The sequence below is a fragment of the Rhizobiales bacterium NRL2 genome (assembly GCA_001664005.1).
Lineage (GTDB): Bacteria > Pseudomonadota > Alphaproteobacteria > Minwuiales > Minwuiaceae > Minwuia.
In genome coordinates, this window is the sequence record CP016093.1 from 169,590 (window position 1) to 227,260 (window position 57,671).

Genomic DNA, 57,671 nt, shown 5'->3' on the forward strand with positions numbered 1-57,671 from the left:
CTGGGCGTGCTGGCCAGGAACCTGGAGACCGCGCGCGAAGGCGCGGCAGAGGCGGGACGCGAGCTCGGCGACGACTTCCACACCGCCGCGCTCACCTTCGCCTGCGTGCTCAGGCCCGGCGAGACGCTCACCGACGAGCGGGTCATCGACGAGGTGGATTCGGCGGTCGTCTCCACCCTGCACTACTGGTACGAGCTTTATCAGGAACGGGGCCGGGACGATTTCGTCTCCGACCGGGTGCGCGGCACCTGGGAGGACTACAAGGCTCATGTCGAGGCAACGATGCCGGCGGCGCGCCGCCACCAGATGCTGCACCGCGGCCATTGCGCGTTCTGTCCGCCGGAGGAGCGCCGCTTCGTCACGCCCGACATGATCCGCATCGCCGGCGGCCTGGTGGGCGAGCCCGACGAGATCGTCGAGCGGCTGGGTCAGCTCGAACAGGCCGGGCTGAAGGAGGTCACCCTGCTGCCGCCCGCGGCGCACATGCGCGCCAATTTCCGCGACTTCGCCGATCAGGTCATGGCGCGGGTCAGGTAGGGGCCTGGTCCGCCTCCGCCGGGTCGACGCCGATTTCCTCCAGCGCCTGGCGGGCGAGGCGGAAGGCCTCGACCCCGGCGGGCGCGCCGCAATAGACGGTCATGTGCAGCAGCGCGTCCTTCATCTCGGCCAGGGTCACACCGTTGTTGACGGCGCCCTTGACGTGCAGCTTGAACTCCGTGCCCCGGCCGAGCGCGGCCAGCATCACCAGGTTGAGCAGGCTGCGGTCGCGGCGCGAGAGCGTCTCCTGCCCCCAGGCCGCGCCCCAGGCGCTGGCCGTTACCCAGTGCTGGAAGTCGCGGTTGAAGGCGTCGGCTGCGCCCATGGTCTTGTCGACATAGGCCTCGCCCAGCACCTCCTTGCGGATCTTCAGACCCTTCTCGAACAGCTCGTCGCTCATGGTTCTCTCCCCTCGCGCGGTGAATTGCGCCAGACTAGCGGAAAATCGAACGGGAAGCGGGGGAGGCAGCCATGACGACGCCACACGAATTCGAGGTCTACGCCATCAAGTACGCCGAGCGGGAGGCGCGCCGCGGCGATCACTTCATCGGCGGCGACCCGCATGACGCGCCCATGGACATGGACTACTTCGTCTGGGCGCTGAAGCGCGACGGCAAGGTCTGGGTGGTCGACACCGGCTTCGACGCGCTCGACGCCGGGCGCCGCAACCGCCGGCTGGTGCGCACGGTGCGCGAGGGACTGGCGCTGGTCGGCGTCGACAGCCACCAGGTCGAAGACGTCATCGTCACCCACCTGCACTACGACCATATCGGCGGCTACGAGCATTTCCCCGCCGCCCGCTTCCATCTGCAGGACCGGGAGATGGCCTACGCCACGGGCCGGCAGATGACGCGCCCGGCGATCGCCCACGCCTACACCCCCGAGCACATCGCCGACCTTGTCTTCCGCGTCTTCGAGGGGCGGGTGGAGTTTCACGACGGCGAGGCGGAGCTGGAGCCCGGCCTGTCGGTCCACTGGGTCGGCGGGCACACGGCGGGGCTGCAGGTGGTGCGCGTGATGACGCGCATCGGCTGGATCGTGCTCGCCTCCGACGCCAGCCATTATTACGAGAACATGGAGGCCGACCGGCCCTTCGTCATCGTCTGGAACCAGGGCGAGATGCTCGACGCCTTCCGCATCATGCGCCGCCTGGCCGACGACCCGGCCTGGATCGTGCCCGGTCACGACCCGCGCGTATTCGAGCGCTACGCCGCCCCTTCTCCGGAGCTGGAAGGCAAGGTCGTGCGCCTGGACGCGGAACCGACGATGAATTCGAAAAGACCCAGAAAAGCGAAATCACCTGCGACAAACCGCGAATCGAATGCCAAATGGGACAAGGCCCTTCGAAGCATCATCCATAGTCGATGGTCGACAGGCGATATGTTCGAACTTTCCGATGTCTATATCTTCCAAAAATACCTCGAGGACCAATTCCCGAAGAACGAGCACATCAAACAGAAGGTACGGCAACGCCTTCAGTATCTCAGGGATCAGGGCGAGATCGAATTCCTGGGGAAAGGAAAGTATCGCCGAATTCGATAGTAGCCATCTTCATTGGCGGCGGCGGTTCGACGGCGTTGATCCCTCACCGACGTTCGGCGATCAGCCACATGTTGTCGGAGGTGGGCAGGCGGTCGGTCAGGCCGAAGCGGCGCACCTCGAAGCCGGCAGCGCGGACCATGCGCTCCAGGCTGGCGGGCGTGAAATAGTTGACGTGGTCGGGAAAACGGTAACCCGGCCAGTCCAGCCCCAGGACATGCCGCATCAGGCAGGCATGGTTCGGCACCTTGATAATCGCCACGCCGCCCGGCGCCATGACCCGCGCCAGCGCCGCCAGTACCTCGGCTGGTTGCGTCTCGTGTTCCAGATAGGAGCGCAGCACCGCCCCGGTGAAGAAGCCGGCCTCGAAAGCGGCGAGCCCGTGCAGGGAGGCGGCGTTGACCGCCGCGCCGCCGCGCGGGGCGAAGGCGGCCCCGGCCCGGGCCGCCGCGCCGCGGTCGATCTCGACGCCGTAGGGCGTGAAGCGCGGGTCGAGATCGCGGAACTGCTTGCCGTCGCCGCAGCCGATGTCGATCACAGGGCCCGGTGCGGCGTGGCGCAGCAAAAGTTCGCCGACGCGCCTGCGCGGGAACATGTGCAGGCGGAACCGGGTCAGGCGCGACAGGCGGTAGCCCACGGGCCGGGCCGCCGCCCGGCGCTTCGCCTCCGCCCGCCAGGTGGTCTGCCAGGCCATGTTGTCGAACAGCTCGTCATAGACCGGCGCGTTTTCCAGATAGACGAAGCCGCAGGCGGCGCAGGTCTTGATCCGCCAGCCGTCCCGGACATGGCGCGGCGGCCGGGCTGCATTGTCGGCGCCGCACTGGGGACAGTCGCGGCGGCTGGTGCGCACAGCGTCCGCCATCCTCTTCGCCGTCGTGGCGGGCGTCTCCATGGACCTTCCACTCCCTGCCGGCGCGTCAGCGCGCGAACGCTGCGTGGATAGCGCCGCCGCCGCGCGCTGTCGAGGTGGACCTCTACCCGCCGAGGCGCTACATACGCGCGAATTCCACGCGCGCGCGGCCGGGTCCGCCGCGCCCCTCTGCCAGCGGAGCGAGAAAACCATGAGCGGATCGTCAGACTACAAGGTTGCCGACATTTCACTTGCCGACTGGGGGCGCAAGGAAATCGAGATCGCCCAGACCGAGATGCCGGGTCTGATGGCGCTGCGTGAGGAGTACGGCGCGGAGCAGCCGCTGGCTGGGGCGCGGATTGCGGGCTGCCTGCACATGACGATCCAGACGGCGGTGCTGATCGAGACGCTGACGGCGCTGGGCGCCGAGGTGCGCTGGTCGTCGTGCAACATCTTCTCCACCCAGGACCAGGCGGCGGCGGCGATCGCGGCCACCGGCGTGCCGGTGTTCGCCTGGAAGGGCATGGACGACGACGAGTTCTGGTGGGCCATCGACATGACCATCGAGGGCCCTGACGGCTGGCGGCCGAACATGATCCTGGACGACGGCGGCGACCTGACCCAGCGCATGCACGAGAAGTTCCCCGAACTGCTGGACGACGTGCGCGGCCTGTCGGAGGAGACCACGACCGGCGTCATGCGGCTCTACGAGATGGCGCGGGCGGGCACGCTCAAGGTGCCGGCGATCAACGTCAACGATTCGGTGACCAAGTCGAAGTTCGACAATCTCTACGGCTGCCGCGAGAGCCTGGTGGACGGCATCAAGCGGGCCACCGACGTGATGCTGGCGGGCAAGCTGGCGGTGGTCTGCGGCTATGGCGACGTGGGCAAGGGCTCGGCGGAGAGCCTGCGCAGCCAGGGCGCGCGCGTCGTCGTGACCGAGATCGACCCGATCTGCGCCCTGCAGGCGGCGATGGAGGGCTACGAGGTCCGCACCATGGAGGACGTGGCGGCGTCCGGCGACATCTTCGTCACCGCGACGGGCAACAAGGACGTGATCACGGTCGAGCACATGCGCGCCATGAAGGACCGGGCGATCGTGTGCAACATCGGCCATTTCGATTCGGAGATCCAGGTCTCGGGGCTGCGCAACTACACTTGGCACAACGTCAAGCCGCAGGTCGACGAGGTGGAGTTTCCCGACGGCAAGCGGCTGATCCTGCTGGCCGAGGGGCGTCTGGTGAACCTGGGCTGCGCCACGGGTCATCCGAGCTTCGTGATGAGCGCGTCGTTCACCAACCAGGTGCTGGCGCAGATCGAGCTGTGGCGCAACCACGCCAAGTACGGCCTGGAGGTCTACGTGCTGCCCAAGCACCTGGACGAGAAGGTCGCCGCGCTGCATCTGGGCCGTCTCGGCGTCAACCTGACGAAGCTCTCCCCCGACCAGGCCCGCTATCTCGGCATCCCCGAAAGCGGACCCTACAAACCCGAACACTACAGGTACTGATCCGGACAACGGACGGCCGGCCGGGACGGACCGGCCGGACGCGGATATCGAGGAGCCGGTCCCGGCGACGGGGCCGGCTTTTTTCTTGTCCGGAAACGACAGACAGGTGTCGCATGTGCGACAGGCTCGGGCCGAAAACGGCGTCGGATGTCGTATTTGCGACATCCGGTGCGGCGCGTGAAGCCGCGCGGCCGGGCCGCGTCCGCCGGGATTCGACGCAGGTTCGCGCTCCCCGGCGGACCGGGATTGGCCAAGCCATTGCTCTGCAAGGAAATTTCCGAAATCCGTCACCACAAGTAACGGAACCCATGACCTATAACACAAAAAAAATTGATGTCAAAGGTTATAAATTCAAACCGATGGGACTAGTCCATCCGATGACGGTAATCGCCAACTGAACGTCGAAAAACAAATCGGAAGCTGCTGTATGTGTGCATCCGTGGGCCTTCCATGGGTGGCTATTCTGGGCGATTGCACATGACAGAACGCTGTATTGACGGAATTCGTGGCACGCCCGCCACGAGTTCTTGATCTTTTCAGGCCGCGTTTCGCGAGGGGCGGGGCCGGAGGAGGCTTGATCGGTCCGCCGCGGCCGGCCGCCGGAAACGCAAGACGAGGAAAACAGGACATGTCGCGCAATTACATCTTCACCTCCGAATCCGTGGGCGAGGGCCATCCCGACAAGATGGCCGACAACATCTCGGACGCCATTCTCGACGCCCTGCTGGCGGAGGACCCGAAGTCCCGTTCGGCCTGCGAGACCATGCTCAACACCGGCATGGTGGTGGTCTCCGGCGAGATCACCTCGACGGCGAAGGTCGACTACACCGACGTGGTCCGTCAGACGATCCGCGACATCGGCTATGACGATCCGCGCTACGGCTTCGACGCCGATGGCTGCGCGGTGCTCATCGCGCTGGACAAGCAGTCGCCGGACATCGCCCAGGGCGTCGACGAGGGCACGGGCCTCGACCTCGACCAGGGCGCCGGCGACCAGGGGCTGATGTTCGGCTTCGCCTGCCGCGAGACCGAGCACCTGATGCCGCTGCCCATCGATCTGGCCCACAAGCTGACCCGCAAGCAGGCCGAAGTGCGGCGCGCCGGCAAGCTGCCCTGGCTGCGTCCCGACGTGAAGAGCCAGGTTTCCGTGCGCTACGAGAACGACCGGCCGACGGCCGTGGACGCGATCGTGCTCTCGACCCAGCATGACGACGGCGTCGACCACGCGACCATCCGCGAGGCGGTGATCGAGGAGATCGTCAAGCCCGTGCTTCCCGGACGCTACGACGCCGGCGACATCACCTATCACATCAACCCCACCGGCAAGTTCGTGATCGGCGGCCCTGTCGGCGACTGCGGCCTGACGGGGCGCAAGATCATCGTCGACACCTATGGCGGCATGGGCCGTCACGGCGGCGGCGCCTTCTCGGGCAAGGACCCCTCCAAGGTCGACCGTTCCGCCGCCTACGCCGCGCGCTATGTCGCCAAGAACATCGTCGCCGCGGAACTGGCGGAAATGTGCGAGGTCCAGCTTTCCTACGCCATCGGCGTCAGCCAGCCGGTCTCCGTCGCGGTCAACACCTTCGGCACCGGCCGCATCGCCGAGGACACGATCTCGGCGCTGGTGCGCGAGCATTTCGACCTGCGCCCGAAGGGCATCGTGCAGATGCTCGACCTGCTCCGCCCGATCTACCGCAAGACCGCGGCCTATGGGCATTTCGGCCGCGACGACGCCGATTTCACCTGGGAGAAGACCGACCGCGCCGCCGCGCTGCGCCAGGACGCCGGCGTGGCCGCCGCCGAGTAGCCGCCGCGAGAGACCGCCGCGCGCCAGATAAAGCAAGTGATTGGAGTAACCCGCCATGCAGCAGCTACAGGACCTGCAGAACCCTGAGCTCCTCGCCACCGCGCAGGACTACAGCGATGACGAGACCACGGACCGCGATTCCGGCCTCTACAGGGCCGAATACGTCATGTCCTTCGTCGAGAAGTGGGACGAGCTGATCGACTGGGACGCCCGCGCCCGCTCGGAAGGCAAGTTCTTCATCCAGATGCTCCAGGCGCTGGGCGCCAACCGCGTGCTCGACGTCGCCTGCGGCACGGGCTTCCATTCGGTGCAGCTCATGCAGGCCGGCTTCGACGTCACCAGCGCCGACGGCTCGGCGGCGATGGTGGCCAAGGCCTTCGAGAACGGCAAGAAGCACGGCCTGATCCTGAAGACGGTGCAGGCCGACTGGCGCTGGCTGACGCGCGACATCGTCGGCACCTACGACGCCGTGGTCTGCCTGGGCAATTCGTTCACCCACCTGCACGACGAGGCCGACCGCCGCCGCGCCCTGGCCGAGTTCTACTCGGTGCTCGGGCCCGACGGCGTGCTGATCCTGGACCAGCGCAACTACGATTCGATCCTCGACGACGGCTTCAGCACCCAGCACAAGTACTACTATTGCGGCGAGCAGGTGACGGCGGAGCCGGAATATGTCGACGAGGGCCTGACGCGGTTCCGCTACACCTTCCCCGACGAGTCGGTCTACCACCTGAACATGTTCCCGCTGCGCAAGAACTACACCCGGCGGCTGATCGGGGAGGCGGGCTTCCAGGCCATCAAGACCTATGGCGACTTCAAGGAAACCTACCAGGAATCCGACCCGGATTTCTTCATCCATGTCGCCAACAAGGCCCATGCCGGGGTCGAGGAGATCAGCCCGCGCAAGGCCGCCTACGACAAGACCACGGCGGTGGCCGAGGACTACTACGACAGCTCCGACGCCGACGAGTTCTACTTCAACGTCTGGGGCGGCGAGGACATCCATGTCGGCATCTACGACAACTCGCCCGACATCCGCGAGGCCAGCCGCATCACCGTGGAGACCATGGCGGAGACGGTCGGCGAGATCCGGCCGGAGACCCGCATCATCGACCTGGGCGCGGGCTATGGCGGCGCGGCGCGCTATCTGGCGCGGACCTTCGACTGCTCGGTGACCTGCGTGAACATCTCCCGGGTGCAGAACATCCGCAACGAGCGGCTGACCGCGGCGCAGGACCTCGACGACCGCGTCAGCGTCGTCCACGGCGCCTTCGAGAGCGTGCCGGAGCCTGACGCGAGCTTCGACGTCGTCTGGTCGCAGGACGCCTTCCTGCATTCGGGCGAGCGCGAGAAGGTGCTGGCGGAGGCCTTCCGCCTGCTCCGACCCGGCGGCTCCCTGGTCTTCACCGACCCGATGCAGGCCGATGAGGTCGACGACCCGGAAGCGCTGCGCCCGGTCTACGAGCGTATCCACCTGGAGAGCCTCGGCTCCTTCGCCTTCTACCGCGAGGCGGCGAAGAAGGCCGGCTTCGAGGAGGTGCAGATGCGCGACTTCACCCCGCAGATCGCCAATCACTACGGCCGGGTGGCCGAGGTGCTGACCCAGAACTACGACCGCATGCAGAAGAAGTCGTCGAAGGAATATCTCGACCGCATGCTGGTGGGGCTGGACAACTGGGTGAAGGCCGGCGACGCCGGACTGCTCGCCTGGGGCGTGTTGCACTTCCGCAAGCCGCGCTGAGGCGCCTGCGGCGCCGGGCCCCGGCCCGGCTCCCCTCATTCGACGCCGCCGCCCGGGCCGGCCATGACCGGTCCGGGCGGCGGCGCGCTATCTCCGACATCAACAACGACGAAGGAACGAAGCGAAATGGACGTTCATTCACCCACCGACTGCCGCGTGAAGGACATGACCCTGGCGCAATGGGGCCGCAGCGAGATCGCCATTGCGGAAACCGAGATGCCGGGTCTGATGGCGCTGCGTGAGGAGTACGGCGCGGAGCAGCCGCTGGCTGGGGCGCGGATTGCGGGCTGCCTGCACATGACGATCCAGACGGCGGTGCTGATCGAGACGCTGACGGCGCTGGGCGCCGAGGTGCGCTGGTCGTCGTGCAACATCTTCTCCACCCAGGACCAGGCGGCGGCGGCGATCGCGGCCACCGGCGTGCCGGTGTTCGCCTGGAAGGGCATGGACGACGACGAGTTCTGGTGGGCCATCGACATGACCATCGAGGGCCCTGACGGCTGGCGGCCGAACATGATCCTGGACGACGGCGGCGACCTGACCCAGCGCATGCACGAGAAGTTCCCCGAACTGCTGGACGACGTGCGCGGCCTGTCGGAGGAGACCACGACCGGCGTCATGCGGCTCTACGAGATGGCGCGGGCGGGCACGCTCAAGGTGCCGGCGATCAACGTCAACGATTCGGTGACCAAGTCGAAGTTCGACAATCTCTACGGCTGCCGCGAGAGCCTGGTGGACGGCATCAAGCGGGCCACCGACGTGATGCTGGCGGGCAAGCTGGCGGTGGTCTGCGGCTATGGCGACGTGGGCAAGGGCTCGGCGGAGAGCCTGCGCAGCCAGGGCGCGCGCGTCGTCGTGACCGAGATCGACCCGATCTGCGCCCTGCAGGCGGCGATGGAGGGCTACGAGGTCCGCACCATGGAGGACGTGGCGGCGTCCGGCGACATCTTCGTCACCGCGACGGGCAACAAGGACGTGATCACGGTCGAGCACATGCGCGCCATGAAGGACCGGGCGATCGTGTGCAACATCGGCCATTTCGATTCGGAGATCCAGGTCTCGGGGCTGCGCAACTACACTTGGCACAACGTCAAGCCGCAGGTCGACGAGGTGGAGTTTCCCGACGGCAAGCGGCTGATCCTGCTGGCCGAGGGGCGTCTGGTGAACCTGGGCTGCGCCACGGGTCATCCGAGCTTCGTGATGAGCGCGTCGTTCACCAACCAGGTGCTGGCGCAGATCGAGCTGTGGCGCAACCACGCCAAGTACGGCCTGGAGGTCTACGTGCTGCCCAAGCACCTGGACGAGAAGGTCGCCGCGCTGCATCTGGGCCGTCTCGGCGTCAACCTGACGAAGCTCTCCCCCGACCAGGCCCGCTATCTCGGCATCCCCGAAAGCGGACCCTACAAACCCGAACACTACAGGTACTGAGGTCGCACCTCCGGCGCCGGCCCACGGGTCCGGCGCCGGGACATGTTGTGGTCCCCGTGGCCCGGCCATAATCTGGCGGTCCACGAGTGGACGAATCGATGACGCCGACCCCGATCCGCCGCCGCGCCTCATGGCCGGCCGGCGCCCTGACCGTTCCGACGATATCGGCTCTGGCGGCCTGGCCCGCCAGGGCGCAGGACGGTCTTGCGGACGGCGCCACAGCGACGGGCTGGATGATTGCAGCGGCCGTGGCGGCGGCGGCCTTTCTGGTGCTGCTGGCGCTTCATCTCGGCCAGCGCCGCCGCGCCGCGGCCGAACGGGCCGGCTTTGCCGAGCGGCTGGAAATCCTCGAGAGCGAGAGCGGCGAACGGACGGTGCAGACCGGACGCCAGGAAGCCGAGCTGGCGCTGCTGCGCGACAAGATCGCCGCGCTCGGCCGCGAGCGGGACGGCTACCGCGCCCTGCTCAACGCCGCGCCCGTGGCCGCCTGGCGGCGCGATTCCCACGGCGCCATCGTCTGGCGCAACCGCATGCTGGAGGGCATTCTCGGCCCCGACGCAACCGATGACGAGATCGCCTCGGCCAGCGATCTCGACCAGCCCATCCGCCTGGTGCAGGAAGCCCGCGACCGCGGCGAAACCGCCGAGGAGGAACGCCGTTTCGTGGTCGAGGGCCAGCGCCGCATCTTCCGCGTCTTCGAGACGCCGGAACTGCCCGACGGCGGCTCCGCCGGCTATGCCGTCGACATGTCCCTGCTCGACGAGGTGCGGCGCGAGATGCGCCGCCAGATCGAAGCCAATACCGAGATGCTGGAGCACATCACGACCGGTGTGGCGATCTACGATGCGGACAAACGGCTGATACACGCCAACAGCGCCTTCCGCTCGCTCTGGGGGCTGGACGAGTCGTTCCTCGCCTCCGGCCCGTCGATCGGCGAGGTGCTGGACCGGGTGAAGGAGCTGCGCAAGCTGCCCGAGCAGACCGAGTACCGCCAGTTCCGCAAGAGCCGCGAGGCGCTGTTCAACAGCCTGATCAATCCGGTCGAGGAGCTCTACCAGCGCCCCGACGAGCGCATGATGCGGGTGACCATCGTCCGCCACGGCCTGGGCGGGCTGATGTTCCTGTTCGACGACGCCACCGACCGCATCGTCCTGGAGCGGAACCTGAACACCTACATCGCCGTGCAGCGCGCCACGCTGGACAATCTCTACGAGGCGGTGGCGGTGTTCGGCCCGGACGGTCGGCTGAGCCTGTGCAACGCCGGCTACCGCATCATGTGGAACCTGCCCAGGGAGTTCACCGACAGCGAACCCCATGCGCGCGAACTTGTGGATCACATGTTGGAGGGCTTCGGCCATCCGCCGGAGCTTGCCGCCCGGCGCGACGCCTGGATCGCCAGCGCCACCGAGATCCGCTCCGGCGAGCGGCGCATCGAACTCCCGAACGGGCAGATCATCGACGCCGCGTCCACGGCCCTGCCGGACGCGCGCACGCTGTTCACCTATCTGGACGTCACCGACAGCTACCGCATCGAGCGGGCGCTGCGGGAACGCAACGAGGCGCTAGTCGCCGCCGACATGATCAAGTCGGAATTCCTGGAAAACATGTCCTACGAGCTGCGCACGCCGCTCAACACCATCCTCGGCTTCGCCGAGATCCTGCAGAACGACTATTTCGGCACGCTCAACGACCGCCAGCGCGAATACGCCTCCGGCATCCTGGAGGCGTCCGAACAGTTCCTGTCGATGATCAACGACATGCTGGACCTCGCCTCCATCCAGGCCGGGCATCTTCAGGTCGACCGCGACGTGTTCGTGGTCTCCGACATCATCGAGCAGGTGCAGGAGAAGTACGGCGAGCGCGCCGAGCGCCGCCAGCTCGCGCTCTCCAGCGAACTGCCCGACGACCTGCCCCGGCTGGACGGGGATCCGCGCCGCATCCAGCAGATCCTGAACAACCTGATGAGCAACGCCGTCAAGTTCACGCCACCCGGCGGTGCCATCACCATCGGCGCGGCGCGCACCGAGGACGGGGCGGACATCTGGGTCGAGGATACCGGCATCGGCATCCCCGAGGAGGAGCGCGAACGCGTCTTCGAGACCTTCCGCACCAGCGAGCGCCACACGAGGCGGGGCGCGGGGCTGGGCCTCGCCCTGGTGCGCAATCTGATGGAGCTGCACGGCGGCTCGGTCGAGCTGACCTCGGAGGTCGGCGTGGGCACCCGCGTGGTGTGCCACTTCCGCGACCAGATGCCGGAGGACACCGAAACCATCCGCATCTCCGGCGCGCCTGTCGAACCGTTGCGGTCTTGAGCGTCCGGCGCGCCAAGTTCCATCTGCCCGACCCGGCAGCGACCGAAGCCTTCGGCCGCCGGCTGGCGCGGGCGCTGCGTCCGGGCGACGTGGTGCTGCTGAGCGGCGATCTGGGCATGGGCAAGACCGCGCTGGCCCGCGCCGTCATCCAGGCTCTCGCCGGCCGCGCCATTGACGCGCCGAGCCCGACGTTCAATCTGGTCCTGCCCTACGACCTGCCGGATTTCCGGCTCTGGCATTTTGATCTCTACCGCCTGTCGGGTCCCGGCGAGGTCGAGGAACTCGGTTTCGAAGAGGCCGCGGCCGAAGGCGTGGCGCTGGTGGAATGGCCGGACCGGCTGGGAGATCTCGCGCCGCCGGACGCGGTGCGGATCGCGATCGAGACGGCCGGGGACGGACGGCGGCTGACCGTCGAGGCGACATCCGGTTTCATGGAGCGGCTCCATGACGCCTGAACGGTCGCAGGCGCTGAAGAAGCTGCTGACGGAAGCCGGCTTCGCCGGCGCGCGGATCGAGCCGCTGGCGGCCGACGCCTCCTTCCGCAGCTATGACCGCGTCTTCGCGCCGGACGGACGCCGCGCCGTACTGATGAACGCGCCGCCGGACAGGGAGGACGTGCGCCCCTTCCGCCACGTCGCCGAGGTGCTGGCGGAATGGCGGCTGTCGCCGCCGCAGGTTCTGGCCGCCGACGCGGCACAGGGTTTCCTGCTGCTCGAGGATCTGGGCGACGATCTTTTCGGGCGTGTCATCGCCCGCGACCCCGCGATGGAGGAAGCGCTCTATGCGGCGGCGGTCGACGTCCTCGTCAGCCTCGCCGGCCGCGCCGCGCCGCCGGACCTGCCGCGCCACGATCTGACGGCGCTGCTGGACGAGGTGGCGCTGTTCCTCGACTGGCGCCTGCCCGAGGTACGCGGGCGGGCGGCGAGCGAGGCCGAACGCCGCAGCTTCCGCGACGCCTGGGCCGAAGCGCTGATCTGTCCCTCCGACAGCCAGAACACGCTCGTGCTCCGCGACTACCATGTCGACAACCTGATCTGGCTGCCCGACCGCGACGGCCCGCGCCGGGTCGGGCTGCTGGACTTCCAGGACGCGGTGGGCGGCCATCCGGCCTATGACCTGGCCTCCCTGCTCGCCGATGTGCGCCGCGACGTGCCCGCGGTCCTGGAGGACGGGATGATCCGGCGCTATCTGTCCGTCACCGGCGCGGCCGAGGCGCCCTTCCGCGCCGCCTATGCGACATTGGGCGCACAGCGCAACACGCGGATCCTCGGCGTCTTCACACGGCTCTGGCGCCGGGACGGCAAGGCGCGCTATCTGGACTGGCTGCCCCGCGCGTGGCGTCTGCTGCGCCGGGACCTCGGCCACCCCGCCCTGCAGCCGGTCGCGGCGTGGTTCGAGCGCCACATGCCCGACGATCCCGCCGCCCGAGGAGAAACGCCGGAATGAGCAATCAGGTCCACCCCGAACTGCCCGCACAGGCGATGGTGCTGGCGGCCGGCTACGGCAAGCGGCTGGGCGCGGTCACGCGCGCCAGGCCGAAGCCGCTCGTATCGGTCGCGGGCCGGCCGGTGATCGACCGGGTGCTGGACCGCCTGTCCGCCGCGGGGGTGACGCGCTGCGTGGTCAACCTGCATTACAGGGGCGAGATGCTGCGCGAGCACCTGGAACGCCGGGAGACGCCGGAGATCGAATTCTCCCACGAGGAGGAACTGCTCGACACCGGCGGCGGCGTGCTGAACGCGCTGGAGCGCTTCGGCGGCGAGCCGTTCCTGTCGGTCAATTCCGACACCATCTGGCGCGACGCCTTCGGCGATTCGTTCAGGCGGCTGGGACGCGCCTGGGATCCGGAGCGGATGGATGTGCTGCTGCTGATGCAGTCCACGGTCACCGCCATCGGTTATCGCGGCCTGGGCGACTTCACCATGGCGCCGTCCGGCCGCCTCACCCGGCGCCGGCCCGGCCGCCTCGCCCCCTTCCTCTATGCCGGGGTCCAGATCCTGCACCCGCGCATCTTCGAGGGCCTGGAGGTCAGGCCGTTCTCGCTGAACCTGATCTTCGACCGCGCCGCCGAGGCAGGCCGGCTCTATGGCATGCGCCATGAGGGGGACTGGATCGACATCGGCACGCCGGACGGGCTGGAGCGGGCCGAGTCCCTGCTCCGGCGGACGGGCTGAAATCATGACCGGGCTGCTGACCGTACCGGCCGGGCTGCCCTTCGTGGACATCCTCGCCCGCCACATGCTGGCCGCCCATGGCGCCGGCGGCGACGGCCTGCTGGCGGACGCCCAGGTCTTCCTGCCGACCCGCCGCGCGGTGCGCTCGCTCAGGGAGGCCTTCCTGCGCGTGGGCGGCGGCGAGGCGCTGATGCTGCCTCTGATCCGGCCGCTGGGCGACCTGACGGAAGACGAGCCGCCCCTGCTGATCCTCGACCCGCGCGACGAAAGCGAATTGCCGCCGGCCATCGCGCCGACCGCGCGGCGGCTGCTGCTGTCGCGGCTGGTGGCCCGCATGCCCGGCCGCGCCGCCGGGCCGGCCGAGGCGCTGGGGCTGGCCGACGCCCTGGGCCGGCTGATGGACGAGACCCAGACCGAGCGGCTGGACTTCGCCGGCCTCGCCGGCCTGGCGCCCGAGCGCTTCCAGGAGCACTGGCGGCAGACGCTCGATTTCCTGCGCATCGTCACCGAATTCTGGCCGGCGGTGCTGGACGAGCGGGGCGAGATCGACCCCGCCCTGCGCCGCGACCGCCTGATGGCGCTGCTGGCGGCGCGCTGGCGGCGGGAGAAGCCGGCCCATCCGGTCTACATCGCCGGCTCGACCGGCAGCGTGCCGGGCACCGCCGAGTTGATGGCGGCGGCGCTGGCCCTGCCCGCGGGCCATGTCGTCCTGCCGGCGCTGGAGACAACGATGGAGCCGCGCGACCGGGAGGCCGCGCTGGACGAACCGGGCCATCCCCAGCACGGCATGCTGAGCCTGCTTCAGACCCTGCGGGCGAGCCCCGGCGACGTGCAGGTGCTGGGCGGGGACGCGCCTTCGCCGCGTCTGACGCTGCTGCGCGAGGCGCTGCGGCCGGCGGCGACCACGGACCGCTGGCGGGATCTGGACACCCTGCCGGCGGACGCGCTGGACGGCCTGACGCTGGTCGAGGCGCCGGATCCCCGCGCCGAAGCCACGGCCGTCGCCCTGAAACTCCGGGAGGCGCTGGAGACGCCGGGGCGCACGGCGGCGCTGGTCACCCCGGACCGCGTGCTGGGCCGGCGCGTCGCGGCCGAGCTCACCCGTTTCGGCATCCGCGTCGATGATTCCGCCGGCGCGCCGCTGCGCCACACCCGGGCCGGCGGCTTCCTGCAGCTCGCCGCCACGGTGCTGGCCGAGGGCGCGGCCCCGGCGGACCTGCTGGCTCTGCTGAAGCATCCGCTGGCCGCCGGGGGGCGCGAACCGGCGGCCTTCCGCCGGGACGTGCGCGCGTTGGAGCGCGTCATGCTGCGCGGCATCCGCCAGTATGACGACCTGCCCGGCCTCGCCGCCCGGGCGCCGGCGGTGAAGGGGGCGGAGCGCCACGCCACCTGGCTGGAAGAGGCCGCCGAAGCCGCCCGGCCCTTCCTGGAGGCCGGCGACAATTTCCAGCGCCGGCTGGAAGGCCATGTCCGCTTCTGCGAATGGCTGGCCGCGACGGACACCGGGGAAGGAGCTTCCCGGCTCTGGCGCGGCGAGGACGGGGAAGCGGCGGCGCAGGCGATCGCCGATCTGGCCGACAGCGCAGCCGCCGCGCCCCCCGCCGGCCCCGGCGACTGGCCGGAACTGTTCGACCGGCTGATCGGCGGGGTCACCGTCCGGCCCCGCTTCGGCGGCCATCCGCGGGTACAGATCCTGGGCCCCCTGGAGGCGCGGCTGCAGGTCTTCGATCTGGTGGTGCTGGGCGGACTGAACGAGGGCGTCTGGCCGGCCACGGCCGAAGTCGACCCGTGGATGAGCCGGCCCATGCGCGCCGCCTTCGGCCTGCCCGCGCCGGAGCGGCGGACGGGCCTGCAGGCGCACGACTTCCTGCAGCTCGCCGCCGGGCCGGAGGTGGTGCTGACCCGCGCCGCGCGCGCCGGCGGCTCGCCCACCGTACCCTCGCGCTGGCTGCTGCGGCTGAAGAGCGTGGCGGCCGGCGCTTCGCTGGACCTGGAGCCGGAGTCACGGCCGGTGGCCTGGGCGCGCCTGCTGGACCAGGCGGGCGACCCGCAGCCCGTGGCCGCACCCCGGCCCGTACCCCCCGTCGCAGCGCGGCCCCGGGAACTGCCCGTAACGGCGGTGGAAACCCTGATCCGGGACCCCTACGCCATCTTCGCACGCCGCATCCTGGGACTGCGCGCGCTCGACCCGATCGACGAGACGCCGGGCGCGATGCTGAAGGGCAACCTGATCCACGACGCCTTCGAACGCCTGGCGAAGCGTCACGACGGCGACTGGAGTCCCGGTCTCTGGCCGGTGCTGGCGCGCATCGGCGAGCAAGTCTTCGACGAGGCCGGGCTGCCGCCCTCATGGCGGCGGCTGTGGTGGCGGCGCTTCGAAAACGCCGCGACCTGGCTGCTGGCGGAGGAGGGCCGGCGCAGCGAGCGGGTGACGCGGCGCTTCGCCGAGATCCGCGGCGCGGTCGACGGCCTGCCGGGACTCGAGGATTTCCGCCTTACCGCCAAGGCCGACCGACTGGACGTCACCGGCGACGGTGGCGTCGTCATCGTCGACTACAAGACCGGCAACCCGCCGACGAAGAAGCAGATCGAGGCCGGATTCGCCGTCCAGCTGCCGCTGACCGCGGTCATCCTGGCGCGCGGCGGCTTTTCCGCCGAGGTGCCCGCCGCCCCGGCCGAGCTGGTCCACATCCGCGTCCACGGCGCGCAGGAGGGCGGCGCGTGGAAGCGGGTTCCGCTGGACCTGGAGCCGCTGATGGCGGAGACGGCCGAAGGCGTGGCCCGGCTGCTTTCCGCCTATGACGATCCGGCCCGGCCCTATCTCTCGCGGCCCCGGGTTCAGTTCCAGGGGCTGGGCAGCGACTACGACCACCTGGCCCGCGTCGCCGAATGGTCCGTCGCCGGCGGGGAGGAGGAGCCATGACCGCAGCCGCCGACCCCCTCGCCCGCACCATCGCCGCCCAGCGCAAGGCTGCCCGGCCCGACGCCTCGGCCTGGGTCAGCGCCAACGCGGGCTCGGGCAAGACCCGGGTTCTGACCGACCGGGTCATCCGCCTGATGCTGGAACAGGACGCGCCGCCCAACCGCATCCTGTCGATCACCTTCACCAACGCCGCCGCCGCCGAGATGTCGAACCGCCTGTTCCGGCGCCTGGGCGAATGGGCCGCGCTGCCCGACGATGTGCTGACGGCGAAGCTGACCGAATTGCTGGGTGAGGCGGGCGCGGCGCGCCAGCCCCTGGACCTGGCGCGGCGGCTGTTCGCCCGCGCGCTGGAGACCCCGGGCGGCCTGAAGGTGCAGACCATCCACGCCTTCGCCCAGTCGGTGCTCGGCCGCTTTCCGCTGGAGGCGGGCCTGAGCCCGGAGTTCCGCCTGATGGACGAGGCGGAGGCGCATGAACTGCTGGAGCGGCTGAAGCACACGATCCTGGCCGGGCGGTCGACGGACAGGGAGGTGGACGCGGCGCTGGAGCGGCTGATCGACCGCATGGCCGACGGCGCCTTCGACGAACTGCTGCGCGCGGCGCTGAACGCCCGGCGGGCCATCGAGGCGGCGATCGCCCGTCATGGCGGGGTCGACGGCGTCGTCGCCGAGATCCGGTCGCGCTTCGGCCTGCGCCCCGACGAGGATGAGGCGGCGGTGACCGCCGCAGGCTGCGCCTTCGGGGCCTGGGACGAGCTCGGTCTGCGCCGGGTGCTGGCCGGCCTGCGCCGGGACGGGGGCAAGAAGGCGGCGGCGAACGCCGATCTGATCGAGGCCTGGCTCGCCTCCGACGACGACGCGCGGCAGGCCCTGCTGGCGGACTATCGCGGCGTCTTCCTGACCCAGAAGGGGGAGCCGCGGAAGACCCTGATCCCGGCGGCCGTGGCGAAGGCCGATCCCGGCGCGCTGGCGGTGATGGAGGCCGAGCTGGGGCGGATCATGGAGCTCACCGACCGCTGCGCAGCGGCCGCCTGCGCCGACCGCACCGCCGACCTGCTGCGCCTCGCCGGCGCGCTGCTGGCGGACTACGCCGCGGAGAAGCAGCGCCTGGCGCTGGTCGACTATGACGACCTGATCCGCCGCACGCTGGGCCTGCTGCGCTCCCAGGCCGCCTGGGTGCACTTCAAGCTGGACGAGGGGCTGGACCACATCCTGATCGACGAAGCCCAGGACACCAGCCCCGACCAGTGGCGCATCGCCGAGCTGCTGAGCGCGGAATTCTTCGCCGGCGAGGGCGCGCGGGCGGATGTCGTCCGCACGGTCTTCGCGGTGGGCGACGAGAAGCAGTCGATCTACAGCTTCCAGGGCGCCGACCCGGAAGGCTTCGACCGCATGCGCGGCCATTTCCGCGAGCGCGCGCTGGACGCCCGGGAAAGCTTCGAGGATGTGTCCCTCGACGTCTCCTTCCGCTCCGCGCCCGAGATCCTCACGGCCGTCGACCGCACCTTCGCCGGCCCGGCGGGTGCGGGGCTGACCGCAGGCGGCGCGGCAAGCGCCCATATCGCCCGGCGCGCTGGCGCGCAGGGACTGGTGGAGCTCTGGCCGCTGGAGGCGCCCGGCGAGAGCGAGGAACAGAACCGCTGGGACGCGCCGATGGATACCGAGCGCCCCGACAGCCCCAGGCGGCGGCTGGCCGTCCGCATCGCCGAGCGGATCGCGGCCATGATCCGCGACCGGGAGACGATCGGCGAGGCCGGCGACCCGGACCGGCCGCTGCGCGCGATCACGCCCGGCGACGTGCTGATCCTGGTGCGGCGCCGCGACGCCACGGTGGCCGAGATCGCCCGCGAGCTGAAGCGCCTGCGCGTGCCCGTCGCCGGGGCAGACCGGATGGTGCTGACCGAACAGATCGCGGTGATGGACCTGATGGCGCTGGGCGACTTCCTGCTGCTGCCGGAAGACGACCTCACGCTCGCCACGGTGCTGAAATCGCCGCTCTACGGCTTCGACGACGACGACCTGTTCCAACTCGCCCATGGCCGGGAGAAGCACGAACGGCTCTGGCGCGTGCTGCGCCAGCGCGCGGACGAGCGGCCGCGATGGGCCGAAGCCGCTGCCGAACTGCGCGATCTGCTGGCCCGGGCCGACCAGTCGACGCCCTTCGCCTTCTTCGCCGAGCTGCTGGGCGCGGGCGGGGCGCGGCGGCGGCTGCTGGCGCGGCTGGGTACGGACCAGCTCGACCCGCTGGACGAATTCCTCAACGCCGCGCTGGACGACGAGCGCCGCCATCCGCCCTCGCTGCAGGGCTTCCTGCACCGCCTCCGCGCCGGCCAGTCGGCGGAGATCAGGCGCGACATGGAGCGCGGCGGCGGCGCGGTCCGCATCATGACCGTCCACGGGGCCAAGGGGCTGGAAGCGCCGGTGGTGATCCTGCCGGACACGACGCGCGCCCCGCGCTCGGGCAAGTCACCGCTGATCGCCCTGCCCGGGCCGGGCGGGGACGAGGACATTCCCGTCATGCGGGGCCGCGCCGCCGAACTGCCCGACCGCATCGCCCAGCAGGCCGAGCGGGAGCAGGAGCGCGGCCTGGCCGAATACAACCGCCTGCTCTATGTCGCCATGACGCGGGCGGAGGAGCGGCTCTATGTCTGCGGCTTCTACAATTCGGAACGCGCCCTTCCCGACGATGCAAGCTGGTACCGCGCGGTCGAGGGCGCGCTGGCGGAAATCGGGGAGACGGACGCCGACGGCGTGCTGCGCCATGGCCGCGGCGCGCCGGCGCTGACCGACGATGCAGGGGCCGCGGACGAGACCGAAGACCTGCCGGCCTGGGCGACGGCGCCGGCGCCGGCCGAACCCGCCCCGCCCCGGCCGCTGGCGCCTTCACGGCAGCCCGGCGAGGAACCGGACGCCGAACCGGCGGCGCTGAGCCCGCTGCAGCGGACCGGCGGGGCCGGCCGCCGCCGCGGCGTGCTGGTCCACCACCTGCTGCAGGTGCTGCCCGAGCTGCCGCCCGGCCGGCGGGAAGATGCCGGCGCATCCATCCTGGCGCGGCGGGCCGCGGACCTGGAGGCGGCCGAGCGCGCGGCCCTGCTGGCCGAGGCGCTGGGCGTCATCGCCGCGCCGGAGATGGCGGCCGCCTTCGCGCCGGGCAGCCGCGCCGAGGCGGCCATCGCCGGGGTGATCGGCGGTCATGTCGTCTCCGGCCAGGTCGACCGCCTCGCCGTCACGAACGATTCGGTGCTGATCGTGGACTACAAGACCAACCGCCCGCCGCCGCAGGAGGTGGCCGGCGTGCCGCTGGCCTATCTCAGGCAGATGGCGCTCTACCGCGCCGTCATGCGCCGGATCCACCCGGACCGCGAGGTGCGCTGCGCCCTGGTCTGGACCGTGGAGGCGCGGCTGATGGCGTTGCCGGCGGAGCGGCTCGACCATGCGCTGGCCTCGCTTGACCTGTCGCAGGCGGCTACCTAGATTCGGCCTCGCGCCGGAACGAATTCCGAGACCCATTTGGCGCCCCCGTAACGGAGAGAATTCTGATGACCACGGTCAAGGTAACCGACGACAGCTTCCAGTCCGACGTGCTCGGCTCCGACGTCCCCGTGGTGGTGGACTACTGGGCCGAATGGTGCGGCCCCTGCCGGCAGATCGCGCCGGCGCTGGACGAGATCGCCGGCGAGATGAAGGATCTGAAGATCGCCAAGATCAACATCGACGAGAATCCCTCGACGCCGACCAAGTACGGCGTGCGCGGTATCCCGACGCTGATGCTGTTCAAGGGCGGCGAGGTCGTGGCCACCAAGGTCGGCGCCGTGCCGAAATCCCAGATCCAGTCGTGGATCGAGTCCAACATCTGATCCTTATGGCCTTCGCGGTCGTATCGGGCGGGCCCGGCGGAAACGCGCGGGCCCGTTTTCCGTTTGCGCCGCGCCGGCGGGCCATGCCATGGCTTGGTCGCGACGTGTGCAGCAGTGGAGTAGAGCGTTGATCGGTTTCCCCGTCCGTCCGGCCCTTGCGGGCCTCGCCCTTCTGACCCTTCAGGCTTGCGCCGGCCAGCCGGAAACGCCGCTGGAGCCCGTCGACTGGAACGCCCCGCTCGCCGGCCGCAGCATCGACGAGATTCTCGCCGCGCCGGAGCGCGGGATCGACGCCGCGAAGCAGCCGGTGCTGATGGCGCGCGAACGCGTCGGCGTCCGCGTCGTCGACGTGCGCGGACCGGGAACCTGGCGGACCACCCTGGACCATGTCCACCGTCTGAGCCGCGCGGAACGGCTGGACGACGCCGAGGTCGCGCGCGCCATCGAGGCCCGCGCCGCCGAACTGCCCGCGCCCTATCTGTTCGAGCTGGCGCGCCGCGTCGTCGAGGAGGACCCGCAACGGGGTCTCTACTGGTACGCCCTCGGCCAGGCGCGGACGGTCTATGCCGGCGCGCGCTGCACCGATCCCAGCGTGCAGGCCAATATCCAGGCGACGCTGATCGACCTCAAACCCGTGAGCGAGAAGGCCCGGGTCGAGACCTTCGACAACGAACGGCTCTATGCCCGGATCCTGCAACAGGTCCGCGACCAGGGCCCGATCACCGACACCACGGCCTCGCCCTGGTGGATCTGCTCCAGCGGTCAGCGCACCCTGAACGCGGCCCGGCGGGGCGGGACCCTGGCGAAGGGCGACTGGCTGCTGCCGCGCGCCGACTGGCCGGTGGCGCGCAAGGCGGCGCGGGACCATCTCGACGCCGAGATCGCCCGCGCCCTGCGGGCCGCGGCGCAGTAGGCGGCGATGAAGGAGAAGAAGATGCGGAGCTGGAAGGCGGCCCTGGCCGCGGGACTGGCGCTGATCGGACCGGCCGCCGGCGCCTGGGCGCAGGAGGCGGCGGCGGACAGGCCCCGTTTCTCCTTCGCCGACATGACGGTCGAGGAAGCCATCGCGGCGCCGGAAACCGACCTGGAGATCGTCCGCTGGCCGCGCATCGCGGTCCGCGAGGTGGTGGGCGTGCCCGTCCGCGACGTGCGCGGCATCGGCACGTGGCGCACCACACTGGACCGGGTTCACCGTCTCAGCCGCGCCGCCGACCTGGACGAGGCCGCTTTGGTGCGTGCGCTCCAATCCAGCGCGGATACGTTGCCCGCACCCTATCTGATGGAGATTGCCCGCCGTCTGGTGGCAGCGGAGGCGCCGCGCGAAGGGCTCTACTGGTTCGCGCTCGGCGAACTGCGCACGGTCTATGACGCCCTGCGCTGCGCCGACGAGAGCGCGCGGCCCAACATCGCCGCCACCCTGATCGAGCTTCACCCCGTCACCGAGGAGGCGCGGATCACGGCGATCAAGCAGGGCGCGCTCTATGTCGAGGCGCTCGAGACCGCGCGGGAGAGCGAGGCCCTCTTCGCCTCCAGGGCCTCGCCCTGGTGGATCTGCTCCAGCGGCCTGGCGGCGATGGATGCGGCCCGCGACGGCCGCGCCGTCGGCCGCGACGACTGGCTGAAGCCGGAGAGCGCCTGGCCCGCCGCGCGCCAGGCGACCCTGCGTCATGCCGACCACCGCATCCGCAACACCGTGGTCCGCGTCGGCGAGTAGGGGCCCGGCTGTTGTCATCCCCGATGGCGCCTGCGCCACTCGGGGATCGAGCGAGGCCGGACATCGGCGTCTTTCCGCCCCCCTTCTGTCATGCCCGCGCGCCTGCCGGCGGCGGGCATGACAGAAGGGGGGCGGGGATCTCCGCCAGGCCTCACGCGACCAGCAGCTTCTCCAGATCGGCGCGGACATTGTCGGGCAGCGGGCTCGGCCTGCCCTCGACGATGTAGACCATCACCGTCTCGGCCGTGGCGATGCACCGGTCCTCCACGAACAGCCCGTGGCCGAGCGTCAGCGAGGTGCGGCCCAGCTTCGCCACCACGGTGCCGATCTGCACCTTGCCGGGCCACCAGGCCTGGGCGCGGAAACGGATGGACAGGTGCCCGACGATGAAACGCTGCGTGTCGTCATAATCGGGCAGGAGGTCGGAACGCATGAAGGGCACCCGCCCGGATTCGACATAGCGTGCGAAGGCGACGTTGTTGACGTGGCCGGTCGCGTCCATGTCGCCGAAGCGGATGGTGTCCTCGCTCCACTCGTTGTAGATCGTGGCGTCGGTGAGATCGGGCGTGTTCTGCATGAACGGATAGATAGACCGAAGGCGGGAACGGATGAAAGAACTCGATGCGCTGAGGGCCGAACTGGACCGCTGGGGCGAGGCGGGCCGCGAGGCGACGCTGTGGTGGCGCGACGACGACGCCGAAGCCCCGGACGCGCCCGTCATGCGCATGCTGGAGCTGTCGGCCCGCCACGAAGCCGGCTGTTTCATCGCCGCCGTGCCGGCCCGCGCCGTCGACGCCCTCGGTCCAGCCATCGTCGCCTGCCCGACGGCCGTGCCCTTCCAGCATGGCTGGGCGCATGAGGATCATTCGCCGGCCGGGGTGAAGGGCAAGTGGGAACTGGGCCTGCACCGCCCGAAAGACGAAATCCTGGACGAACTGCGCCGCGGCCGGGCGCGGATGGCCGAGCTGTTCGGCGCGCGCGACCGGCCCATGCTGGGCCCGCCATGGAACCGCATCGCGCCGGAGCTCTACGCCGATCTGCCGGAGCTGGGCTTCGAGGTGCTGTCGACCTTCGCCCCGCGTCCCCGCGCCACCCCGGCGCCCGGCCTGCGGCAGGTCAACGGCCATGTCGACATCATCTCCTGGAAGCGGGGCCGCAGCTTCATCGGCGCGGAGAAGACCGCGAACCGGCTGGCCGATCACCTGGCGCAGCGCCGCCGGGGCGAGGTCGAGGACGAGCCGACGGGCCTGCTGACCCATGTCTGGATCAACGACGAGCCGGCATGGGAAGCGATCGACGCCGTGCTCGCGCTGGTCGCGGCGCACCCGGCGGCGCGCTGGCTGGACGACCGGAGCTTCTTCCAGTGACCGAACCCCTCTTCCGGCCCGGCACGGACGCCGATATCGACCAGGTCGCGGAACTGCTGCATCTGCATATGAACCGGAAGGTCCCGCCGGCGGTCTTCCGCCGGCTGATGGACTATGGCTGGGCCGGCGAGAAGCCCCATGTCGGCATGGTCGCCGAGGCCCGCGGAGAGATCGTCGGCTTCCACGGTAATGTCTACTCGACGCGGTTCATCGAGGGCACGCCGCGGCTCTTCGGCAGCTTCACCTCGCTCTACGTCCACCGCGACTGGCGCGGCCACGACCTGGGCCTGAAGATGATGCGGACCTACGAGGCGCGGACCGACGTCACCTACACCGTCTTCGACCCCTCGAAGCGGGTGCACGGCATCCTCGAATCCTGCGGCTTCCGCGATCTGGACACCCACCGCCGGCTCTGGACGCCGGACGGCCGGCCCGGCGACGTGGAAGTGATCGAGGGGATCGACCGGATCGGCCCGCGGGTCCCGGCGGAGGAGCAGCGCTATCTTCTCGACCACCGTGACATGAAGGCCTTTCCCGTCCTGCTTTCGGGCGATGCGGGCGAGGTGCTGACCTTCTTCCTGCAGCAGGACCGGGGCGATCATGGCTTCTGCCACGACCTGATCTACACCGGCGATCCGGCGAAGCTGGCGGCGATGATCGACGCCGCGGCCCCGCGCATCCTGGGCGACGAGCCCCGGGCGCGGCTGCTGGCCGACGAGCGGTTCTTCGCCGGCCACGCGACGGGCGGGGCGCGCGAGCCGCTGCGCTACCGCCGCATGGTCCGCCGCGCCGATCCGGCGCTGCCCGACTGGCGCGTCGATCACCTCTACACCGAGACGCTGCTGATCGACCTGAAACTCGGCTGACCCGCGTCCCCGGGCCGATGCCTGCGCGCCGCGCAGGACGCGGGACCGCAAGGCCGATCCGCGCATCCCTGTCCCGCTCTTGCCACGCCGCGCACAGGCCATAGACTCCGCCGTCGGGAGACGATGCGATGATGGATGAGGCGACGAGACTCTGGACGCCCGACCCCGAACGCGTGGCCGGCAGCAACCTGGCGCGGTTCCGGGCGTTCGCCGGGCGCGAGGGCGACGGCTACGACGCGCTGCACGACTGGTCGGTGGCCGAGCCGGAAGCGTTCTGGACCGCGGTCTGGGACTTCTGCGAGGTGATCGCCGAGACGCGCGGCGAGCGGGTGCTGGTCGACGGCGGCGACCTCAAGGCCGCGGCCTTCTTTCCCGATGCGCGCCTCAACTTCGCACAGAACCTGCTGCGCCGCCGTGACGACGCGCCCGCGCTGATCTTCCGCGCCGAGGACCGCTTCGCCGAGCGCATGAGCTGGCGCGAACTGCACGATCTGGTCAGCCGTCTGCACCGCGCGCTGCACGCCATGGGCGTGCGCCAAGGCGACCGCGTCGCCGGCTTCATGCCCAACATGCCGGAGACGGTCGCGGCGATGCTGGCCGCCGCCAGCCTCGGCGCCGTCTGGTCCTCCTGCAGCCCCGATTTCGGCGTGCGCGGCGTGCTGGACCGCTTCGGCCAGATCGGCCCGAAGGTGCTGTTCGCCGCCGACGGCTATGTCTATGGCGGCAAGGAACACGACAGCCTGGAACGCGTCGGCGGCATCCTGGCGGAGCTGCCGGAGATCGAGCGCGCAGTGATCGTGCCGCTGCTGAACGATCGTCCCGACATTTCCGGGCTGGAGGGGCGCGCGGCGCTGCTGGACGACGTCATCGCCGAACACGAGGCCGGCGAGATCGAGTACGTGATGACCGGCTTCAACGACCCGCTTTACATCATGTACTCGTCCGGCACGACGGGTCTGCCCAAGTGCATCCTCCACGGCGCCGGCGGCACCCTGCTGCAGCATCTGAAGGAGCACCGCCTGCAGGTCGACGTGCATCCCGTCGACCGGCTGTTCTACTTCACCACCTGCGGCTGGATGATGTGGAACTGGCTGGTTTCCGGCCTCGCTTCCGAGGCGACACTACTGCTCTACGACGGTTCGCCCTTCCATCCGGATGCGAACGCGGTCTTCGACTTCATCGAGGCGGAGAAGGGCGAGATCTTCGGCACCTCGGCCAAGTTCATCGACGCCTGCGCCAAGGAGGGCGTGCGGCCGGCGGAAACCCACGATCTCTCGGCGGTGAAGACGATCCTGTCGACCGGCTCGCCGCTCGCGCCGGCCGGCTTCGACCACGTCTACCGCGACTGGAAGGCGGACGTGCAGCTCGCCTCGATCGCCGGCGGCACCGACATCCTGGGCTGCTTCGTCGGCGGCGCGCCCACCGAGCCGGTCTGGCGCGGCGAGATCCAGAAGCCCCAGCTCGGCCTCGACGTCCGCGTGCTGGACGAGGAAGGCCGCCCGGTGACCGGCGAACAGGGCGAACTCTGCTGCATGAACGCGCATCCGTCGATGCCGCTGGGCTTCTGGAACGACCCGGACGGCAGCCGCTATCACGAGGCCTATTTCGACCGCTACGAGAACGTCTGGCGTCACGGCGACTGGGTGATGATGACGGAGCGGCGCGGCCTGGTGATCTACGGCCGCTCCGACGCCACGCTCAATCCGGGCGGGGTGCGTATCGGCACCGCCGAGATCTACCGCCAGGTGGAGGCCCTGCCCGACGTGCTGGAAGCGCTGGTGATCGGACAGGACTGGCAGGACGACGTGCGCATCGTGCTGTTCGTGCGGCTGGCGGCCGGCGCGCGCCTGGACGAGGCGCTGGAGGACCGCATCCGCAATCAGATCCGGCGCAACGCCACGCCGCGGCATGTGCCCGCGAAGATCGTCGCGGTCGCCGACATTCCGCGCACGCTTTCGGGCAAGATCGTCGAGCTGGCGGTGCGCAACGTGGTCCACGGCCGCCCGGTGAAGAACCGCGACGCCCTCGCCAACCCGGAGGCGCTTGAGCTGTTCCGCGATCTGCCCGAGCTCCGGACCTGACGCTCCGGGCCGATGCCCGCGCGCTGCCGGCGGCGGGCAGGACAGAGGGGAGCGGCGAGCTCTGGCCGCGATCGGGTCTTTCACGCCGAAAGGGCACCCCCTCCCGGTTCCGCTGACGCAGAACCACCCTCCCCCTTGGCCAAGGGGGAGGGGACGGGGCGGGGGATCGACCCATCCATCCAGTCGTCGTCATCCCCGATGGCGCCGCGCCGACCGGTTTCGGTACGCCTACTCCGCCGCCTGGCCGAGCAGGAAGCCGCCGGACTGGCGCGACCAGAGGTCGGCGTAGAGCCCGCCCCGGGCGATGAGATCCTCGTGCCCGCCCTCCTCGACGATGCGGCCGCCGTCCATGACGATGAGGCGATCCATGGCCGCGATGGTCGAGAGACGGTGGGCGATGGCGATGACGGTCTTGCCTTCCATCAGGCGGTAGAGGTTCTGCTGGATCGCCGCCTCGACCTCCGAATCCAGCGCGCTCGTGGCCTCGTCCAGCACCAGGACCGGCGCGTCCTTCAGCAGCACCCGGGCGATGGCGATGCGCTGGCGCTGGCCACCGGAAAGCTTGACGCCGCGCTCGCCGACATGGGCGTCGTAGCCGCGCCGGCCGTTCATGTCCTCCAGGTCGAGGATGAAATCGTGCGCCTCGGCCCTTTTCCCCGCGGCGACGATCTCCGCCATGCTCGCGTCGCGGCGGCCATAGCGGATGTTCTCGGCCACCGAGCGGTGCAGCAGCGAGGTGTCCTGGGTGACCATGCCGATGGCGCCGCGCAGGCTCTCCTGGGTGACGCCGGCGATGTCGTGACCGTCGATCTCGATGCGGCCCGCCTCCAGGTCGTAGAAGCGCAGCAGCAGGCTGACCAGCGTCGACTTGCCGGCGCCGGAGCGGCCGACGATGCCGATTTTCTCGCCGGGCCGGACCTCCAGATTCAGATGCTCGATAACGCGGTCGGATTCGCCCCGGGCCTTGCCGTAGTTGAAGCGGATGTCGCGGAAGGCGACGCGGCCCTCGGTCACCGCCAGCGGCGCGGCGCCGGGACGGTCGACCACCTCCCGGTCGCGGGCGATGGTGCCGATGCCGTCCTGGACCACGCCGATATTCTCGAACAGGCCGGAGACTTCCCACAGGATCCAGTGGGCCATGCCGTGGATGCGCAGCACCAGCCCCGTCGTGAAGGCCAGCGCGCCCAGTGTGACGATCCCGCCCTGCCAGAGCCAGATGGCAAGGCCGCCGACGGCGAAGAACAGCCCCGCGTTCAGCATCGTCATCAGGAACAGCAGCACCGTCGCCAGCCGCATGGAGCGGTAGACCGTGCCGAGGAAGGTCTCCATCCCCTCGCGGGCGTAAGCGTCCTCCTGTTCGGCATGGGCGAACATCTTCACCGTCTGGATGTTGGTGTAGCTGTCGACGACGCGGCCGGTGACCATCGACCGCGCCTCCGCCTGATCGGCGGCGAGCTGCGCCATGCGCGGCACCAGGAAGTAGAGAATGGCGACATAGCCCGCCAGCCAGGCGACCAGCGGCACCGCCAGGCGCCAGTCGCTCATGGCGAACAGCACCACCGCCGAAATGAAGTAGATGCCGACATAGAGCAGGATCTCGCAGGTCTTCAGCACGGAATCGCGGACGCCGAGCGAGGTCTGCATCATCTTCGTCGCCACCCGGCCGGCGAAGTCGTCCTGGAAGAAGCCGACGGACTGGCGCAGCAGATAGCGGTGCGCCTGCCAGCGCGTGCGCATGGCGAAATTGCCCAGCAGGCCCTGGTTCGACATCACCTCCGACAGCAGCATCACCGCCGGATAGACCACCATGATGACAAAGCCCATGCCGACCAGTTCCGGCCAGTGGGTCTCCATGAAGGTCTCCCGGTCGGCGGCGGCCAGCCAGTCCACCAGATCGCCGATGAAGGAGAACAGCCAGACCTCGACGATGCCGACCAGCGCCGCGGTCAGCGCCGTCAGCGCGATCATGCGCCGGAACGGCCTAGCGTAATGCCAGACGAAGCTGAAGAAACCGGCGGGCGGTTTCGACGGCAGCTCAGGGGGAAAGACTTCCTGGCTCCGCTCCGCCCAATTGAAAATGCGGTCCAGCACGCGTGGCTCCCGTTGCGAAGGTCCGGGCTATATAGGGCAATTCCCCGCCAGATCGAACCGGCTTTCCTTCCCCCTGATTCATGGCGGGACCGGCGCATCCACGCGTCCCGGGACCCACGCCTGAGCCTTCCCGCCGGAAAAGGCGCGACCGGATCTGCTCAGGCATGGGTCCCGAATCGGGCCTGCGGCCCGTTCAGGACTCGGTCAGTATGGCGAAGGTCCGGCGACCCCCTCCCGGCGGGTGCCGCGCCGACCTCCCCCTGATCCCAGGGGGAGGTGATGTTCTCACGGATCGCCGGCCCCTCTGCGGCCCGGACCCGGTCGGGTCGTCACCCCTCGACGGCGTTGGCCGCGACCTGGCGCATGTGGTTGATCACGTCGACGCGGGTGATGAGGCCATAGAAGGTGTCCTCGTCGGCGACGATCGCCACCTTGTCGGCGCGCAGGATCGGCATCAGCTCGGCCTCGGAGGCGTCGGGGCGGATGGTCTCCAGCCGCGTGACCATGAACTCGCTCACCGGCTTCTTGAAGTTCTCCTCATGGCCCTGCACGGCCAGCAACAGGTCGCTCTCGTCGATGATGCCGGTGATCCGCTCGCCCTCCATGACGGGCAGCTGGGAGACGTCGAACATGCGCAAGCGCGAATAGGCCGTCAGCAGGGTGTCGCCGGGATTGATGGTGACCACGTCGCCCTCGTCGGCACGGCGGATGATCATGTCGCGCAGATCGCCGTGGCGGCGGCGGCGGATCAGTCCCTGATCGACCAGCCAGGCGCGGTTGAAGGCCTTGGAGAGATACTTGTTGCCCGTGTCGCAGACCAGCGTCACCACGCGCTTCGCCTCGGTCTGCTCCCGGCAGTAGCTGAGCGCCGCGGCCAGCAGCGTGCCCGTCGACGAGCCGCCCAGAATGCCTTCCTTCGTGATCAGTTCGCCCAGCGCCGCGAAGGAATCCGCGTCGGAGACCGTGATCCCGCGGGCGATCACCGAGAGATCGCAGTTCGGCGGGATGAAGTCCTCGCCGATCCCCTCGATCAGCCAGGAGCCGACATCCGTCGAGATATTTCCGGTATTCGCCGCCTCGGCGACGATCGACCCCTCCGGATCGGCGACGATCATCTCCGTCTTCGGCGAGTTCTCCTTCATGAAACGGCCGATACCGGTGATGGTGCCGCCGGAGCCGACGCCGCAGAAGATCGCGTCCACGTCGCCGTCCATCTGCGCCAGGATCTCCGGGCCCGTGCCGCGGTAGTGCGCCTCCGGATTGGCGGGATTGGAGAACTGGTCGACCCAGAAGGCGCCGGGAATCTCGCGCTCCAGCCGTTCAGCGATGTCCTGGTAATATTCCGGGTGCCCCTTGCCGACGTCGGAGCGGGTCAGCCGCACCTCGACCCCCAGGGCCTTGAGATGCTGGATCTTGTCCAGACTCATCTTGTCGGGAATCACCAGGATCAGGCGGTAGCCCTTCAGCGCGGCGACCAGCGCCAGGCCGAGGCCGGTATTGCCCGCCGTCGCCTCGATCAGCGTGCCACCGGGCTTCAGCCGGCCGTCGCGCTCGGCGGCCTCGATCATCGACAGGCCGATGCGGTCCTTCACCGAACCGCCGGGATTCTGGCTTTCCAGCTTGGCGAACAGCCGGCAGGGGCCGGCGTCGAGATTTCTCAGTTCGACCATCGGCGTGTTGCCGATCAGATCCAGCACGGACGAACAGGCGGTCATGGCGCGTCTCCCCGGTCTCTTCCCCGCCGGAAAGCCTAGCGCACGCACCGTGCCGCGTCACGCGGCCGACGGCATCTCCGTCATGTCGAGGGCGCGGCGGAACAGCGCCGGGTCGACATTGCCGCCGGAGACCACGACGACGGCGGTGCGGCCGGCCAGTTCCACCCGTCCCGACAGCAGCGCCGCCAGCGCCACCACGCCGCCGGGTTCGGCCACGATCTTCAGCTCCAGGAAGGCGTCGCGCATGGCCGCCAGCGCCTCCTCGTCACTGACGCCGACCCCCGCCGAGAGGGTGCGCCGGCCGATCTCGAAGGTGATCTCGCCCGGCGTCGGCGTCAGGATGGCGTCGCAGATGCTGCGCGCCGACGGGTCCACCGCAACCCGGACGCCGCCCGCCAGCGAGCGGCCCCAGTCGTCGAAATCCGCCGGCTCCGCGGGGTGCACGGCGATCCGGGGAAAAGCGTCCTTCAGCGCGATGGAGACCCCGCTGATCAGCCCGCCGCCGCCCGCCGGGCAGAGGGCGAAGTCCGGCACGACGCCCGCCTCGGCGCATTGCTCGGCGATCTCCAGCCCCACCGTGCCCTGGCCGGCGATCACGCTTTCCTGGTCGTAGGGCTTCACCAGGGTCAGGCCGCGCTCGGCCATCAGCCGCTCGCCCAGCGCCTCCCGGTTCTCCGAATAGCGGTCGTAGAGCACGACCTCCGCCCCGTACTCGGCGGTGTTGCGCTTTTTCAGCTCCGGCGCGTCATGGGGCATGATGATGGTCGCCGGCGCGCCGAACAGTTTCGCCGAGAGCGCCACGCCCTGGGCGTGGTTGCCCGAGGAATAGGCGATGACGCCCCCCGCGCGCACCGCCGGGTCCATGGCGCTCAACGTGTTGAAGGCGCCGCGGAACTTGAACGAGCCCGTGCGCTGCAGGCATTCGGGCTTCACCAGCAGCCGCCCGCCGAGGCGGTCGTTGAGGCGCGCCGATTCCAGCAGCGGTGTGCGGATGGCCCTGCCCCGCAGCCGCGCGGCAGCGGCGCGGATATCGTCGACCGAAACCGTCATGGCGGGCTCTCTCCCCTCTCCGGCGCCCGGACACCGCGCCGGGCGGTGCTGAAAGTGACGCCTATTCTGCCGCCGTCAACCTGAAGCGCCGGCATCGTTTACCTTTCGGCAAGGATCGGGGCGATAGCATAATGGTTAACGCGTTCAGACAATGGCCACCGGAGCGCCCCGAATGATTTCCGCACCCTCCGCCATCGCCCGCTTCGCCGCTGCGCTCGCGCTCGCCGGCTGCCTCGTCATGGCCGCCGCGCCCGGTTCCGGGGTCCGCGCCGGCGCGGTGCTGGACCGCGTCAAGGCCGACGGGGTGGTGCGCTGCGGCGTCACCCGCAGCGGCCAGGGCCTCTCGGCGATCGACGAGAACGGCCGCTGGCAGGGCATGTTCATCGACTACTGCCGGGCCCTTGCCGCCGCCGCTCTGGAGGATCCGGAGGCGGTGGAGTTCTACGAAGTCAACGACGTCATCCGCTTCGAGGCCCTGGCGGCCGACGGCTTCGACGTGCTGATGGCCAACACCACCTGGACGATCACCCGCGACACCGCGCTGGGGATCAGCTTCACCGGGACAATCTACTATGACGGCCAGAGCTTCCTGGCCCACCGCTCCCTGGGCGCCCGCAACCTGGCCGAGGTCGAGCAGGCCAATGTCTGCGTCAGCGGCGGCACCACCACCCTGAAGAACGTCAACGAACTGGTCCGCACCTATTACCCCGGCCTCAAGGTCATCGAGTTCCAGTCCATCGACGGCACCTATGAGAGCTTCTTCGCCCGCGAGTGCGAGATCATCACCTATGACCGCGTGGTGCTGATCTCCCAGCTCCGCAACCGCGCCAGCGACCCCGGCAACTTCGTGCTGTTCCCCGAGATCGTCTCCAAGGAGCCGCTGGGTCCGGCGGTGCGCCGGGGCGACCAGGAATGGTTCGACCTGGTGCGCTGGACGGTGCTGGCCACCATCGCCGCCGAGGAGATGGGCGTGACCGCCGCGAACGTGGACGAGATGCGCGCATCCGACGACCCGGAGGTACGCCGCCTGCTGGGCGCCGACGGCGCCATCGGCGCCGGCATGGGGGTCGACAATGACTGGGCCGTGCGGGCGATCCGCGCCGTCGGCAATTACGGCGAGATCTTCGACCGTCATGTCGGCGAGAATTCGCCGCTGAAGATGGACCGCGGCCTGAACGCGCTGTGGACCGAGGGAGGGCTGCATTACGCACCGCCGGTCAGATAGGCCCGGATCCCGGAGTCCGGGACGATGAGGGGACGCTCCGTCGCGACCAAGTTCTCCGCGGCGCTGGCCGTGATCGCGCTGGTGGTGATCGGCGCGATCGTCACGGCGCTGTTCACCTTCGACCGCATGCAGGGCTCCTACGAGGCGGTGGCGCGCGAAGCGATGCCGAAGCTCATCGCCGCCTCCCGCCTCGGCTCGATCACCAGCGCCATCTCGTCCACCGCGCCGTCGCTGGCGCGCGTCGATTCGGAATTCGTCCGCCAGGCCATCAACCACCGCCTGGCCGACCACCTGGGGTCGCTCGAAGCGGCGCTGTCGACCTTCGAGCGGCGCGTCGGCGTCGGCTCGCCCGCCGATCGGGAACTGGTGAGGGCCGTCGAATCCCGCCGCGCCGACATGATCGAGAACCTGCAGCGGCTGAATGACTCCGTCGCCCGCCGCATCGTCATCGAGAACAGCATCGCCGAACATACCCGCGGGGCGCTGCGGCTCCGCGCCCGGGTGCAGGATCTGGAGAGCGCCGGGCGCGAGCGCCGCCTGGCCGTGCCCTTCGGCTGGCTCACCGAGGTCGACTGGGCTCTGGGCGCGCAGCTCGCCCTGCCGGCGGCGGAAAGCTCGGTCCGGATCGGCAGGCTGGAGGACGAGTTCGAACGCCATGTCGGCATCGCCACCGAGCGGATGGACAACTTCGCCTCCGTGGCGCCCGTGCCCGAAGAGGTGGCGTCGGTCCACGAGGCCTTCGTCCGACTGGTCGCCGCGACGCGCATCTCCTTCGGTCTGCAGCGCGAGCTGGTGGTCCTGGAGCGCCGCCAGGAAGGCCTGCTGGCCAACAACAAGCTGCTGTCCAACCGGCTCAACAGCGCCGTGTCCGACCTGTTCTTCCACATCCGCGACGACACCGAGCGGCGCAACGCCGACATCGTGCAGCTGGAGCGCGAGAGCACCGCGATCCTGACGGTCGCCCTGGTGCTGAGCGTGCTGCTGATCGGCGGCCTGCTGTTCTTCGTGCGCAACGACGTGCTGGCGCGCCTGTCGAACCTGAAGTCGTCCATGTTCGCCTGGGTCGAGGGCGAGCGCGCGCCGATCCCCGTCGACGGCCGCGACGAGATCGCCGACATGGGGCGCGCCTTCGACTACATGGTCGGCGCGGTCACCGAGCGCGAGCAGCGCCTGACCGAGGCCAAGGAGAAGGCCGAGGTGCTGGCCGAGGAAGCCGAGACCGCGAACCGCGCCAAGTCGATGTTCCTGGCCAACATGAGCCACGAACTGCGCACGCCGCTGAACGCCATCATCGGCTTCTCGGAGATGATCACGATCTTCAAGTTCGATCCCGGCAAGAACGAGGAATACGCCGGCTACATCAACACCAGCGGCAAGCACCTGCTGGCGGTGATCAACGATGTCCTGGACTTCTCCAAGATCGAGGCCGGCAAGCGCGAACTGGAGCTGGCGCCGCTGGATCTCGGCGAGGCCGTGGCCGCGGTCACGCCCATGATCGAGTTCCAGATGGAGGACAAGGATCTGGAGCTGCGCCAGCGGCTGGAGCCGGACGTCCGGCTCAACGCCGACGCCCAGGCCATCCGCCAGATCCTGCTCAACCTGCTGTCGAACGCCGTCAAGTTCTCCCATCCGGGCGGCGTCATCGAGGTGCGCGCCCGCGACGCCGGCGGCGAATACCTGGTCGAGGTCGCCGACCAGGGCATCGGCATCTCGCCGGACCAGCTGCGGGAAATCCTCCAGCCCTTCCATCAGGCGCGCAATCAGTACCAGTCCCAGGGCGGCGGCACGGGGCTGGGGCTCAGCATCGCCGACAGCCTGATGCGCATGCACGGCGGCCGCATCGAGATCGAGAGCCGCCGCGGCGCGGGCGCCACGGTGCGCCTCTTCTTCCCCGGCCACCTGGTGCTCCGCACCGAGACCGAACCGGCGGCGCGGCTGTCAGCAGGCGCCGCGGGCTGAAGCCGCGAGACAGACCGCCGCCGGTCTGAGGCCGAGATCCTCGTCGAGGCGGTTGGGCGCCGATCGGCCCCGGGCGAGGCGCACCCTGTAGACCTGCAGCCCCTCCAGCACCCGCTGCACGTAGTTGCGGGTCTCGTAGAACGGGATCATCTCCACCCAGTCGACGGGATGAACCGCGCCGCTGCGGGGGTCGCCGTTCTCCTCGATCCACTGATTCACCCGGCTGGGGCCGGCGTTGTAGGCCGCGATGGCCATGGGCAGATAGCCGTCGAACCGGTCGATCAGCTCCCTCAGATAGCTGCTGCCGAGGGCGACGTTGTAGGCCGCGTCGCGGGTCAGCCGGGCGGGAGTGTAGGCGAGCGCGATGTCGCCGGCCTTCTCGCGCGCGGTGTCGGGCATGAGCTGCATCAGCCCGCGCGCGCCGACGGGACTCACCGCCTCGACATTGAAGGTGCTTTCCTGGCGGGCGATGGCGTGGGCCAGGGCGGGATCGACGAAGGGGTTGTCGCGCAGGGCCGCGTGCACCGGATAGGCCGTCTGCATCACGTCGGCGCCCGCGGCGAGGCCGATCTTGCCGAGCAGGACCTGCATGTCGGTCATGCCGGTATCGTCGGCAAAGCGCGCGGCAGCGGCGTAGTCCTTCGGCGTTTCGGCGGTCTCCACGGCGTGCGACAGCAGGGTGCGGGCCAGGGCGTTCTGGTCCACCTCCATCAGCAGGCGCGCCATGACCGCCAGCGGCCGTTCGGCGAAGGCGCGGACGCGCGCTTCCGCGACCGGCTCCGGCGGCGGCAGCGCCAGATCCGCCCGGCCCAGGCGCAGCGCGGCAAGCTGGCCGTAATAGGTGTTGGGATGGATCGCCGCCAGCTCCAGCAGTTCCTGCGCCTCCCGCGCGTTGCCCAGCTCGTGATGGGCCATCGCCGTCCAGTAGGCCCCCCGGGCGCGGCTGATCGGCGTGCCGACGCCGTCGTAGAGGGTGCGGAAATGCGCCAGCGCCGCTTCCGGCCGGCCGACGAATCGCAGCGCCAGCCAGCCGGCCTCGAACTCCAGGCGGGCGAAGTTGATGCCCTCGTCGATGCCGTGATCGCGGGCGATGCGGTAGGCGCTCTCGAAATCGCCATCCTGGATCAGATTGCGGATCTGGATGCGCCGCTCCACCCACCAGCGGCTGTCGATCCCCGGCATCGGCCCGGCCTTCGACAGGATGTCCTGGGCTTCGGCGTTGCGGTCGTGGCGGCGCAGATAGCGCACCCGCTCGTAGACCAGTCCCGGATTGTCCTTCAGCGACGGTGGTACGCGGTCATGGGCCGCTTCGGCGCGGCTGCGGGCGAAGCGCAGGCTCAGGCGCGCATCGGCCAGCAGCCAGTAGTCGCTGGGCACCAGCGGCTCCATGCGTCCCGCCGCGCTGCTCTGCCCGTTCCAGACCAGCCGGTCGAGGCGCTTCCAGTGGTCCTCGGTGGTGAAGGCGTCGCCGAAGGCGGCAAGAAGATCCGCTTCCAGCGACTTGTCCAGATCGTGGTCGTGCCAGGCGTGCTTCGCGACGCGGATGGCCGGCAGGCGCGCGCCTTGCCCGTCGAGCAGCAGGGCGTGGCGCACGACGCCTTCGCCGGTCACCGGGGGGTGCCGTTCGAAGTGGGTCAGCGCCTCGCTGACGCCCGCCTCCCGCGCCACCAGCCGCTCCAGCTCGACGCGCACCGCGTCCAGGCTGGGGAATTCGGGATGGGCGTCCAGGAAGGCCCGGATCGCGTCGCGGTCCTCCACGCCCTCGCGGCGGATGCGCAGCCATTGCAGCACCGGAAACAGACGGTCGTCGCGGATGCCGCCGAGAATGCGGTCGAGCGCATCCCATTCGCGGTCCCGCGCCGCGTCGAAAGCCCGGCGGTAGGCCTGGCGGTCGGCGGCGGAGAGCATGGCGCTCTCGCGGCTCTGCACGCGCCGTTCCTCGTTGGCCGGGGGCAGGGGCGCGGCTGTGGCGGCGGCGGCCGTCATGGCCGACAGGACGAGGGCGATCGCAAGAATCGGGGAGGGTCGCAAACAGGGCCTCCGTTGCTGGGTCGAGCCTGCCCGACCATATGGGGACGTCAAGCCGGATTTCGCAGGGCCGTCGCGGCCGCCGCCACAACTCGCCGCTTGCCCGGCCTCGGGCGGCGTCGCTATAAGCGGTCGTTCCGGCCCCCGGCCTCAACCGACGGAGACAGTGAGATGGATATCAAGGGATCGATCCCCGCGCTGATCACGCCGTTCCAGAACGGCGCCGTGGACGAGGCCGGCTTCCGCAAATTCGTCGAATGGCAGATCGCCGAGGGCAGCACCGGCCTTGTGCCCATGGGCACGACCGGCGAATCGCCGACGCTGTCGCATGACGAGCACCGCCGGGTGGTGGAGCTCTGCATCGAGGTCGCCGACGGGCGCGTGCCGGTGATCGCCGGCACCGGGTCGAACAACACCCGGGAGGCGATCGGCCTCACCCGCCACGCGAAGGAGGCAGGCGCCGACGCCTGCCTGGTGGTCACCCCCTATTACAACAAGCCGAACCAGGAAGGCCTCTACCGCCATTTCGAGGCGCTCAACGAGATCGGCCTGCCCATCATCATGTACAACATCCCGCCGCGCTCGGTGGTCGACATGTCCGTGGAGACCATGGCCAGGCTCTCGAAGCTGGAGAACATCATCGGCGTCAAGGACGCGACGGCGAAGCTGGAGCGCGTCTCCCTGCAGCGCCAGGCCTGCGGACCCGACTTCATCCAGCTTTCCGGCGAGGACGGCACGGCGCTGGCGCTTATGGCGCATGGCGGCCATGGCTGCATCTCGGTCACCGCCAACGTCGCGCCGAAGCTGTGCGCCGAGTTCCAGGCCGCGTGCATGGCCGGCGACTACGCCACGGCGCTGGCCTATCAGGACCGGCTGATGCCGCTGCACAACGCCCTGTTCCTGGAGCCCAGCCCGGGCCCGGTGAAATATGCCGTCTCCCGCATCATGACCGATCTCTCACCCCACACACGGCTGCCGCTGGCGCCCATCACCGACGAGACCAAGGCGGAGGTCGACGGCGCGCTGCGCCATGCAGGCCTGCTGAACTAGATCATCGTGGGACGGGTCGTCGCGGAAAACAGGAAGGCGCGCCACAACTACTTCATCGAGGACACGATGGAGGCGGGACTGGTGCTGACCGGCACCGAGGTGAAATCGCTGCGCGCCGGGCGCGCCAACATCGCCGAGAGCTACGCCTCGCCCGAACGCGGCGAGCTGTGGCTGATCAACGCCCATATCCCCGAATACAAGCAGGGCAACCGCAACAATCACGAGCCGCGGCGGCCGCGCAAGCTGCTGATGCGCAGCCGCGAGATCGGCCGGCTGATCGGCGCGCGCCAGAAGGAAGGCATGACCCTGGTGCCGTTGAAGCTCTACTTCAACGACCGGGGCATCGCCAAGCTGATGCTCGGCGTGGCCAAGGGCAAGAAACAGCACGACAAGCGCCAGTCCCAGAAGGACAAGGACTGGCAGCGCCAGAAGCAGCGCCTGCTGCGCGCCAAGGGCTGAGCGGCCTCAGCGCACCAGCCAGAGCGAGAGCCCGGGGATCCAGACCACCAGGATCAGCACGAACACCATCAGTGCGATGAAGGGCAGCACCGAGCGGCAGATCAGCAGGAAATCCTCCTTGAACGCCGTCATGGCGACGATCAGGTTGAGCCCGATCGGCGGGGTGATGTAGCCGATCTCCAGGTTCACCACCATGATGATGCCGAAGTGGATCGGGTCGATGCCATAGGCCTGGGCGATGGGCAGCAGGATGGGGGCCAGGATCAGGATGGCGGCGCCGATGTCGACCAGGCAGCCGACGATCAGCAGGAATATGTTGAGGATCACCAGGAAGGCGAACGGGCTGTCGACCAGGCTGGTCATCCAGACCGCCAGCTCCTGCGGGATGCGCTCGGCGGTCAGCAGCAGGTTGATCGAGAGCGCGATGGCGACGATGGGCAGCAGCGTGCCGAGCAGGCGCGAGGTCTCCACGGCGATGCCGTAGAAGTCGCGCGGCTGCAGCTCGCGGTGGATGAAGATCTCCACCAGCACGGCGTAGCCCACCGCCACGGCCGCCGCCTCGGTGGCCGAGAAGAACCCCGAATAGATACCCCCCAGCAGGATCGCCGGCGTCATCAGCGCGAAGACGCCGTCCTTCAGCGCACGGCCGAGCTGGCGGACCTCGAAGGGGAAGGCTTCGATATGGCGGTTGTGGAACAGCGAATAGGCCGTCAGCACCACGGTCAGCAGCAGCCCCGGCACGATGCCGGCCAGGAAGAGGTCGACGATCGATTGCTCGGTGACGATGCCGTAGAGGATCAGCGGGATCGACGGCGGGATGACGATGCCCAGCGTGCCCGCCGAGGCCAGGGCGCCGAGGGAGAACTTCTTCGGATAGCCCTGGGCGATCAGCGCCGGGTACATGATCGAGCCCACCGCCAGCAGCGTCACCGGCGAGGAGCCCGAGAGCGCGGCGAACACCGCGCAGGACAGGATGGTGCAGACCGCGAGGCCGCCGGGCAGCCACTGGGTCAGCGCCCGCATGATGTCGATCAGGCGCCGTGCGATCGAGCCCCGGGTCATGATGTTGCCGGCCAGCACGAACATCGGGATGGCCAGCAGCACCTCCCGGTTCACGCTGGTCCACAGGTCCTCGATCAGGTAGGTGAGCTCGCCGTCGCCCCAGACGAAATGCACATAGGCCGCGGCGGCGAACAGGATCAGGATCACGCTCTGCCGGAGCGAGAGCAGGAGCAGGACGAGGCCGGCGAGGAGGAGGACTTCCATGGCGCGCGTTCAGCCCTTCGCGATTTCGGGCGCGGGCTTCAGGTCGGGCCGCGCGGCGAAGACCAGGTGGCGCAGCGCCGAGGAGAAGAAGGCGTAGACGATCACCGACTGGAACGGCCAGAGCGGCCAGTAGAGCACGGCGGCGACGTCGTTGTAGTGGAAGGTCTGGGAGACGTAGTCCAGGCCGACCACGCCGAGGCCGATGAACAACGCCGCCGAGATCAGGTCGCCGATGCGGCCGAGCGGGGCGCTCCAGCGCGCCGGCCACCAGCTGTCGGCGAATTGCGGCCTGAGATGGGCGTTGGCGGCGGTGGCCAGACACAGGCCCAGGAAGCCGGCGAAGATGGCGGCGAAGACCGCCATCTTCTGCGAGCCCCAGATGGTCGTCGAGAACGCCTCCCGCGCCACGATCTCGCCCAGCAGCAGGCCGGCCACGACGACATAGGCCAGCGCCGCCACGAGGCTTTCGAGGCGCAGGAGGGCTTTCAGGAACGCCGCCATGCCGGTTCGACGGTCTCAGGCGTTCAGGTGTTCAGGCAGGCCGCCTTCGCCTTCTGGATCTTCTCCCAGATTTCCGGCGCGTCGCCGCCGATCTCCTCGATCAGGCGGCTGGTGGCGCGGGCCGCCGCTTCCTTCCAGCGCGCCTTCTCCGCCGCAGGCAGCTCGTAGACCGGTGCGCCGGCCTCCGCGGCCTTGCCCAGCAGGAACTGCTCGGCCCCGCGGATCCCCTTGCGCAGTTCGTTGACGCGCTTGTCGACGATGGCCAGCGCATTCTTCTGCTCGTCGTCCAGCCCGTCCCAGACCCGCTTGGAGACGGTCACCGTGCCGATGTCGTGGGTGGCGCGGTGGACCAGGGTGAACGGCGCCAGCTTGGGCAGGCCGATCGCCATGCCGTAGACGGTCGACGTGGTGATCGCGTTGACCTGGCCGGTCTTCAGCGCCGGCACCATGTCGACGACGCCCATGGGCACGCCGTTGGCGCCCAGTTCCTCATAGAAGAACTGGCTGGCCGCGGTCGGCGGAATGCGGATCTTCATGCCCTGGATGTCCTCCAGGGTGTGGATCTTCTCCTTCGACGAGGTGTAGCTGTGGCCGACCTCGACCCAGGACAGCGTGACCACGCCGGAGGCCTGCATCTTCTCCTCGAAGATCGGCCGCACATGGTTGTCGAACATGCAGTCCGACTGCTCCGGCGAATCGAACAGATAGGGCGCGTTGAGCAGCGCGAAGCTGGGCGCGATCAGCGAGGTGGCGACGCCCGACTGGCCCGACATGTCGATGCGCCCGCGCACCACCTGGCGCAGCGCGGTCTGCTCGTCGCCCAGCGCCGAGGAGAAATAGGGCACGATCTTCAGCTTGTCCGTCGCCTTGTGGATGTCGGCGACGGTCTCGTTCAGGAACTTGCCCCAGGGCGTCCCTTCCGGGGCCGCGGTGGCGTAGCGCAATTCTGTCGGCTCGGCCTCCGCCGCGCCGGTTGCCAGTATCGCCGCGGCTGCCGCCGCCAGCGCGATCTTGCGGATCATCGTCCGTCCCTCCCTGTTGAATATCAGCCGGCGTTGGCCGCCGGTCCGGCATCTTCGAAAAAACTCTAGGGCCGGTTCCGGCGAATTGGCAAAGACAATTGTCGGACCGGCCGGGGTGACGTCGCGTCAGGTTTCTCCGGCTTGCGAAGCCGCCGCGCGCTGGCGAATATGCGGCCCGTTTCCGGGGGAGGACACGATGCGAGATTTTTCCGACTGGACCGTGGTTCATCTGGTCCGCCGCCAGGCGGCAAAGCTGGGCGAGAAGACCTACCTGACCTTCGACACGGGGCTGGAGCTGACCTATGCCGGCCTCGACCGGCGCTCCGACGATCTCGCCGCCGCGCTGGCCGGCGCCGGCATCGGCGAAGGGGACCGGGTGCTCATGCTGGTGAAGAACCGCGCCGAGTTCATGGTGGCGCTGTTCGGCATCATGAAGGCCGGCGCGGTCTTCGTGCCGGTGAACACCGAGCTCCGTGGCGCCTTCCTGCAGCATCAGCTGCAGAATTCCGATCCGAAGGCGGTGCTGGTCGACATCGACCTGGTGCATCATTTCGAGGGCGTCGACCGCGGCGAGGCGAAGCCCGGCCACGTGGTGGTCGTCGGCGGCCCGCCGCCGGCCGAGCTGCCTGAAGCGCTGCTGGGCGCGGAGATCAGCGGTTTCGACGATTTCGAGGCCACGGGCCGGGGCGGGACGCCGCCGGCGGTGGAGCCCGGGATCCACGACCTCGCCGCCATCATGTACACCTCCGGCACCACCGGACCGGCCAAGGGCGTATTGCTGCCCCACGGGCATTTCTACGTCTGGATGGACCGGCAGCTGGCCAAGCTCGGCCAGACCGCGGACGACGTCTACTACATCTGCATGCCGCTGTTTCACGTCAACGCGCTCAACCTGCAGTGCCTGGGCACGATGATGGCCGGCGGCCGGGCGCACGTCGTGCAGCGCTTCAGCCCGAACCGCTGGCTGGACGAGGTGATCGAGACCGGCGCCACCATCACCAACCTGCTGGGCGTGATGCCGGAGTTCGTCTTCAACACGCCGCCCACCGACCGCGACCGCGACCACAGGCTCCGCATGGTCACCGCCGTGCCGATCTCGAAGGAATGGGGCGCGGCGATGGAGCAGCGCTTCGGCTTCAAGATCGTGCAGGGCTTCGGCATGACCGAATGCGGCATGACCGCCCTGGGCGACGTCAACGAATCGGGCCTGGAGCCGGGCTGCGCAGGCTATATCGACGACGAGTTCTACGAGGTTTGCATCGGCGACCCGGAGACCGACTGGCCGCTGGCGACCGACGAGGTCGGCGAGCTTCTCATCCGCCCGAAATTCCCGGGCATCTTCTCCGCCGGCTACTACCGCATGCCGGAAAAGACGGTGGAGGCCTGGCGCAATCTCTGGTTCCACACCGGCGACGCCTGCCGCATCGATGCGAAGGGCCGGCTCCACTATGTCGACCGCATCAAGGACTGCATCCGCCGCCGCGGCGAGAACATCTCCGCCTTCGAGGTCGAGCAAGTGATCAACGCCCATCCCGCCATCGCCGAAAGCGCGGTGGTGGGCGTCAAGGTCGAGGGCGCCGGCGGCGAGGAGGAGGTCATGGCGGTCATCGTCGAGGCCCCGGGCCAGAGCGTCGAGCCGAAGGAGCTGCTGGATTACTGCGCGCCGCGCATGCCGCGCTACGCCGTGCCGCGCTTCGTGCGCCGGATCGCCGAGCTGGACAAGACCGCGTCGGGCAAGCTGCGCAAGGGCGACCTGCGCGACGCGGGCGTCACGGCCGATGCCTGGGACCGCGAATCCATCGGCTACGTCGTGAAGCGATAAGGGGCCTGCAAACGGACCCCCTCCCGGCCCGCCGACGCGGGCCACCTTCCCCTTCGGGAAGGGGGAGGGACCGGGTGGGGAATGCATTCGCCGATGGGGCCGCGGCGCCTTTCATCGATGTCATGCCCGCCGCCGACGGCGCGCGGGCATCGGGCCGCGGCAGCACGCCGGTGTCCGCCTCTGCCCGATCCCCGAGTGGCGCACGCGCCATCGGGGATGACGTCAAAGGCGGCAACGCTCCGACCGATCCGGCAAGTCACAGCCGCGCAGCGCGCCGGCCGGACCATCCCGCGCCGCGCGATTTCCGGACGCCTTACGGCCGCTTCAGCGCCGCGCGTTCGTCCTCGACCCGGGCGCGGAAGGCGCAGCCCTCGATGTGGTCGTTGACCAGCCCCATGGCCTGCATGAAGGCATAGGCGGTGGTCGGGCCGACGAAGCTCCAGCCGCGCTTCTTCAGCTCCTTCGACAGCCGCGTGGAAAAGGGCGTCGTCGGATTGGCCATGATGTGCGCATGGGTCACCGGGTCGGGCCGCGCGTCCGGGTCCGGCTCGAAGCTCCAGAAGAACCGCGCGAGGCCGCCCGCCTCCCGTTCCAGCTCCATCGCCCGGCGGGCGTTGTTGATGGTCGATTCGATCTTCTTCCGGTGACGCACGATGCCGGCGTCGGCCAGCAGCCGCTCCACATCCCCCTCGCCGTATTCGGCGACGCGCCGGTAGTCGAAGCCGTCGAAGGCGGCGCGGAAGTTCTCGCGCTTGCGCAGGATGGTCAGCCAGCTCAGCCCCGACTGGAAGCCCTCCAGGCAGATCTTCTCGAACAGGCGGATGTCGTCGGTTTCCGGCCGGCCCCATTCGTCGTCATGGTAGGCGCGGTAGTCGTCGAGCCCGCCATGCCAGCCGCAGCGGGGGAGCCCGTCGGCCCCCTCGATCAGGCCCTCGCTCATTGCCGGAACCTCAGCGGTTCGCTCCCGGCGTCCAGAGCACGTCGGCGCGGCCGTCGTCGTTCAGCACCCGGCCAAGGACGAAGAGGTGGTCCGACAGGCGGTTGACGTATTTCAGCGCTGCGTCGCTGATCTCGGCCGTCTCGGCGGCGCGCCACATCAGCCGCTCGGCGCGGCGGCAGATCGTGCGCGCCATGTGAAGCTGCGCCGCCGCCGCGCCGCCGCCGGGCAGGATGAAGCTCTTCAGCGGCTCGAGGCGTTCGTTCATCGCGTCGATCTCCGCCTCCAGGCGGTCGACCTGCGTCTGGACGATGCGCAGCGGCTCCCACTTGTAGCTTTCGGCATGGGGCGTCGCGAGATCGGCGCCGAGATCGAACAGGTCGTTCTGGATGCGCGCCAGCATGGCGTCGGCCTCGCCGTCCGTGTGCAGACGGGCGACGCCGATGGCGGCGTTGGTCTCGTCGACCGCGCCATAGGCCTCGATCAGCGGATCCGTCTTCGCCCGCCGCGAGCCGTCGGAGAGCGACGTCTGCCCCTTGTCCCCGCCGCGGGTGTAGATCTTCGACAGCGTCACCATGGCTCAGCCGTCCAGCAGGAACGCGAGGCCCAGCATCGCGATGGCGAGCATCTGGGCCCCCACGCGCAGACGCATCAGCTTGTTGCCGTACTTGCGGTTGAACTCCCCGCCCCGGACCATCGAGACGATGCCGGTGAACAGGACGGCCAGGACGATGAACAGCGACAGGCCGACGAGGAAATCGAAGATGCTCATGACCCCGATATAGAGCCTCGCGGCCGCCGCGTCATCCGCCCGGCGGCCTGCCGCGCGCTTTTGCTGCGCTGCGATATCCTTGACAGGCTGCTAGACAGAGCGGGCACCGAAATCATCAGGGAGAAAGAACCGTGGCCCAGCCCGTGACGGAAGCCGAGCAGATTTCCAACATTGCCTTCGGGTTCATGGCGTCGAAGGCGCTGTTCGTCGCACTGCATGTCGGCGTCTTCACCCGGCTGTCCGAAGGACCGAAATCCGCCGCCGAACTGGCGCGGGAGGCCGGCGTGCGCGAGAACCGCATGACCACGCTGCTCACCGCGCTCAACTCCATCGGCCTGCTGGTGCGGGAGGGTTCGGCCTTCGCCAACTCGCCCGGCGCGCAGGCCTTCCTGGTCCAGGGCGCCAAGTACGACTTCGGCGACTATCTGCGCTTCCAGATCGACCGCCAGATGTTTCCCTTCATGCAGGGCCTCGAGGCCGTCGTGAAGGACGACATGGAGCCCGAACAGATCGATTCCTACGCCCGCTGGATGGACGACCCGGAGGAGGCGCGGCTCTATTCCGAGAGCCAGCATTCCGGCTCGCTCGGCCCGGCCCGGACGCTCGCCCGCATGGTCGACCTGTCGGAGGCGCGCAGCCTGCTGGACGTCGCCGGCGGCACCGGCGCCTTCGCCATCGAACTCTGCCGCGCCTGGCCGAACCTGAAGGTCACCATCCTCGACTTCCCGAACGTGGTGAAGCTGGGCGAGACCTTCGTCGCCGAGGCCGGCCTGTCGGACCGCATCGACTTCATCCCCGGCAACGCGCTGGAGACCGAATGGCCGGAGGGTCAGGACGCGCTGATCATGTCGTATCTGTTCAACGGCGTCCCCGGCGAGTCGATCCCCGACCTGGCGCGCCACGCCTATCGCGTCCTCAACCCCGGCGGGCGCTACATCGTCCACGACTTCATGGTCGAGGACGACCGCTCCGGCCCGACGCTGGCCGCGCTCTGGCAGCTGCAGCACATGGCCTTCACCCCGGCGGCGAAGTCGATCACGCCCGACTGGGTCAGCGGCGTGATGGAGGGCGCGGGCTTTACCGGCATCCGCGTCGAAGAGCTGATTCCGGCCATGACCAAGGTCGTGATGGCGACCAGGCCGAAGGACTGACCGGCGGCAATCCGGCCGGCCCCCGCCGGCGTATCGCACCCGTCCCCTCGCTTCGCGCTTGAGCGCGGCAGCCGAGGGGCATAGATACGCCAGCGAGGAAACGCCGGAAGGAAAGGTCAGCCGCCATGTCCGACTATACCGCGCCCGTGCGCGACATGCGCTTCGTCCTGAACCACGTGGTGGATCTCAAGGCGCTCTCGGAACTGCCCGGCTACGACCATGCCGAGCCGGATCTGGTCGACGCCATCCTGGAGGAGGGTGCGAAGTTCGCCGGCGGCGTGCTCGCCCCCATCAACTGGGCCGGCGACCAGGAGGGCGCGAAGCTGGAGAACGGCGTCGTCCGAACCGCGCCGGGCTTCGCCGACGCCTACCGCCGGTTCTCGCAAGGCGGCTGGAACGGCGTGCCCTTCGATCCGGAGCTGGGCGGCGGCGGCCTGCCCTGGGCGGTGACCATCCCGCTGACGGAGATGTGGAACGCCGCCAACCTCGCCTTCTCGCTCTGCCCGCTGCTGACTCAGGGCGCCATCGACGCGCTGGAGGCGCACGGCTCCGACGAGCTGAAGGCGAAATATCTCGAGAAGATGGTCTCCGGCGAGTGGACCGCGACCATGAACCTGACCGAGCCGCAGGCCGGATCGGACGTCGGCGCGCTGCGCACGAAGGCCGAGCCGCGCGGCGACGGCGCCTGGCTGATCCAGGGCCAGAAAATCTTCATCACCTTCGGCGAACACGACATGACCGACAACATCGTCCACCTGGTGCTGGCGCGCACGCCGGGCGCGCCGGAAGGGACGAAGGGCATCAGCCTGTTCCTGGTGCCGAAGTTCTTCGTCAACGACGACGGCACCCCGGGCGAGCGCAACGACGTCCGCTGCGCCTCGCTGGAGGAGAAGATCGGCATCCACGGCAGCCCCACCTGCGTCATGTCCTATGGCGACAACGGCCAGTGCGTCGGCTGGATGGTTGGCGAGGAGATGAAGGGCATGCGGGCCATGTTCACCATGATGAACAACGCCCGGCTCTCGGTCGGCGTGCAGGGCGTCGCCATCGCCGACCGCGCCTATCAGCGCGCCGTGCGCTTCGCCCGCGACCGGGTGCAGGGCCGCAGCCTGCGCCCCGGCGGCACGGGCGCCATCATCGACCATGCCGACGTCCGCCGCATGCTGATGACCATGAAGGGCTATTCGGAGGCCGCGCGGGCGATCTGCATCTACAACGCCGAGTGCCTCGACTTCGCCCGCCGCCACCCCGACGAGAGCGTGCGCCGGATCCGCCAGGGCATGGCCGAGCTGCTGACCCCGATCTCCAAGGGCTTCGGCACCGATATCGGCGTCGAGATGGCCTCGGTCGGCGTGCAGGTGCATGGCGGCATGGGCTTCGTCGAGGAGACGGGCGCCGGCCAGCACTACCGCGACAGCCGCATCCTGCCGATCTACGAGGGCACCAACGGCATTCAGGCCATGGACCTTGTCGGGCGCAAGCTGACGCTGAACGGCGGCGAGCCCATGCGCGCGCTGCTGGCCGACATTGTCGCCACCGCCGACATCGCCCAGGGCGCGGCCGACCCGTCCGTGCAGGCGATGGCCGGACCGCTGGCCGAGGCGGCTGACGCGGCGCGCGAGGCGGGCGAGAAGCTGGCCGCGATGCTGGGGTCCGACATGAACGGGGCCGGCGCGGGCGCCGCGCCGTTCCTGCGCCTGATGGGGCTGACCGTGGGCGGCTGGCTGATGACGAAGGCGGCCATCGCCGCCGCCGACCTCGTCGAGCAGGGCGCGGACGATCAGCCCTTCCTGAAGGCCAAGATCGCCACGGCGCACTTCTTCGCCACCCAGATCATGGTCCAGGCCCCGGCGCTGGCCCGCGCCGCCACCGCCGGCGCGGAGCCGCTCTACGCCATCGACGACGACGTGCTGGTGGCATGACAGGTTGGCGCGCGGGGGATGGTCTGGCCGGCCCGCGCGCCTGCTGAACCGATCGCGTTCATCCCCCTCCCTGCCCTCCCCCTTCCGGGAAGGGGGAGGGTGGACAGCGTCAGCGGGACGAGAGGAAGTTCGTCGGCAATGCGGCGCAACCGTCGCTGCCCGGCTTGTCCGGGCAGCCCACCGGGCATGGGCGCCGATGGATGGATTGCCCGGACAAGCCGGGCAATGACGATTTCAGGATCCGGGCGTCAGTTCGCGGTCAGGCCACCATCGACCACGACCTCCGAGCCGGTCATGAAGTCCGACAGGTCGGAGGCCAGGAACAGGATCGCGTTGGCGATGTCGAGAGGCTGGCCCAGCCGCCCGATCGGGTGGCGGGTGTGCATCTGGCGGATGCGCGCGTCCCGCTCCTCCGGCGGTACGCCGTCGATCAGATCCTGCATCATCGGCGTGTCGATGATGCCCGGATGGACCGAGTTGACCCGTACCTTCTTCCCCTGCCCGGCCAGTTCCAGCGCCGTGGCCTTGGTCATCAGCCGGACCGCGCCCTTGGATGCGCAATAGGCAGCCTGGCGCGGCGCGCCGATCAGCCCGGCGACCGAGGACAGGTTGACGATCGAGCCGCCGCCCGAGTCGTGGATCGCGTCGGCGCAGGCCTTGATGCCGAGGAAGACCCCCAAGACGTTGATGTCCATGACGCGGCGGAAATCGTCCACGGAGATGTCGGCGATGGTCTTCACCAGCTCGATTCCGGCGTTGTTGACCATGATGTGGAGTCCGCCGAAGGCTTCGAGGGTCGCCGTCACGGCGTCGGCCCACTGATCCTCGTCGGCCACGTCATGGGTCAGCGAGATCGCCTGGCCGCCCTGCCCCTCGATCATGCGCGCGGTCTCCTGCGCGGTGGCCGCGTTGATGTCGGTGCAGGCGACCGCCGCGCCGGCGTCGGCCAGCACCGTCGCGGCCTTGCGGCCTATGCCCGAGCCCGCGCCCGTCACCAGGGCCACCCGCCCCGAAAGATCGATCTCCTGCGCCATGGTTCCTTGTCCTCCCTCGCAAATGCCGCCGAATCCGTGCGCCTATCCTATGGCCTTTCGGCCGTCACCCGAAGGGCCCCGGCCGCACCGCACCGGGGTAGCCCAATAAAGGCCTAGACGGCCAGGTAGCGCCGGCGCAGTTCGGCGTCGGCCATGAAGGCCGCCATCGCGCCCTCATGGGCCAGGGCGCCGTTCTCGATCACCAGGCAGCGTTCGGCGATCTCGGCGGCGAAGCCGAGATTCTGTTCGGCGATCAGCAGCGTCAGCCCCTCCGCCTTCAGCGTCTTCACCGTCTCGACGATACGCTCCAGCACCACGGGCGCCAGGCCCTCCGCCGGCTCGTCGAGCAGCAGCAGCTTCGGATTGCCGGCCAGCGTCCGCGCGATGGTCAGCATCTGCTGCTCGCCGCCGGACATGCGGCCGGCGCGCCGGCCCTGCATGCGGCCGAGTTCGGGGAACAGCTCGTAGAGCTTCTCCGCCGGCCAGTGCGGCGCGCCCTCGCGCGGGGCCTGACGGCCGACCTCCAGGTTCTCGGCGACGGTCAGTTCAGGGAAGACACGCCGCTCCTCGGGCACGTAGCCCAGGCCCAGCCGGGCGATCCGCTGCGGCGCCATGCGCGAGATGTCCGTGCCGTCGAAGCGCAGCGTCTCCGCGGCGCGGCGCACCATGCCGACCAGCGCCTTGATGGTGGTGGACTTGCCCGCGCCGTTGCGGCCCAGCGCGGCCACCGCCTCGCCGCGCCCGATCGAGAAGGAGATGCCGTGGATCACGGTGGCCGGGCCATAGCCGGCGGTGAGACCGGAGACCTCAAGCATCGGCGGCCTTGCCCAGATAGACCCGGCGGACTTCCGGATCGGCCCGGATCTCGTCGACCGCGCCCTCGGCGATCAGCCGCCCGCCGGCCATCACCATGACCCGGTCGGCATGGCCGAAGACGGCGTCCATGTCGTGCTCGGTGAACAGCAGCGCCACGCCCTCTTCGGCGACGATGCGGCTGACCCGGTCCATCAGCGCCGCGCGTTCGCCCGAGGCCATGCCCGCCGTCGGTTCGTCCATGAACAGGATCTTCGGCTCGCCCGACAGCGCCAGCGCCAGGTCGAGGCGCTTGACGTCGCCATAGGGCAGCGCCGTCACCGGCCGGTCGATCGCGCCGGCCAGCTCGACGCGGCGGAGCAGATCCAGCACGCGCTCGCGGTCGGCGGGCCGGCGGCTGAAGGAGTACATGCGCCCGTCGGCCACCGCCAGCGCGGTGCCCGCCGCCTCGCCCACGGTCATGGACTGGAAGCTCTGGGCGATCTGGAAGGTGCGGCCGATACCCAGGCGGACCAGCTCGCGCGGCTTCCGCCCCGTGACCACCCGTCCGTCAAGGCGCACTTCGCCCCGATCAGCCTTCAACTGGCCGTTCAGAAGGTTGAAACAGGTGGTCTTTCCTGCACCGTTCGGGCCGATCAGGGCCACGCGCTCGCCTGCGCCGACGCGGAAGCTGACGCCGTCCACGGCGGCCACGCCGCCGAAGGACCGGGCCAGATCGGCCACTTCCAGCAGCGCGCTCATGCCGCCGGCCGCCGCCGCAGGCGCCCCGCCAGCCCGGTCAGCTGCGGGTAGAGTCCGGTCATGCCGCCCGGCGCGGCGATGGCGATCAGCAGGATCAGCCCGCCCAGGAAGGCGCGCCAGAACTGGAACTGGTTCAGCGAGTCCTCGAGATAGCGGAAGGTGCCGGCGCCGATCAGCGCGCCCACCAGATGGTCGACGCCGCCCAGCAGGACGACGACCAGCGCGTCGATGGATTGCGGGATCGCCGCGGCGTCAGGGAAGACGCTGCCCTTCTGGTAGACGAACATGCCGCCGGCCAGGCCGGCCAGCATCCCCGCCAGCGTGAAGGCGAACCACTTCTGGCGGCGCACGTCGACGCCGATCGCCTCGGCGCGGAGCGGGGCGTCGCGCCCGGCGCGCAGCGCCATGCCGAAGGGTGCGCTCGCCGCCCGGCGCAGGATCGCGACCACGATCACGCCGCCGGCGAGGGCGAGGTAGTAGTAGGCGTCGTTCGACGACGCCCAGGAGGCCGGCCAGATGCCGGTCAGGCCGTCGTCGCCGCCGGTATATTCCTGCATCTGCACCGCCGCGGCCCAGACGATCTGCGCCGCCGCCAGCGTCAGCATGGCCAGGTAGACCCCGGTCAGGCGCACGCAGAACCAGCCGAACAGCAGCGCGGCCACCCCGGCGGCGACCGGCGCGGCGGCCAGTCCGCCGATCATGCCGACGCCGAAGTGGTGGCTCAGCAGGGCCGCGCCATAGGCGCCGGCGCCGAAATAGGCGGCGTGGCCGAAGCTGACCATGCCGCCCGGTCCCATCAGGAACTGCAGGCTGGCGGCGAAGACGCCGAGGACGACGATGTCGGTCGCCAGCACCACCAGGAAGTCGCCGACGAACAGCGGCAGCACGGCGAAGCCTGCCAGCACCACCAGCCAGCCCCGGCCGGACAGCGCGCCCATGCGCACGTCGGGCGGCGGATGGCTTTCCGGCGCGGACGGCGGCCGGCCCAGCAGACCGTAGGGCCGGATGACAAGCACCACGGCCATGGCGGCGAAGGCGACGATCAGCGTGATCTCGGGCAGAATCAGGATGCCGAAGGCGTTCAGCATGGCGATCAGCACGGCGGCCAGATAGGCGCCCAGGATCGAACCCATGCCGCCGACGACGGTGACCACGAAGACTTCGGCGATGATGGCGAGATCCATGCCCTGGGCGACCGATTCGCGCGGAATCTGCAGCGCGCCGCCCAGGCCCGCCAGCCCCGATCCGAGACAGAACACGGCGGTGAACAGCCGGGCCTGGTTGACGCCCAGCGCCGCGGCCATCTCCCGGTCCTGGGTGGCGGCGCGGACCAGGACGCCGAAGCGCGTGCGCTCGAACACCAGCCACAGCACGCCCAGCGCCAGCGGCCCCATGGCGATCAGGAACAGGTCGTATTCCGGGACCGGCTCGCCGAAGATCCGGACCACGCTGTCCAGCCCCGGCGCGCGCGGCCCGAAGCGGTCGGCCGAGCCCCAGATGGCCAGCGCCACGTCCTGCAGGATCAGCACGATGGCGAAGGTGGCGACGAGCTGGAACATCTCCGGCGCACGGTAGACGCGGCGCAGCGCGGTGAACTCGATCAGCCCGCCGACCGCGGCGATGATCAGCGCCGTCAGCGGCAGGGCGAGCCAGAAGCCCACCTCCTTGCCGAACAGGCCGATGATGTCGAGGGCGACATAGGCCCCCAGCATGTAGAGCGTGCCGTGGGCGAAATTGACGATGCGCGTGACGCCGAAAATGAGGCTGAGCCCGGCCGCCACCAGAAACAGAGAGGAGGCGCTGGCCAGGCCCGTCAGCGCTTGCGCGAAGTAGAATCCCATGGGCCGGAAGTAGGCGCGAGGCAGCGCGGAGGGTCAAGCCACTTGGCCGGCCGCCGCCCTTTGCCAGGCGTACCCCCGGCGGCCCGGATCGTGTAACGCTGTCGCGCCGGGCCCCGGAGCAGGAGGAACGCCGCATGCAGACCGCCGCCGCCTATCTGGGCGCCGCCATCGCCGAAATCGCCGGATGCTTCGCCTTCTGGGCCTGGCTGAAGCTGGACAAGCCGGTCTGGTGGATCGGTCCCGGCCTGGTCTCGCTGGCCCTGTTCGCCTGGCTGCTCACCCTGGCCGACAGCGCCGCGGCGGGGCGCGCCTACGCCGCCTATGGCGGGGTCTACATCGCCGCCTCGCTGGCCTGGCTGTGGCTGGTCGAAGGGGTGCGGCCGGACCGCTGGGACCTGATCGGCGTGACGCTCTGTCTCGCCGGCGCGGCGGTGATCATCGCCGGGCCCCGTCCGGTGGGGTAGAGAGTTCCAACATACGATGGCAGAGTTTCGCCTCGTTTGATCGAGGAGGATCGGGCCGGCGAACCCCGCGTCCTGCGCGCCGCGTCAGCGGCGGCGCGGGACCCACGCCTGAGCCTTTCCGGCAAAGCGGCGTTCGGCGGATGCGCTCAGGCATGGATCCCGGACCGGACCTCCGGTCCGTCCAGGACTCGACGGTGGATTCGAAGGACGCGCGATCCGCCCCTGACGGCGCTCCACGCCGCCGCTTCAGGCGGCTTCCGAGCGGGTTTCGTCCATCTGGTCGGGGTGGCAGCCGGCGCGCTTCAGCTCCGGCCCCAGCCGGCCGGCGAGCCACATGAAGTACATGCGGAAATCGCTGACCAGCGACCAGAAGGGATAGCGGAAGGTCGCCGGGCGGTTCTTCTCGACGAAGAAGTGCGCGAACCAGGCCGGGCCGTAGCCGGCCACGACCGCCGCCAGCAGATACCACGGGTTCAGGGTCAACGCGGCGGCGAGCAGGAACAGGATCGACAGCGTCGTGCCGACATAGTGGATGCCGCGGGTCGCGGGCGCGCTGTGCTGGTTCAGATAGAAGGGCCAGAACTGGCGGTATGACGTCGGATGCGTCGTCAAGCTGAAGCCTCCGGAATGCGACAATCTGGGTGACCATGGTTGTTGACGTTTACGTAAGCGTCAACTACATCTCTGCGCAACCGGCCCCGACCCGGGGCGCCAGCGATCAAGGCAGAGACTACACAAATATGACCGATACGGAAAGATACAGCATCCGCGAGCTGTCGGATGAATTCGACGTGACCCCGCGGACGCTCCGCTTCTATGAGGACAAGGGGCTGCTCGGCCCGGAACGCAAGGGCCTGCAGCGTATCTACGACCGCCGCGACAAGGCCCGGCTGGCGCTGATCCTGCGCGGCAAGCGGCTCGGCTTCAGCCTGGCGGAGATCCGCGACTGGCTGAACCTCTACGAACTGCGGGACGGCCAGGTGGCCCAGGCGCAGATGCTACTGGCCGCGTCCCGTGAGCGCATGACCGCCCTGGTGCAGCAGCGCGAGGACATCGAGGCAACGATCCGGGAGCTGGACGAGCAGATGAAGTTCGTCCGCGACTGGCTGGCCGAACGCGGCCTGCCGGCCGAGGAGCAGCCGGCCGAGGCCGCCGACTGACGACGTGATCCGCCGACGCGTCCCGGCCGGGCAGCGGCCGGGGCCGCCGGCCCAGAAGAAACCCGACCGGGAGCGACAGAAATCATGAAGAACGTGGTCATCGCGGGCTATCAGCGCTCGCCTTTCACCTTCGCGACCAAGGGCGGCCTGGCCAGGGTCCGCCCCGACGAGACGGCGGCCCAGGTGGTCAAGGCGCTGGTGGAGAAATCCGGCGTCGATCCGGAAGACCTGGAGGACCTGATCCTCGGCTGCGCCTTCCCCGAGGGCGAGCAGGGCTTGAACGTGGCCCGCATGGTCTGCTTCCTGGCCGGCCTGCCGCAGTCGATCGGCGCCACCACGGTCAACCGCTTCTGCGGCTCCTCCATGACCTCGGTGCACATGGCCGCCGGCGCCATCCAGATGGGCGCGGGCGACGCCTTCATCTGCGCCGGCGTGGAAAGCATGACCCGCGTGCCGATGCCGGGCTTCAACCCGATGCCGCATCCGGGCCTGCACCAGAACTACCCGGAAGCCTATATCGGCATGGGCATCACCGCCGAGAACCTGGCTAAGAAGTTCTCCATCTCCCGCGACGAGCAGGAGGAGATGGCCGTCGAGAGCCACAAGCGCGCCGCCGAGGCGCAGCAGGCCGGCCGCTTCGACGACGAGATCGTCGCCATCACCGACCGCAACAACCGCGTCGAGGCAGACGGCTGCATCCGCCCCGGCGCCACCAAGGCCGACCTGGAGGGGCTGAAGCCCGCCTTCGACCAGTCGGGCACGGTGACCGCCGGCACCTCCTCGCCGCTGACCGACGGCTGCGCCGCGGTGCTGGTGTGTTCGGAAGAGTACGCCGACGCCAACGGCCTGGAGAAGCTGGCCCGCATCCGCTCGGTCGCCGTCGCCGGCTGCGCGCCGGAAGTCATGGGCATCGGCCCGGTTCCGGCCACGGAGAAGGCGCTGAAGCGCGCCGGCCTGACCGTCAAGGACCTGGACATCATCGAACTGAACGAGGCCTTCGCGGCACAGGCGATCTCGGTCCTGCGCGAGACCGAGATCGACTTCGCGAAGACCAACCTCGACGGCGGCGCCATCGCGCTGGGCCATCCGCTGGGCGCCACCGGCGCGCGGATCACCGGCAAGGCCGCGGCGCTGCTGAAGCGCGAGGGCAAGGAGCTGGCGCTGGCCACCCAGTGCATCGGCGGCGGCCAGGGCATCGCGACGGTGCTGGAGGCCTGCTGAGATGACGGAGATCAACAAGGTCGCCGTCATCGGCGCCGGCGTCATGGGCGCGGGGATCGCCGCCCATGTCGCCAATGCCGGCATTCCGGTCGTGCTGCTCGACATCGTGCCCGAGGGCGCCGACGACCGCTCCTTCATCGCGAAGACGGCCGTGGAGCGCATGCTGAAGACCAATCCCGCGCCGTTCATGCACAGGAAGAACGCGCGGCTGATCGAGACCGGCAATCTGGAGGACAATCTCGATCTCGTCGCGGACTGCGACTGGATCTGCGAGGCGATCGTCGAGAACCCGAAGATCAAGCGCGACCTCTACACGCGGCTCGACAAGGTGCGCAAGGCCGGCTCCGTCGTCACCTCCAACACCTCCACCATTCCGCTGGAGGTGCTGACCGAGGGTCTGGGCGACGGTTTCGCGCAGGACTTCGCCATCACCCACTTCTTCAACCCGCCGCGCTACATGCGCCTGCTGGAGGTGGTGAAGGGGCCGCAGACCCGCGACGACGCCTATGCGGCGCTGAAGGAATTCGGCGATGTCCGGCTGGGCAAGGAAGTCATCGAGTGCAAGGACACGCCGGGCTTCATCGGCAACCGCATCGGCATCTTCTGGTCCACGGTCGCCACCCGCCAGGCCTATGACATGGGCCTGACCGTCGAGGAGGCCGACAGCATCGTCGGCCGGCCCACGGGCGTGCCCAAGACCGGCATCTTCGGTCTGGGCGACCTGACCGGCATCGACCTCGGCCCCCACGTCATCGCCTCCATGATCGACCTGGTGCCTGCCGAGGACCCGCTGCGCGACTTCGTCAGCCAGGATCACCCGCTGACGAAGCTGACGGCGAAGATGATCGACGAGGGCTATACCGGCCGCAAGGGCAAGGGCGGCTTCTACCGCCGCGTCAAGCAGGACGGCCGCACCATCAAGGAAGCCATCGACCTGCGCAGCGGCGAGTACCGCCCGACGCAGAAGGCGAATTTCGAAAGCGCGAAGGCGGCGAAGAAGGGCCTCCGCGCCCTGGTCGAGCACCCCGACAAGGGCGGGCAATACGCCTGGGCCGTGCTCAGCCACGTGCTGAGCTACTCCGCGGCGCTGGCCGAGGAGATCGCCGCCGACATCCGCTCCGTCGATCTGGCCATGACGACGGGCTACGCCTGGAAGTGGGGCCCGTTCGAGATGATCGACATGCTCGACGCGGGCTGGCTGGCCGACAGGCTGGCCGGGGAGGGCCGGCCGGTGCCGGCGCTGCTGGAGGCCGCGCGGGGCAAGACCTTCTACAGGGAGGAGGGCGAGCGGCTCTCCATCCTGGGCTTCGACGGCGAATACCGCGAGGTCGACCTGCCCGACGGCGTCTGGATGCTGGCCGACATCAAGCGCGGCCGGCAGCCGGTGAAGTCGAACGCCTCCGCCTCGATCTGGGACGCCGGCGACGGCGTCGCGGTGCTCGAGTTCCACTCCAAGATGAACGCCCTCGACGAAGGCTCGATCGAGATGATCAGGCAGGCGGCGAAGATCGACAAGTCGGGCTTCAGGGCGCTGGTGATCGGCAACGACGCCGACAACTTCTCCGTCGGCGCCAATGTCGGCGTGGCGCTGTTCGGCGCCAACGCGGCCATGTGGCCCCTGATCGAGAACGGCGTCGCCGAGGGCCAGAAGGCCATGCAGGCGCTGAAGAACAGCCCCTTCCCCGTGGTCGCCGCGCCCGCCGGCATGGCGCTGGGCGGCGGCTGCGAGGTGTGCCTGCACGCCGACGCCATCCAGGCCCATGCCGAGACCTATATCGGCCTGGTCGAGGTCGGCGTCGGGCTGCTGCCCGGCTGGGGCGGCTGCAAGGAGCTGACGATCCGCAACATGACCAACAAGAAGCGCCCGGGCGGGCCGATGCCGGCCCTCTCGGCCGCCTTCGAGGCGATCAGCACGGCGAAAGTCGCCACCAGCGCCCAGGAAGCCCGGGACATGCAGATCCTGCGCGAGGGCGACGGCATCACCATGAACCGCCGCCGCGTGCTGGCGGACGCGAAGAAGAAGGCGCTGGCGATGGCCGGGGACTACGCCCAGCCGGAGCCGATCGTCGTCAACCTGCCGGGGCCGACGGCGCTCGCAGCCATGAAGATGGCGGTCGAGGGCTTCTACCTGCAGGGCAAGGCGACCGAGTACGACACGGTGATCGCCGAGCAGGTCGGCCGCGTCCTTTCCGGCGGCGACACCGACATCACCGAGGAGGTGACGGAGAAGAAGCTGCTGGAGCTGGAGCGGGAAGGCTTCATGACGCTGATCCGCAACGAGAAGACGCTGCAGCGGATCGAGCACATGCTGACGAAGAACCGCCCGCTGAGGAATTGACACGCAGTGTCACCCCCGCCCCCCGAACGGGGTCAGGGGCAGGCCTGTGCGGGGGTCCGGTGCGGCGTCGCCGCAAGACTGTTTGATTGCCGGATGCCCGCACAAGGCGGGCATGACGACCCGGCGAACGCGCGAACCAGGGAGACGAGAAAATGGCGACGTATCAGGCGCCCGTGAACGACTTCAAGTTCCTGCTGCACGAGTTCATCGACCTGCAGCGCTATTCCAACCTGCCCGGCTTCGCCGACGCGACGCCGGATCTGGTGGATGCGATCCTGGAGGAAGGCGCGAAGTTCTTCGAGAACGAGATCCAGCCCCTCAACCAGATCGGCGACCGCCAGGGCTGCACCCGTCATGACGACGGCTCGGTGACCACGCCGGAGGGCT

48 protein-coding genes (2 of these 48 cut by a window edge) are annotated in these 57,671 nt (G+C 69.5%); 30 read left to right on the top strand and 18 right to left on the bottom strand.

The genetic code is table 11. From position 1 onward, the window contains the following. On the top strand, nucleotides 1–537 hold the end of the coding sequence (locus tag TEF_00750) for a hypothetical protein (GenBank protein ID ANK79478.1). 546 nt of this gene lie to the left of the window's left edge; only the last 537 of its 1,083 coding nucleotides appear in the window; its start codon lies beyond the left edge, outside the window; the stop codon is at nucleotides 535–537. Here TEF_00750 and TEF_00755 read toward each other — a convergent pair. Beyond that, nucleotides 530–937 (bottom strand): 4-carboxymuconolactone decarboxylase, encoded by a 408-nt coding sequence (locus TEF_00755; protein ID ANK79479.1) that lies wholly within the window; start codon nucleotides 935–937, stop codon nucleotides 530–532. The two genes, TEF_00750 and TEF_00755, sit on opposite strands and share 8 nt — an antisense overlap. Before the next feature lie 71 nt (nucleotides 938–1,008). Here TEF_00755 and TEF_00760 point away from each other — a divergent pair, with 71 nt between their 5' ends. Then, nucleotides 1,009–2,079 carry a hypothetical protein gene (locus TEF_00760; GenBank protein ID ANK79480.1) on the top strand — a complete coding sequence of 357 codons (1,071 nt, stop codon included), beginning with the start codon at nucleotides 1,009–1,011 and terminating at the stop codon, nucleotides 2,077–2,079. Nucleotides 2,080–2,122: 43 nt separating this feature from the next. Here TEF_00760 and TEF_00765 read toward each other — a convergent pair whose 3' ends face one another. Then, nucleotides 2,123–2,968: a hypothetical protein gene (locus TEF_00765; protein ANK79481.1), complete on the bottom strand. Its 846-nt coding sequence runs from the start codon at nucleotides 2,966–2,968 to the stop codon at nucleotides 2,123–2,125. Nucleotides 2,969–3,137: 169 nt separating this feature from the next. Between TEF_00765 and TEF_00770 the strand changes: the two genes are divergently transcribed. The 13 genes from TEF_00770 (at nucleotide 3,138) to TEF_00830 (ending at nucleotide 22,388) form a co-directional block, all read left to right on the top strand. Next, nucleotides 3,138–4,433 carry an adenosylhomocysteinase gene (locus tag TEF_00770; protein ID ANK79482.1) on the top strand — a complete coding sequence of 432 codons (1,296 nt, stop codon included), beginning with the start codon at nucleotides 3,138–3,140 and terminating at the stop codon, nucleotides 4,431–4,433. A 628-nt stretch (nucleotides 4,434–5,061) separates the two neighbouring features. Then, the gene (locus TEF_00775; GenBank protein ID ANK79483.1) at nucleotides 5,062–6,240 is read left to right on the top strand and encodes a methionine adenosyltransferase; all 1,179 of its coding nucleotides are present in this window, start codon (nucleotides 5,062–5,064) and stop codon (nucleotides 6,238–6,240) included. A gap of 55 nt (nucleotides 6,241–6,295) precedes the next feature. Then, nucleotides 6,296–7,981, top strand: a complete 1,686-nt coding sequence (locus TEF_00780; protein ID ANK79484.1) for an SAM-dependent methyltransferase — start codon at nucleotides 6,296–6,298, stop codon at nucleotides 7,979–7,981. A 126-nt stretch (nucleotides 7,982–8,107) separates the two neighbouring features. Beyond that, on the top strand, nucleotides 8,108–9,409 hold the full coding sequence (locus TEF_00785) for an adenosylhomocysteinase (protein ID ANK79485.1): 1,302 nt from the start codon (nucleotides 8,108–8,110) through the stop codon (nucleotides 9,407–9,409). An 86-nt stretch (nucleotides 9,410–9,495) separates the two neighbouring features. Next, on the top strand, nucleotides 9,496–11,721 hold the full coding sequence (locus TEF_00790; GenBank protein ANK79486.1) for a hypothetical protein: 2,226 nt from the start codon (nucleotides 9,496–9,498) through the stop codon (nucleotides 11,719–11,721). After that, nucleotides 11,718–12,176 (top strand): tRNA (N6-adenosine(37)-N6)-threonylcarbamoyltransferase complex ATPase TsaE, encoded by a 459-nt coding sequence (locus TEF_00795; protein ANK79487.1) that lies wholly within the window; start codon nucleotides 11,718–11,720, stop codon nucleotides 12,174–12,176. Before TEF_00790 ends, TEF_00795 begins: the two co-directional genes overlap by 4 nt. Next, nucleotides 12,166–13,167, top strand: coding sequence for a hypothetical protein (locus TEF_00800; GenBank protein ID ANK79488.1), 1,002 nt, complete (start codon nucleotides 12,166–12,168; stop codon nucleotides 13,165–13,167). The genes TEF_00795 and TEF_00800 overlap by 11 nt, the downstream gene beginning before the upstream one ends. After that, nucleotides 13,164–13,895 (top strand): hypothetical protein, encoded by a 732-nt coding sequence (locus TEF_00805; protein ID ANK79489.1) that lies wholly within the window; start codon nucleotides 13,164–13,166, stop codon nucleotides 13,893–13,895. The genes TEF_00800 and TEF_00805 overlap by 4 nt, the downstream gene beginning before the upstream one ends. A gap of 4 nt (nucleotides 13,896–13,899) precedes the next feature. Then, entirely contained in the window at nucleotides 13,900–16,818 is a 2,919-nt protein-coding gene (locus TEF_00810; GenBank protein ANK79490.1) for a double-strand break repair protein AddB, read from the top strand. Further along, nucleotides 16,815–20,291: a double-strand break repair helicase AddA gene (locus TEF_00815; protein ANK79491.1), complete on the top strand. Its 3,477-nt coding sequence runs from the start codon at nucleotides 16,815–16,817 to the stop codon at nucleotides 20,289–20,291. Before TEF_00810 ends, TEF_00815 begins: the two co-directional genes overlap by 4 nt. A gap of 65 nt (nucleotides 20,292–20,356) precedes the next feature. After that, nucleotides 20,357–20,674 (top strand): thioredoxin, encoded by a 318-nt coding sequence (locus tag TEF_00820; protein ANK79492.1) that lies wholly within the window; start codon nucleotides 20,357–20,359, stop codon nucleotides 20,672–20,674. Nucleotides 20,675–20,801: 127 nt separating this feature from the next. Beyond that, nucleotides 20,802–21,587 carry a hypothetical protein gene (locus TEF_00825; protein ANK79493.1) on the top strand — a complete coding sequence of 262 codons (786 nt, stop codon included), beginning with the start codon at nucleotides 20,802–20,804 and terminating at the stop codon, nucleotides 21,585–21,587. 6 nt (nucleotides 21,588–21,593) lie between these two features. After that, nucleotides 21,594–22,388, top strand: coding sequence for a hypothetical protein (locus TEF_00830; protein ANK79494.1), 795 nt, complete (start codon nucleotides 21,594–21,596; stop codon nucleotides 22,386–22,388). A gap of 151 nt (nucleotides 22,389–22,539) precedes the next feature. Here TEF_00830 and TEF_00835 read toward each other — a convergent pair whose 3' ends face one another. Beyond that, nucleotides 22,540–22,965: a hypothetical protein gene (locus TEF_00835; GenBank protein ANK79495.1), complete on the bottom strand. Its 426-nt coding sequence runs from the start codon at nucleotides 22,963–22,965 to the stop codon at nucleotides 22,540–22,542. Nucleotides 22,966–22,996: 31 nt separating this feature from the next. Between TEF_00835 and TEF_00840 the strand changes: the two genes are divergently transcribed. From TEF_00840 to TEF_00850, 3 genes are all read left to right on the top strand, one after another. Continuing rightward, a complete protein-coding gene (locus tag TEF_00840) occupies nucleotides 22,997–23,755 on the top strand; it encodes a hypothetical protein (GenBank protein ANK79496.1) in 759 nt (252 codons plus the stop codon). Further along, the gene (locus TEF_00845) at nucleotides 23,752–24,621 is read left to right on the top strand and encodes a hypothetical protein (protein ID ANK79497.1); all 870 of its coding nucleotides are present in this window, start codon (nucleotides 23,752–23,754) and stop codon (nucleotides 24,619–24,621) included. The genes TEF_00840 and TEF_00845 overlap by 4 nt, the downstream gene beginning before the upstream one ends. Before the next feature lie 131 nt (nucleotides 24,622–24,752). Then, entirely contained in the window at nucleotides 24,753–26,702 is a 1,950-nt protein-coding gene (locus TEF_00850; protein ANK83195.1) for an acetoacetate-CoA ligase, read from the top strand. Nucleotides 26,703–26,930: 228 nt separating this feature from the next. Here the strand turns inward: TEF_00850 and TEF_00855 are convergent, their stop codons facing one another. From TEF_00855 to TEF_00865, 3 genes are all read right to left on the bottom strand, one after another. After that, nucleotides 26,931–28,781, bottom strand: a complete 1,851-nt coding sequence (locus TEF_00855) for a multidrug ABC transporter ATP-binding protein (GenBank protein ANK83196.1) — start codon at nucleotides 28,779–28,781, stop codon at nucleotides 26,931–26,933. A gap of 341 nt (nucleotides 28,782–29,122) precedes the next feature. Continuing rightward, nucleotides 29,123–30,508, bottom strand: a complete 1,386-nt coding sequence (locus TEF_00860; protein ID ANK79498.1) for a cystathionine beta-synthase — start codon at nucleotides 30,506–30,508, stop codon at nucleotides 29,123–29,125. A gap of 57 nt (nucleotides 30,509–30,565) precedes the next feature. Next, on the bottom strand, nucleotides 30,566–31,558 hold the full coding sequence (locus TEF_00865) for a pyridoxal-5'-phosphate-dependent protein (protein ANK79499.1): 993 nt from the start codon (nucleotides 31,556–31,558) through the stop codon (nucleotides 30,566–30,568). Nucleotides 31,559–31,730: 172 nt separating this feature from the next. Between TEF_00865 and TEF_00870 the strand changes: the two genes are divergently transcribed. Next, on the top strand, nucleotides 31,731–32,783 hold the full coding sequence (locus tag TEF_00870) for a hypothetical protein (GenBank protein ID ANK79500.1): 1,053 nt from the start codon (nucleotides 31,731–31,733) through the stop codon (nucleotides 32,781–32,783). A gap of 24 nt (nucleotides 32,784–32,807) precedes the next feature. Next, entirely contained in the window at nucleotides 32,808–34,742 is a 1,935-nt protein-coding gene (locus TEF_00875) for a hypothetical protein (GenBank protein ANK79501.1), read from the top strand. Here TEF_00875 and TEF_00880 read toward each other — a convergent pair. Beyond that, nucleotides 34,722–36,728: a hypothetical protein gene (locus TEF_00880; GenBank protein ANK79502.1), complete on the bottom strand. Its 2,007-nt coding sequence runs from the start codon at nucleotides 36,726–36,728 to the stop codon at nucleotides 34,722–34,724. The genes TEF_00875 and TEF_00880 overlap by 21 nt on opposite strands. Nucleotides 36,729–36,941: 213 nt before the next feature. Between TEF_00880 and TEF_00885 the strand changes: the two genes are divergently transcribed. Both TEF_00885 and TEF_00890 read left to right on the top strand, forming a co-directional pair. Next, complete coding sequence (locus tag TEF_00885) at nucleotides 36,942–37,820, top strand: 4-hydroxy-tetrahydrodipicolinate synthase (GenBank protein ID ANK79503.1); 879 nt, start codon at nucleotides 36,942–36,944, stop codon at nucleotides 37,818–37,820. Next, nucleotides 37,821–38,279: an SsrA-binding protein gene (locus TEF_00890; GenBank protein ID ANK79504.1), complete on the top strand. Its 459-nt coding sequence runs from the start codon at nucleotides 37,821–37,823 to the stop codon at nucleotides 38,277–38,279. It begins immediately after the preceding gene. A gap of 6 nt (nucleotides 38,280–38,285) precedes the next feature. Here the strand turns inward: TEF_00890 and TEF_00895 are convergent, their stop codons facing one another. Genes TEF_00895 through TEF_00905 form a run of 3 tightly spaced genes read right to left on the bottom strand, consistent with a single transcriptional unit; the run spans nucleotide 38,286 to nucleotide 41,068 of the window. Then, the gene (locus tag TEF_00895; protein ANK79505.1) at nucleotides 38,286–39,545 is read right to left on the bottom strand and encodes a C4-dicarboxylate ABC transporter permease; all 1,260 of its coding nucleotides are present in this window, start codon (nucleotides 39,543–39,545) and stop codon (nucleotides 38,286–38,288) included. 9 nt (nucleotides 39,546–39,554) lie between these two features. After that, a complete protein-coding gene (locus TEF_00900) occupies nucleotides 39,555–40,046 on the bottom strand; it encodes a hypothetical protein (protein ID ANK79506.1) in 492 nt (163 codons plus the stop codon). A gap of 23 nt (nucleotides 40,047–40,069) precedes the next feature. Then, entirely contained in the window at nucleotides 40,070–41,068 is a 999-nt protein-coding gene (locus TEF_00905) for a hypothetical protein (GenBank protein ID ANK79507.1), read from the bottom strand. 196 nt (nucleotides 41,069–41,264) lie between these two features. On the opposite strand from TEF_00905, the gene TEF_00910 reads away from it, so the two are divergent. Then, on the top strand, nucleotides 41,265–42,890 hold the full coding sequence (locus tag TEF_00910; GenBank protein ID ANK79508.1) for a hypothetical protein: 1,626 nt from the start codon (nucleotides 41,265–41,267) through the stop codon (nucleotides 42,888–42,890). A gap of 313 nt (nucleotides 42,891–43,203) precedes the next feature. Here the strand turns inward: TEF_00910 and TEF_00915 are convergent, their stop codons facing one another. Genes TEF_00915 through TEF_00925 form a run of 3 tightly spaced genes read right to left on the bottom strand, consistent with a single transcriptional unit; the run spans nucleotide 43,204 to nucleotide 44,599 of the window. Then, complete coding sequence (locus TEF_00915; GenBank protein ID ANK79509.1) at nucleotides 43,204–43,830, bottom strand: 3-methyladenine DNA glycosylase; 627 nt, start codon at nucleotides 43,828–43,830, stop codon at nucleotides 43,204–43,206. 10 nt (nucleotides 43,831–43,840) lie between these two features. Next, complete coding sequence (locus tag TEF_00920; GenBank protein ANK79510.1) at nucleotides 43,841–44,404, bottom strand: ATP:cob(I)alamin adenosyltransferase; 564 nt, start codon at nucleotides 44,402–44,404, stop codon at nucleotides 43,841–43,843. A gap of 3 nt (nucleotides 44,405–44,407) precedes the next feature. Beyond that, nucleotides 44,408–44,599, bottom strand: coding sequence for a hypothetical protein (locus TEF_00925; GenBank protein ID ANK79511.1), 192 nt, complete (start codon nucleotides 44,597–44,599; stop codon nucleotides 44,408–44,410). 185 nt (nucleotides 44,600–44,784) lie between these two features. Here TEF_00925 and TEF_00930 point away from each other — a divergent pair, with 185 nt between their 5' ends. Together TEF_00930 and TEF_00935 are read left to right on the top strand one after the other, a co-directional pair. Next, nucleotides 44,785–45,750, top strand: coding sequence for a methyltransferase (locus tag TEF_00930; protein ID ANK83197.1), 966 nt, complete (start codon nucleotides 44,785–44,787; stop codon nucleotides 45,748–45,750). Between the two features lie 125 nt (nucleotides 45,751–45,875). After that, on the top strand, nucleotides 45,876–47,672 hold the full coding sequence (locus TEF_00935) for an acyl-CoA dehydrogenase (protein ID ANK79512.1): 1,797 nt from the start codon (nucleotides 45,876–45,878) through the stop codon (nucleotides 47,670–47,672). Between the two features lie 248 nt (nucleotides 47,673–47,920). Here TEF_00935 and TEF_00940 read toward each other — a convergent pair whose 3' ends face one another. The 4 genes from TEF_00940 to TEF_00955 all read right to left on the bottom strand — a co-directional run bounded on the left by TEF_00940 (nucleotide 47,921) and on the right by TEF_00955 (nucleotide 52,101). Then, entirely contained in the window at nucleotides 47,921–48,706 is a 786-nt protein-coding gene (locus TEF_00940) for a hypothetical protein (protein ANK79513.1), read from the bottom strand. Between the two features lie 113 nt (nucleotides 48,707–48,819). After that, nucleotides 48,820–49,521 carry an ABC transporter ATP-binding protein gene (locus TEF_00945; protein ANK79514.1) on the bottom strand — a complete coding sequence of 234 codons (702 nt, stop codon included), beginning with the start codon at nucleotides 49,519–49,521 and terminating at the stop codon, nucleotides 48,820–48,822. Further along, the gene (locus tag TEF_00950; protein ID ANK79515.1) at nucleotides 49,514–50,260 is read right to left on the bottom strand and encodes an ABC transporter ATP-binding protein; all 747 of its coding nucleotides are present in this window, start codon (nucleotides 50,258–50,260) and stop codon (nucleotides 49,514–49,516) included. The genes TEF_00945 and TEF_00950 overlap by 8 nt, the downstream gene beginning before the upstream one ends. Further along, on the bottom strand, nucleotides 50,257–52,101 hold the full coding sequence (locus TEF_00955) for an ABC transporter permease (protein ANK79516.1): 1,845 nt from the start codon (nucleotides 52,099–52,101) through the stop codon (nucleotides 50,257–50,259). The genes TEF_00950 and TEF_00955 overlap by 4 nt, the downstream gene beginning before the upstream one ends. A gap of 134 nt (nucleotides 52,102–52,235) precedes the next feature. Between TEF_00955 and TEF_00960 the strand changes: the two genes are divergently transcribed. After that, nucleotides 52,236–52,565: a hypothetical protein gene (locus TEF_00960; GenBank protein ANK79517.1), complete on the top strand. Its 330-nt coding sequence runs from the start codon at nucleotides 52,236–52,238 to the stop codon at nucleotides 52,563–52,565. 246 nt (nucleotides 52,566–52,811) lie between these two features. On the opposite strand, the gene TEF_00965 is transcribed toward TEF_00960, so the two are convergent. Next, complete coding sequence (locus tag TEF_00965) at nucleotides 52,812–53,177, bottom strand: hypothetical protein (protein ANK79518.1); 366 nt, start codon at nucleotides 53,175–53,177, stop codon at nucleotides 52,812–52,814. Between the two features lie 128 nt (nucleotides 53,178–53,305). Here TEF_00965 and TEF_00970 point away from each other — a divergent pair, with 128 nt between their 5' ends. The 4 genes from TEF_00970 to TEF_00985 all read left to right on the top strand — a co-directional run. Then, nucleotides 53,306–53,725 (top strand): hypothetical protein, encoded by a 420-nt coding sequence (locus TEF_00970; protein ANK79519.1) that lies wholly within the window; start codon nucleotides 53,306–53,308, stop codon nucleotides 53,723–53,725. An 84-nt stretch (nucleotides 53,726–53,809) separates the two neighbouring features. Continuing rightward, nucleotides 53,810–54,946, top strand: a complete 1,137-nt coding sequence (locus tag TEF_00975) for an acetyl-CoA acetyltransferase (GenBank protein ANK79520.1) — start codon at nucleotides 53,810–53,812, stop codon at nucleotides 54,944–54,946. 1 nt (nucleotide 54,947) lies between these two features. Then, on the top strand, nucleotides 54,948–57,284 hold the full coding sequence (locus tag TEF_00980; protein ANK79521.1) for a 3-hydroxyacyl-CoA dehydrogenase: 2,337 nt from the start codon (nucleotides 54,948–54,950) through the stop codon (nucleotides 57,282–57,284). 152 nt (nucleotides 57,285–57,436) lie between these two features. Further along, nucleotides 57,437–57,671, top strand: partial view of an acyl-CoA dehydrogenase gene (locus TEF_00985; protein ANK79522.1) — the 5' end (the start) only. Its footprint extends 1,568 nt past the window's final position; only the first 235 of its 1,803 coding nucleotides appear in the window; the start codon lies at nucleotides 57,437–57,439; the stop codon falls past the right edge of the window.

What these genes read in the sequence shown, in the direction of transcription:
- TEF_00755 (ANK79479.1), bottom strand. Translation starts at nt 937, where the DNA reads ATGAGCGACGAGCTGTTCGAGAAGGGTCTGAAGATCCGCAAGGAGGTG.
- TEF_00760 (ANK79480.1), top strand. Translation starts at nt 1,009, where the DNA reads ATGACGACGCCACACGAATTCGAGGTCTACGCCATCAAGTACGCCGAG.
- TEF_00765 (ANK79481.1), bottom strand. Translation starts at nt 2,968, where the DNA reads ATGGAGACGCCCGCCACGACGGCGAAGAGGATGGCGGACGCTGTGCGC.
- TEF_00770 (ANK79482.1), top strand. Translation starts at nt 3,138, where the DNA reads ATGAGCGGATCGTCAGACTACAAGGTTGCCGACATTTCACTTGCCGAC.
- TEF_00775 (ANK79483.1), top strand. Translation starts at nt 5,062, where the DNA reads ATGTCGCGCAATTACATCTTCACCTCCGAATCCGTGGGCGAGGGCCAT.
- TEF_00780 (ANK79484.1), top strand. Translation starts at nt 6,296, where the DNA reads ATGCAGCAGCTACAGGACCTGCAGAACCCTGAGCTCCTCGCCACCGCG.
- TEF_00785 (ANK79485.1), top strand. Translation starts at nt 8,108, where the DNA reads ATGGACGTTCATTCACCCACCGACTGCCGCGTGAAGGACATGACCCTG.
- TEF_00800 (ANK79488.1), top strand. Translation starts at nt 12,166, where the DNA reads ATGACGCCTGAACGGTCGCAGGCGCTGAAGAAGCTGCTGACGGAAGCC.
- TEF_00805 (ANK79489.1), top strand. Translation starts at nt 13,164, where the DNA reads ATGAGCAATCAGGTCCACCCCGAACTGCCCGCACAGGCGATGGTGCTG.
- TEF_00810 (ANK79490.1), top strand. Translation starts at nt 13,900, where the DNA reads ATGACCGGGCTGCTGACCGTACCGGCCGGGCTGCCCTTCGTGGACATC.
- TEF_00815 (ANK79491.1), top strand. Translation starts at nt 16,815, where the DNA reads ATGACCGCAGCCGCCGACCCCCTCGCCCGCACCATCGCCGCCCAGCGC.
- TEF_00820 (ANK79492.1), top strand. Translation starts at nt 20,357, where the DNA reads ATGACCACGGTCAAGGTAACCGACGACAGCTTCCAGTCCGACGTGCTC.
- TEF_00830 (ANK79494.1), top strand. Translation starts at nt 21,594, where the DNA reads ATGAAGGAGAAGAAGATGCGGAGCTGGAAGGCGGCCCTGGCCGCGGGA.
- TEF_00835 (ANK79495.1), bottom strand. Translation starts at nt 22,965, where the DNA reads ATGCAGAACACGCCCGATCTCACCGACGCCACGATCTACAACGAGTGG.
- TEF_00840 (ANK79496.1), top strand. Translation starts at nt 22,997, where the DNA reads ATGAAAGAACTCGATGCGCTGAGGGCCGAACTGGACCGCTGGGGCGAG.
- TEF_00850 (ANK83195.1), top strand. Translation starts at nt 24,753, where the DNA reads ATGGATGAGGCGACGAGACTCTGGACGCCCGACCCCGAACGCGTGGCC.
- TEF_00860 (ANK79498.1), bottom strand. Translation starts at nt 30,508, where the DNA reads ATGACCGCCTGTTCGTCCGTGCTGGATCTGATCGGCAACACGCCGATG.
- TEF_00865 (ANK79499.1), bottom strand. Translation starts at nt 31,558, where the DNA reads ATGACGGTTTCGGTCGACGATATCCGCGCCGCTGCCGCGCGGCTGCGG.
- TEF_00870 (ANK79500.1), top strand. Translation starts at nt 31,731, where the DNA reads ATGATTTCCGCACCCTCCGCCATCGCCCGCTTCGCCGCTGCGCTCGCG.
- TEF_00875 (ANK79501.1), top strand. Translation starts at nt 32,808, where the DNA reads ATGAGGGGACGCTCCGTCGCGACCAAGTTCTCCGCGGCGCTGGCCGTG.
- TEF_00880 (ANK79502.1), bottom strand. Translation starts at nt 36,728, where the DNA reads ATGACGGCCGCCGCCGCCACAGCCGCGCCCCTGCCCCCGGCCAACGAG.
- TEF_00885 (ANK79503.1), top strand. Translation starts at nt 36,942, where the DNA reads ATGGATATCAAGGGATCGATCCCCGCGCTGATCACGCCGTTCCAGAAC.
- TEF_00895 (ANK79505.1), bottom strand. Translation starts at nt 39,545, where the DNA reads ATGGAAGTCCTCCTCCTCGCCGGCCTCGTCCTGCTCCTGCTCTCGCTC.
- TEF_00900 (ANK79506.1), bottom strand. Translation starts at nt 40,046, where the DNA reads ATGGCGGCGTTCCTGAAAGCCCTCCTGCGCCTCGAAAGCCTCGTGGCG.
- TEF_00905 (ANK79507.1), bottom strand. Translation starts at nt 41,068, where the DNA reads ATGATCCGCAAGATCGCGCTGGCGGCGGCAGCCGCGGCGATACTGGCA.
- TEF_00910 (ANK79508.1), top strand. Translation starts at nt 41,265, where the DNA reads ATGCGAGATTTTTCCGACTGGACCGTGGTTCATCTGGTCCGCCGCCAG.
- TEF_00915 (ANK79509.1), bottom strand. Translation starts at nt 43,830, where the DNA reads ATGAGCGAGGGCCTGATCGAGGGGGCCGACGGGCTCCCCCGCTGCGGC.
- TEF_00920 (ANK79510.1), bottom strand. Translation starts at nt 44,404, where the DNA reads ATGGTGACGCTGTCGAAGATCTACACCCGCGGCGGGGACAAGGGGCAG.
- TEF_00925 (ANK79511.1), bottom strand. Translation starts at nt 44,599, where the DNA reads ATGAGCATCTTCGATTTCCTCGTCGGCCTGTCGCTGTTCATCGTCCTG.
- TEF_00930 (ANK83197.1), top strand. Translation starts at nt 44,785, where the DNA reads ATGGCGTCGAAGGCGCTGTTCGTCGCACTGCATGTCGGCGTCTTCACC.
- TEF_00935 (ANK79512.1), top strand. Translation starts at nt 45,876, where the DNA reads ATGTCCGACTATACCGCGCCCGTGCGCGACATGCGCTTCGTCCTGAAC.
- TEF_00940 (ANK79513.1), bottom strand. Translation starts at nt 48,706, where the DNA reads ATGGCGCAGGAGATCGATCTTTCGGGGCGGGTGGCCCTGGTGACGGGC.
- TEF_00945 (ANK79514.1), bottom strand. Translation starts at nt 49,521, where the DNA reads ATGCTTGAGGTCTCCGGTCTCACCGCCGGCTATGGCCCGGCCACCGTG.
- TEF_00950 (ANK79515.1), bottom strand. Translation starts at nt 50,260, where the DNA reads ATGAGCGCGCTGCTGGAAGTGGCCGATCTGGCCCGGTCCTTCGGCGGC.
- TEF_00955 (ANK79516.1), bottom strand. Translation starts at nt 52,101, where the DNA reads ATGGGATTCTACTTCGCGCAAGCGCTGACGGGCCTGGCCAGCGCCTCC.
- TEF_00960 (ANK79517.1), top strand. Translation starts at nt 52,236, where the DNA reads ATGCAGACCGCCGCCGCCTATCTGGGCGCCGCCATCGCCGAAATCGCC.
- TEF_00970 (ANK79519.1), top strand. Translation starts at nt 53,306, where the DNA reads ATGACCGATACGGAAAGATACAGCATCCGCGAGCTGTCGGATGAATTC.
- TEF_00975 (ANK79520.1), top strand. Translation starts at nt 53,810, where the DNA reads ATGAAGAACGTGGTCATCGCGGGCTATCAGCGCTCGCCTTTCACCTTC.
- TEF_00980 (ANK79521.1), top strand. Translation starts at nt 54,948, where the DNA reads ATGACGGAGATCAACAAGGTCGCCGTCATCGGCGCCGGCGTCATGGGC.